The organism is Nocardioides sp. NPDC058538 (assembly GCF_042719275.1).
Taxonomy (GTDB): Bacteria; Actinomycetota; Actinomycetes; order Propionibacteriales; family Nocardioidaceae; genus Nocardioides.
This window is the reverse complement of the sequence record NZ_JBHXNY010000029.1, coordinates 1-55,787: the sequence shown is the minus strand read 5'-3', so window position 1 is coordinate 55,787 and position 55,787 is coordinate 1. Positions and strand designations below refer to the sequence as shown.

The window sequence follows — 55,787 nt, the reverse complement described above, 5'->3', positions numbered from 1 at the left end:
CCATGCTTCGTGGCGGGGAGCCCGACTGGGGCGCGCCGGCGCCGCACGTCACCGAGAGCTGGGGGCCGACGTTCAGGGTCGGTGCCGACGACGTCCTCCACGCATGGGGCCAGGGTCCCGGGGCGGCGGTGCCGGTCGGCCTGCTCGTCGCCGAGTACGCCACTCACTCGTGGGACCTCGCGCAGGCGCTCGGCGTCCCGACCTCCGAGCTCGATCCGGAGGTGGCCGAGGTCGGGCTGGACTTCATGAAGGCGACCCTGAAGCCGGAGATGCGCACGGGTGCGTTCGACGCCGAGGTGGAGGCGCCCGAGGGCGCCGGGGCGTACGAGCTGCTGGCTGCTTTCGCGGGACGCAGGCTCGCCTGAGACCATGGTCGTGTGGTTGACCAGATGGGAGTGTTCGCGCTGCAGCGGGCACTGACGCAGGCAGCAGAGCTTCTCGACACCGTCACGGCGGACGACCTGACCCGGCCGACGCCGTGTCCCGACTGGGACCTTCGCAAGCTGGCCAACCACATGATCGCTCAGCCCCGCGTCTACGTGACGATGCTCCAGGGCTCGCCGCCGGGATGGGACGGGCGCGAGGACTACGCGGTCAACCTGGGCGAGGAGCTGCGCACCCGCGGCAACGCGCTGATCAACCTGTGGCGCGAGGTCGGCCCCGACGACATGGTGATGGTCGACCCCGACTGGCAGTCGGCCGAGATCGCGGTCCACACCTGGGACCTGGCGGCCTCTCTCGGGCGGACGACCGACGACCTCGACGAGGCGGTCGCCCAGCGGGCGGTCGTCACGATGGACCGCATCCTCGGGCCGGAGCGCAAGGGGCGGGCCTTCGCCAACGCGCTCTCGGCGCCGGAGGGGTCGGGTGCCTACGAGCACCTGGCGGCGTACGCCGGGAGGCCGGTGCCGTTCGCGCCGGCACCGTCGCACTAGTCACAGAGGTCCCAAACGACACACCGAACACATGCGTTTGCGGCATGTCGGGCCGTTGACTCTCCAAAATCAGGGTATGGCCAGCTTCCCCCGCGTCATCACCGTGACCCTGACCGCTGTCGTTGTCGGCGCGTCGATGCTCGTGCCTGCCATCGGGTCGGCGATCGACCCGGCGGCCGCCCAGAGCGACCAGGGCGACCAGCTGATCAAGCTGCCGCGGCTCGAGGACGGCATCGCCACCCGTGACGTGAAGCTGCCGCCGAGGCTGACCGAGCGGTCTGCCGGCGCGGCCGCGACGGAGAAGCTGAACACGACGACGTTCTCGATGGTCGGGGTGTCCTGGGCCGGAGCGGAGACGCCCCAGGTCGAGGTGCGGGTGAGCAAGTCGGACCGGTGGCGCGAGTGGCAGGAGCTGCCGCTGCAGCAGGACCTGCCCGACGGTGCCGAGGAGGCCGTGGCCGCGCGTGGCAAGGTCGAGCGTCGGGGCACCCAGCCGGTGTGGACCGGCCGGGCCAGCGGCGTACAGGTGCGGGTCGAGGGCGCGCAGCCCAAGGACCTGAAGCTGACCCTGATCAACACCGGGCCGCAGGAGGACGTGAAGGCTCCGAAGCGGGAGGCCGACGATCTGGGCTACGGCAGCGTCTCCGGCGACAGCGGCGCGAACGGCCGGGTCGCGCGGTCGCGACCGAAGTGGGCGCCGAAGCCGGTGATCTTCACCCGGTCGCAGTGGGGAGCCAACAACTCCTGGCGCAACGGACGCCCGGAGTACAACCGCTCGCTCAAGCAGGTCCACATCCACCACACCGCCACCAGCAACAACTACTCCAAGGGCGACGTGCCGGGGATCATCCGCGGCATCTACAGCTATCACACCAGGTCACTGGGGTGGTTCGACATCGCCTACAACTTCCTCATCGACAAGTACGGCCGCGCCTGGGAGGGCCGCTCCGGCGGCATCGACCGGCTCGTCAAGGGCGCGCACACGCGCGGCTTCAACCACCAGTCGATGGGCATCGCCCTGATCGGCAACTTCGAGAACGTACGTCCCTCCGACGACGCCCTCATCAAGACCGAGCGGATGGCCGCCTGGAAGCTCGACATGGCCGGGCGTGACGAGCGCGGCACGCTCGAGACGATCTCGCAGGGCAGCGACCGGTTCCCGGCCGGCCGGCGGGTCCGGGTCTGGGTCATCGACGGCCACTTCCACACCAACGAGACCTCCTGCCCGGGCGCCCAGCTCGCCAAGTGGCTGCCGTGGATCCGGAAGTACGCCTACCAGCGGGACCAGATGTTCAATTAGTGATGCGGCTGTGTTGGTTTCGACGCGCCTCCGCCTAGCGGCTCCGGCGGCTCAACCAACGTGGCGAATGAAAACTGATGGCGCCTGCTCCCTAGGATGGGGCCATGAGCAACGTTCTGTCCGCAGTCGCCTGGCCGTACGCAAATGGCCCGCGCCACATCGGCCATGTGGCCGGTTTCGGCGTGCCCTCCGACGTCTTCAGTCGGTACATGCGGATGGCGGGCCACGACGTGCTCATGGTCTCCGGCTCCGACGAGCACGGCACCCCGATCCTGATCGCCGCCGACGAGGCCGGCGTGACGCCCCAGGAGCTCGTCGACAAGAACCACCGGATCATCGTCGAGGACCTGACCTCGCTCGGCCTGACGTACGACCTCTACACCCGCACCACCTCGGCCAACCACCACTCGGTCGTGCAGGAGCTGTTCCTCGGGGTGTGGAACAACGGCTACTTCGTCGAGCAGACCTCCAAGGGCGCGATCTCGCCGTCGACCGGCCGGACGCTGCCGGACCGCTACATCGAGGGCACCTGCCCCATCTGTGGGGCCGACGGGGCCCGCGGTGACCAGTGCGACAACTGTGGAAACCAGCTCGACCCGGACCAGCTGATCAACCCGGTCTCCAAGATCAACGGGGAGACGCCGGAGTTCGTCGAGACCCAGCACTTCTTCCTCGATCTGCCGGCGCTGGCCGACGCGCTGCACGCCTTCCTCGACGAACGTGAGCAGACCGGTCTGTGGCGTCCCAACGTCATCCGGTTCAGCCAGAACATCCTCAAGGAGATCCGTCCGCGGGCGATGACGCGCGACATCGACTGGGGCATCAAGGTGCCTCTGGACGGCTGGCGCGAGAACCCGACCAAGCGGATGTACGTCTGGTTCGACGCGGTCATCGGCTACCTGTCGGCCTCGATCGAGTGGGCCCGGCGCTCGGGCGACCCCGAGGCTTGGCGTTCGTGGTGGAACGACCCTGAAGCGCTCTCGTACTACTTCATGGGCAAGGACAACATCGTCTTCCACTCCCAGATCTGGCCGGCCGAGCTGCTCGCCTACAACGGTCAGGGCTCGAAGGGCGGCCAGCCCGGTTCCTACGACGTGCTGAACCTGCCGACAGAGGTCGTCTCCAGCGAGTACCTGACGATGGAGGGCAAGAAGTTCTCCTCCTCGAAGAAGATCGTGATCTACGTACGCGACCTCCTCTCGCGCTACCAGCCCGACGCGTTCCGCTACTTCGTGGCCGCCGCCGGCCCCGAGTCGAACGACTCCGACTTCACCTGGGCCGAGTTCGTGCGGCGTACGAACGACGAGCTCGTCGCCGGCTGGGGCAACCTGGTCAACCGCACCGCCACCCTGATCGCGAAGAACTTCGGCGAGCTGCCCGCCGCCGGGACGCTGACCGAGGCGGACCAGGCGATCCTGTCCACGGTCGACGCGGCCTTCGGCACGGTCGGCGACCTGATCGGCCGCCACCGGCAGAAGCAGGCGATCGGCGAGGCGATGCGCGCGGTCGGCGAGGTCAACAAGTACGTCACCGACCTCGAGCCGTGGAAGCTGGCGAAGTTGCCGGAGGACCGCGAGCGTCTCGGCACCGTGCTGCACGTGATGGCGCAGTGCGTCGCCGACCTCAACCTGATCCTGTCCCCGTTCCTGCCGTTCTCCGCCAACGAGATCGACAAGGCCCTCGGTGGCAAGGGCGAGGTCGCCCCGATGCCGCGCATCGAGGAGGTCGAGGATCTCGACACCGCTAAGCCCTACCCGATCATCACCGGCGACTACTCCGGCGCGCCCACCTGGGAGCGCCACCCGATCGTCGTCGGCACGCCCGTGGCGAAGCCCACCCCGGTCTTCCAGAAGCTGGACCCCGCGATCATCGACGAGGAGCTCGACCGCCTGGGCATCAAGCCTCAGGAGTGAGCTGGGTCGAAGTCCGCAGTCACTCAGTGGCTGCGGACTTCGACCTATTTACGTGCGTCCACGATCCATTCGTAGCCGAGCCCGAGCAGGATGCGATCGGACGTCATGAACTCGAGGCCCTCCGCCGCGGCCTGAGCGACCAGGATCCGGTCGAATGGGTCGTGCTTGTTCAACGCCTCGAACTTGGCCACGCGTGCCGCGTGCCGCTCCGTGAACGGAAGCGGGGTGATGCCCTGATCGCCGAAGAGCCGGACGAGATCGTCGGGTGCATCCAGCTTGCCGAGCATCCTCTTCATCGTGATCTCGAAGTGGGAGATCGATGACGCATAGACCGGACCGCCTTCGATGAGGTCCCACGCCACGGGCCCCAACGTGTCCGGGAACGCTGTCATCCGAATCAGGACGTTGGTGTCGAGCAACATCAGTCGCGGTTCCCCTGGATCTCGAGCTCCGGGTCGAACATTCCCCTGATCTCCTCGTCCATCGCTTCCCACTCGTCGTCGCTCGGCAGCGAGAACATGCCGCGGAGGCCACCGAGCCGGACCTTGGACTGCGGGAGGGCCGTGATCTGGACGACGGGCTTGCCTGCGCGCGCGATGATCACCGTCTCGCCGTGCTCGGCCTGATCGACCAAGCGAGACAGATGTGTCTTCGCCTCGTGAATGTTGACCTGCGTTGTCATGAGACCAGTCTAGGTTAGTCCGACTTAGTCCACCAGGGCGGAAATCATTGGATCAGGCTGTGCGTGGCTGCGAGGATTCGGCGCATGATCGCACTGCTCGGGGACGACCGGGGACACCGTAGCCATCAGGAGCTCAACGCGCTTCGGCCGCAGCTGGCCGAGCTCGGGGTAGAGACGGAGTGGGTGCCGACCGACTCTGGGTTCGAGATCTCGAGCTACGACGGGGTCTGGCTGGTTCCTGGCTCGCCCTATGCCGACGACGCCGCGGTTATCGCTGCGCTCACGGACGTCCGCGAGCGGGGGATCCCGTTCCTCGGGTCGTGCGGAGGCATGCAGTACGCCGTGCTGGAGTGGACCCGCAACGTGCTCGGCTCCGCGGCGACCCACGCCGAGTCAGACGGGGCGGGCGAGGACAACGCGGTCGCCGCGCTGACCTGTTCGCTCTACGGCGAGGAGCGGCTGGTGACCCCGGTCCCCGGCACCCGCTTCGCGGGCTGGCAGCCGGAGCCGTTCGTCGGCATGCACTTCTGCAACTACGCGCCGACCGCCGAGGCGGTGATGGCGCTGGAGAAGATCGGGGTCGTCGTCGGCGCCACCGCGGACGACGCCGGCGCGGAGGTCCTGGAGTTCCCGGACCATCCGTTCTACGTCACCAGCATGTTCCAGCCCCACATCGGCGCTCTCGCCGGGGCCCCGGTCCACCCCCTCGTGCGCGCGTTCGTGAGCGCGGTCTTGGCGCGGCGATGAGTCTCACGCTCCAGTTCCACCCCGACTGGCCGCACGCGGACGGGCTGGTGATCGAGTCGCTGGCACGAGACGGGAGGTACCGGTCGCAGTTCGAGACCGGGACGTCGAACGGCGGGTTGACCGCGCGTCGGGGCGGGGACCGGTGGCGCTGGGAGAGCCGACTGTTCGGCGGGCGCTACGACGAAGGACCGGCCGGTGAGCGCCCGGTCTATGGAGCGTGGAACCGTCGCCGCGACCCCTACGGCGGCGCGATCCGGTTCGGATCGGCCCACCTCCGGCTCCGGCCGGAGGTGCTGGAGCGGTGCACGTTCTGCTTCCCCGACTCGGTCCTCGAGCCGACCGACTTCGGTGGCCCGGAGATGTTGCCGCAACTCTCTGCGATGGCCGACTCCTCGGGCTTCGACGATCTCGACGAGTGCGTCGAGGCGCACGTGCACGGCGGCGTCGTGATCGAGCGGGACGTCGAGGCGGTCGTGCTCGACCCGTGCTTCCGAGGGACGAAGGTCGAGTCGGCGGCTCGTTACCTCGGCTGCGCGGTGGAGTGGCATCCGGGCTTCCGCGTCGCCACCAGCGGCCTCGATCCGGACTACCGCGGTCAGGAGTACGTCGACCTGGCACGGTCACTGGGTGACGTACTCACGCCTGATCTTCTCGGCGATACCGCGCGATCCGGCGACTACGACCCGCAGTCGGTCAAGCACGTCTGGCACTACCTGGCTAGGTTCGGGCGTTCCACGGCGGCGGCGTAGCGCTTCGCGAGGATCTCGAGGTGGTCGCGGAGCTCTGGAGGTGACTCGACGGTGAAGTCGAGGCCGAGCATGCCGATCCAGACGGCCACGACCTCGAGGCTGTCTCCGCCGGTGACCAGGACGCTGCGGTCGGGGGCGATCGGCTCGACGGTGCCGACGGCGGGGTTGATGCGGGAGATGACCTCCTCGGCGGAGGCGGCGATGATCAGGCGGGCGTGGACGGCCCAGCCGGTGCGGGCGACCTCGCGTACGACGAACTCGGTGAGGTCGAAGGAGGGGTCGCTCGGACGGAACGGGCGCCCGCCGGGGATCTTGAGACGCAGCCAGTCGACGCGCAGCGGCAGCCAGGCATCGGCGCGGGGGTCGCGGGCGACGAGGTACCAGCGTCGCTGCCAGGCGATCAGCCGGTAGGGCTCGACCTCGATCGGCTCGTCGCGGTAGTCGGCGCGTACGCCGACATGGTCCCGGATCGCGGTGGCCAGCGCCTGCAGGGCGCCGGCGTCGACGTCCGGGTCGGGGACGTTGCTGTCGGTGTTGACCGGGCCGGCGTCCATCGCGTCGACCACTGCGGCAAGCTTGCGACGCAGGTGGTCGGGCAGCACCTGCTCGAGCTTGCCCAGCGCCCTGGCGCTGGTCTCCGCGACACCGGTGATGCCCGTCGCGGCACGCAGCCCGACGGCGACCGCGAGCGCCTCCTCGTCATCGAGGAGCAGCGGCGGGAGGTTGCCCCCCGCGCCGAGCCGGTAGCGCCCGCCCGGGCCGCGCACCGACTCCACCGGATAGCCGAGGTCGCGGAGCTTGGTCATGTCGTTGCGCACGGTGCGCTCGGAGACATCGAGTCGCGTGGCCAGGTCGGCACCGGTCCAGCCGGCCGAGGACTGCAGCAGACCGAGGAGCGCGAGCAGTCGCGCAGAGGTTTCCAGCACGGGCTCAGCGTGCGGGAAAAAAGATTCACGGGCCAGCGGAATTCCGGAATCAGGCTTGCCGGAACCCTTCATAACGTAGGTCTCACAAGGTCGGAAACCACCAAGGAGAAGTCATGAACACGCAGGTCAACGCCGGAATCAGCGCCAAGTCCAACGACGAGATCAGCACCGTCACCGTCGAGTTCCCGCAGGCGGACCTCGATGACCTTCGCACCCGCCTGGAGCGCACCCGATTCGCCCCGAGCGTCCCCGGTGACTCCTGGGACTACGGCACCCCGACGGCCTACCTCGCCGACATGGTCGAGCGCTGGGGGAGCTTCGACTGGCGTGCGGTCGAGGCGCGTATCAACGCCGTGCCCAACCACCTGACCGAGATCGACGGCCAGGTCATCCACTTCGTCCACGTACCTTCCTCGAACCCGGACGCCAAGGCGCTCCTGCTCGCCCACACCTACCCGGGTTCGTTCCTGGAGTTCCTGCCGATGATCGAGCTGCTGACGGAGGAGTTCCACCTGGTGATCCCCGAGCTGCCGGGCTTCGGGCTCTCGACACCTGTGGTCGACACCGGCTGGACGATGAAGCGGGCGGCCGAGGCGTACGACGTACTCATGCGTCGGCTCGGCTACGACTCCTACGGGGTGCACGGCAGCGACGGGGGCGCGATGGTCGGTCGCGAGCTGGCCCTGCTGAACCCGGAGGGCTTCCTCGGTGCGCACGTGCTTCAGCTCTTCTCGTTCCCCTCGGGCGACCCGAGCGAGTTCGAGAACTTCGGGCCGAAGGAGTACGCCGCGCTCGAGCACATGCAGTGGTTCCAGTCCGTCGGCGGCTACAACGCCATGAACGGCTCCCGGCCGCAGACGATCGGTGCGGCGCTGGCCGACTCGCCGGTCGGGACGCTGGCCTACAGCGAGCTCTTCGAGTCCTTCGGCAACGGCACCTCGCTGGTCACCCCCGAGCAGGTCATCGAGCAGGCGACCTACTACTGGCTCACCAACTCCTACGCCTCGGCCGCGCGCTACCACTACGAGGAGGGGCACGCCGAGCGCGAGCCGGAGGTCTCCCAGGGCCGGATCGGCGTCGCCGTCTTCAAGGACGACTTCCAGACCATCAGGTCGCTGGCCGAGCGGGACAACGCCAACATCCAGCACTGGTCGGAGTTCTCCGAGGGCGGTCACTACGCGGCCATGGAGCGTCCCGAGGACGTCGCCGCCGACCTGCGGGCGTTCTTCGCCTGATCGCCTCGCACGAACCCGAGGATCGCAGCCCCTCCGCGGCTGCGATCCTCGGGTTCTGTCAGGTGGTCGTCGTAGTGACGGTGGTGGCGACCATCACCGCGGTCATGACCGCGGTGACCTCGTCCATCGCGTCCTTGACGCCCTTGGCCGCCCAGTCGCCCCGGGCGATCTCCTTCGCCCGCTTCTTGACCGCTCCGGCGCCGACGGCCCTCGTGTCGACCACCTTGTGGGCGAGGTCGATGGAGGAGAGGAGGGCGATGAGCGGGCCGGTCCGTGCGTCCGGTGCGGCGCCCTGGATGAGCACGGCGACCAGGTGGCCGCGTACGGCGTTCTCGTGGGTCGAGTCCGCGGCCGGCCACGTGGTGCGAGGGAAGATGCCGAGGATCTTCTCGTCGCGGCGCTTGAGGATGTTGCGGTCGCACAGCCGCGCGGCGAGCGCCTCGTGCAGCCCCTTGCCGAGATTGGTGACGGCGTTCTTGGCCGCCAGTGGCTTGGCCGCCAACACGTCGTACGCTGCGGCCAGGATCGGCTCGTCCGGCCTCCGTCCCGGCACCACCACGGCCTTGGCCGGGGTGAGCCCGGACTTCGGGACGACCTGGACCGAGCCCGCCATGACGAGCTCGGTCAGGATGGCTCCGCCCAGCGCCTGCTGGACCCAGGACGAGGCGAGCGTGCCCTTCTCGTCGTCGAGCACGAGCAGCAGCAGGTCTTCCGCGATCAGCATGTATCGACGGTAAAACGACTCGCAGCCCGGCGCCTCCTACGAAAGACGGATCTTTGCTCGGACCTTCGTCTAGGCCTGTGCCGACTCGGGACCGGCGACGTCGAACATCCAGCTCACGCCGAACTTGTCGTCGAACTGGCCGAAGTAATCGCCCCAGGGAGCCTGCGCGAACGGCATTCCGGGCGTACCGCCCTCGGAGAGCTTGGCGTAGTAGTCGGCGAAGCGCGGGTGGTCGGCGGGGTCGGCGCTGGTCATCGCGACGGTGATGCCGGCGGTCGGGGCGACGTACTCCATGCCCATCCCCGAAGGCGTGTCGGCGGCCATCAGGACAAGGCCGTCGTCGAGGGTCAGCGAGCCGTGCATGACCAGGTCCTTCGCCTCCGGCGGCAGCGGACCCATCGCGTCGCCCATGGAGTCGAAGGTCATCGTCTCGACGGTGCCGCCGAGCACCGAACGGTAGAACTCGAGCGCCTCCGCGGCCTCGGACTTGAAGCTGATGTAGGGGTTGAGCGTTGCCATTCGGATCGTCTCCTTTGATCGATTTCCGACCCCGTTCGCTCACAATAGGCGCGCCGAAGGAGGTGGAGAAGGGCAATTCGCGTCGGTTTGCCCTGCTCCCCAATTTTGGTTCGGCGGGTTCACCGTCAGGGGCGGACGATCTCGACCCCCAGCCATCCGGCGAGCGCCTCGATCTCGGCCTCGACCGCGTCACCGATCTCGGCGGTCCACCCGAAGTCCTCATGGACGGCGAAGACGTTCATCAGCGCCTTCTTGTGGTCCACCTTCGCGTCGAGCTTCCCGACGAGCCGCTCGCCGTACAGGATCGGGAGGGCGAAGTAACCCCAGCGACGTTTGGTGGCCGGCTTGTACATCTCCAGGACGTACTCGAACCCGAACAGGTCCAGCGCCCGGTCGCGGTCGTAGACGAGTCGGTCGAAGGGGGAGAGCAGGGCAGCCCGTGGCGCGAACCCGTCCTCGAGGGCGGCCAGTGCCTCGGGGTCGACCCGCCACTCGCCGTCGGTGCCGGCCACGGTGCACGGGACGCCGGCGTCCCCGGCGCCGAGCACCTCGCCGCCGGAGGAGTCCTTGCGCCCGGGGCGGGCGATCCCGAGCGATGCCAACCGGCGCACCGTCTCCACCCTGAGGGCGTCCTCTTGGGAGGGCTCTACCGACGCAGGGCTCAGGTCGGACGGGTAGACGCGTTCGGCGAGGTCCCAGGTGCGCAGCTTGCCGCGGCGGCCCGCGATCGCGACCTCACCCATCCGGTTGAGCAGCTCGATCATCCGCAGGACGTTCTTGTCGTTGGTCCAGCCGGTCGAGGCCCAGGGCACCTCGGCGGTGTCCTCGATCTCGCCGGCCACGAGCGGACCGTCGGATCGCAGGCGATCCAGGACCTGCGTACGGAAGCTCTTGTTGGCCTCCACCCACTCGATGGCCGTCGGGTGGATCCGGCCCGGAGACAGAGCGAGAACCGTCTCGATCTCGTCCATCGGGAAGATGAAGCTGGAGAACTCCACCAGCGAGCGCTCCTGCTCGAGGGCGAAAGTCAGATCCGAATGATCGTACGCATCCCCCAACCGCGACCATGCCACCAGATCCGCGCTCGGCGCGATCGCCCTGGTCGGGTCGATCTGCAGGAGGGTCAGCTGGTCCACCGTCTCCACCAGTGAGACCGGCCGACGCGCATCGAGGAGCTGGGCGCGGACGGCGATCCGGCGCGCCTGTTCCGGGGTCAGGGTGAGCGTCATGGTCCACACAGTATGGGGAGTTCCGGACGACCTGCTGCCGATTCGAACCGATCTTCCCATTCCGCTTGACCATGCGAATGTTAGCGCTCACACTGGGTCGCATCGTGACGACGGTCACACTGGCCGCCGCAGTAAAAACACTGGAGGACGACAGTGAAGAAGACCCTCATCGGGCTGTGTGCACTCGCCCTGGGTGGGATGTCGCTCAGCGCGTGCGGCGGCAGCAAAGCCGCCGACGACGGCTCGATCACCATGGGGTTCGCCCAGGTCGGCGCCGAGAGTGGCTGGCGCACCGCGAACACCACATCGATCCAGGACTCGGCCGAGGAGGCCGGCATCGACCTGAAGTTCTCCGACGCTCAGCAGAAGCAGGAGAACCAGATCAAGTCGATCCGGTCATACATCCAGCAGAAGGTGGACGTCATCGCGTTCAGCCCGGTCGTCGAGACCGGCTGGGACGCGGTGCTACAGGAGGCCAAGCGCGCCAAGATCCCCGTCGTGCTGACCGACCGGGCCGTGGACACCGAAGACACCTCGCTCTACGTCACCTTCATCGGCTCCGACTTCGTCGAGGAGGGTGAGAAGGCAGGGCAGTGGCTGGTCGACAACGCAGATGCGTCCGACGTCGACAAGGACGGCGCAGTCAACGTCGTCGAGCTTCAGGGAACCACAGGATCGGCACCGGCGATCGACCGCAAGAAGGGGTTCGAGGACAAGATCTCCGCGGACTCCAAGATCAAGATCACCGAGTCCCAGACCGGGGACTTCACCCGTGACGGCGGCAAGCAGGTCATGGAGGCCTTCTTGCAGTCCAACCCGAAGATCGACGTCGTCTACGCCCACAACGACGACATGGGCCTGGGTGCGATCGAGGCGATCAAGGCAGCCGGCAAGAAGCCCGGCACCGACATCAAGATCATCACCGTCGACGCGGTCAAGGACGGCATGACCGCGCTGGCCGCCGGCGAGATCAACTTCATCGTCGAGTGCAGCCCGTTGCTCGGGCCGCAGCTGATGGACGTCGCCGAGAAGGTCGTCGCCGGCGAGGAGGTCCCCGACCGCATCGTCACCGAGGAGACCACCTTCACCCCGGAGCAGGCCGCTGAGGCGCTGCCCGACCGCAAGTACTGACGCCCGTTGACCGAGGTGTCTCGGTGAGGCGTCGCTTCCCTCGTGGAACTCCACGAGGGAAGCGCGCGCCCACCGAGTTACCTCGGTGAGCATCCGCCGCCGCCCCCTCCGACCAGCAGGAGCCAGTACGACATGAGCCAGGCAGAAGTGAAGCCACCCCGGCCGGTGGTGGAGATGCTCGACGTCTCCATCACGTTCGGAGCGGTCCGAGCGCTCGACAGCGTCTCGCTGCGACTCCTGCCGGGGGAGGTGCACGCGCTCATGGGGGAGAACGGAGCCGGGAAGTCCACGCTGATCAAGGCCCTGACCGGGGTCTACACGATCGACTCGGGTCGGGTGGAGATCGCCGGCGTCGAGACCCAGTTCGCCACCCCGGCCGCGGCTCAGCACGCCGGGATCAGCACGGTCTACCAGGAGGTCAACCTGGTGCCGAACCTCACCGTGGCCGAGAACATGCTCCTCGGCCGCGAGCCCCGCCGCTTCAACGGGATCGGCCCGATCGACCGCCGGGCGATGAACCGCCGCGCCGCCGCCTCCCTGCAGGGCCTCGGTATCGACATCGACCCCGGTTCGGAGCTCGGCAGCCACCCGATCGCCGTCCAACAGCTCGTCGCGATCGCGCGTGCCGTCGACACCGACGCCCGGGTCCTGATCCTCGACGAGCCGACCTCCAGCCTCGACGCCGACGAGGTGGCTCGGCTCTTCGAGGTGATGCGCAGGTTGCGGGACCAGGGCACCGCGATCGTCTTCGTCTCCCACTTCCTCGACCAGGTCTTCGACATCTCCGACCGGATGACGATCCTGCGCAACGGCCGGGTGGTGGGCGAGCGGCTGGTCGAGGGGACCACCCAGCTGGAGCTGGTGCAGCTGATGATCGGCCGCGACCTCCAGGTCCTCGAACGCCTCGACCATGCCGTGCACGAGGCATCCGAGGAGGCTGCGACCGAGCAGCGCCTCCCGGTGCTCAGCGCGGTCGGGCTGGGCCGGAAGGGGAGCCTGGAGGCCACCGACCTCACCCTGTACCCCGGCGAGGTCGTCGGCATCGCCGGCCTGCTCGGCTCTGGGCGTACGGAGCTGGCCCGGCTGCTGTTCGGCGCTGACGCCCCGGACACCGGAGAGCTCACGGTTCGCGGCTCGAGCCGGCGGAGGCTGCGCAGCCCTCGGCACGCGATCGACCGCAAGCTCGCCTTCTGCAGCGAGGACCGCAAGGCCGAGGGGGTCTTCGAGGAGCTCTCCGTGGCCGACAACATGCTGCTCGGCCTGCAGGCCACCCGTGGCTGGCTGCGGCCGATCCCGACGGCCACCCGCGAGAAGCTGGTCACGGAGTTCATGACCGCTCTCGACGTACGGCCGGCCGACCCGAGCCTGCCGATGCGGAGTCTGTCCGGTGGCAACCAGCAGAAGGTGCTGCTCGCGCGCTGGCTGATCACGGAGCCCGACGTCCTACTGCTCGACGAGCCCACCCGCGGCATCGACATCGGTGCCAAGACCCAGATCCAGCAGCTCGTCGCCGATCTCGCGGAGAAGGGGATGAGCGTGGTGTTCATCTCCGCCGAGCTCGAGGAGGTGCTCCGGTTGAGCCACCGGCTGGTGGTCCTCAAGGACCGCCGCAAGATCGCCGAGCGGCCCAACCGGGGCATCGATGTCAACGACGTACTCGAGATCATCACCGGCGAACCCGGCGGTCTCGCCGAGAAGGAGCGAGCAGATGCCTGAGAACATCAGATCGGGCCAGGGGCTCGGCGCCCGCGCGATGGCCCACCGCCTCTTCTGGCCGCTGACCGCGCTCGGCGCGCTGCTGGTGGTCAACCTGATCGCGACGCCGACCTTCTTCAACGTACGCATCCAGGACGGTCACCTCTTCGGCAGCCTGGTCGACATCGTCCGCAACGGTGCCCCGGTGCTGCTGGTCGCGATCGGGATGACGCTGGTCATCGCGACCCGCGGGATCGACCTCTCGGTGGGGGCGGTGGCGGCGATCGCCGGCGCAGTCGCCTGCGTCTACATCGTCAAGAGCCCCGCCGACGGAGCCCTGGGCACGGCCGTCGTCGCGATCTCGATGGCGCTCGCTGTCTGCGTCGCACTGGGGCTGTGGAACGGCTTCCTGGTTGCGGTGGTCGGCATCCAGCCGATCATCGCCACACTGGTCCTGATGGTTGCCGGCCGCGGGATCGCGATGCTCGTGACCGGCGGCCAGATCACCACGGTCAACAACGACGCGTTCGCCGCGCTGGCCTCGGGCCATCTGCTCACCCTCCCGGTCGCCGCGCTGATCGCGCTCGGGGTCTTCACGGCCACCCAGATCGTCGTACGCCGCACTGCGCTCGGCCTGCTCATCGAGTCGGTCGGGATCAACCCGGAGGCGAGCCGGCTGGCCGGCGTACGCTCCCGCACGATCATCTGGACCGTCTACGTCTTCGCGGCGCTGTGCGCCGGGACCGCCGGCCTGATCATCGCCGCCAACACCCACTCGGTGAACGCCAACAGCCTCGGACTGTGGATCGAGCTGGACGCCATCCTGGCCGTCGTCATCGGAGGTACGTCGCTGGCCGGCGGTCGCTTCTCGCTGACCGGCACCCTGGTCGGGGCGATGCTGATCGCCACCCTCACCCGGACCATCCCCAACATCGGCATCCCGGCCGAGGCCAACTATCTGTTCAAGGCGCTGGTGGTCGTGGTCGTGTGCCTGCTGCAGTCGCCGAAGGCGCGAGCGGTGCTGCAACGGCGCAGCGACCGTACGCCGACCAGCCGCGAGGAGGCTGTCGCATGAGTGCTCAGGTGCCCGCGATCGAGACCGGGCTCATCGCCCGGGTCGCACGCTACAGCCCACCGCGCCGCTACCTGCCCGTGCTCGGCACGTTCGCGCTGTTCATCGGCATGTTCGGGGTCGGCGGGATCCGGTATGAAGGGTTCGCCAACCCGCAGGTCTTCCTGACGTTGCTGCTCGACAACGCGTTCCTGATCGTGCTGGCGGTGGGGATGACGTTCGTGATCCTCACCGGCGGGATCGACCTCTCGGTCGGCTCCAACGTGGCCCTCTCGACCCTGATCGCGGCTCGCACGCTCGAGCTCGGCCTGCCGGTGGTCGCGGTGATCGTGATCGTGCTCCTGTCCGGCACCCTGCTCGGCACCGCGATGGGGCTGCTGATCCACTACTTCGACATCCAGCCCTTCATCGCCACCTTGGCGGGCATGTTCCTGGCCCGCGGGCTCTGTTACCTGATCAGCGTCGACTCGATCCCGATCAACGACGAGACCTTCAAGGCCATCGCGTTCGGCACCATCACCCTGCCCGGTGGCTACTACCTCGGGTGGACTGCGGTCTTCGCACTGGTGATCGTCGCGGTCGCTGCGTACGTCCTCTCCTCGACCCGCTTCGGACGCACCGTCTACGCGCTCGGCGGCAGCGAGCCGTCGGCGCTGCTGATGGGGTTGCCGGTGGCGGCGACCCAGGTCGGGGTGTACGCGATCAGCGGGCTGTGTGCTGCGCTGGGTGGGCTGCTGTTCGCGCTCTACACGCTCTCGGGCTACTCGCTGCACGCCGTCGGGATGGAGCTCGACGCGATCGCTGCCGTCGTCATCGGCGGCACGCTGCTCACCGGCGGCCGTGGGTTCGTGATCGGGTCGTTGCTCGGGGTGCTCGTGCTCGGCACGATCCAGACCTTCATCTCCTTCGACGGCACGCTGTCTTCTTGGTGGACTCGGATCACTATCGGGGTGCTGGTGCTCGTGTTTGTCGTTGCGCAGAGGGTGTTGACTCGGCGGGGATAGGTTTTCCGCCTCTTCGGTGCTGTGTCTTTGTGGTTGGGGTTTGCCGCCGACCCTTTCGGGGAGGGTGTTCTCGCCGTCGTCCGGAGTAAAGGACGGCCTTCGGCCGCCGGCTGACGCCGGTCGCCTGCGGCCATCCTTGACACCGGTCGTCGCCGAGAATTTTGGCTGGTTATCGGGTCGGCGGCAGGGGTTTGGTGCGGAGGTTTGGGTTGGGCGGGGGCTTGGGAGCTTGGGTGGTCGGGCCGACCGGTGGAAGGAATTTTCTTTCCGCCCAGAGCCCGTTCTCCGCGGGAGGGTTGGTGGGCGAACGAATTTTCGTTCGCCGTAAGACGCCGCCTACACCGGGGCGGGGTTGGCGGGTGGAAGAAATTTTCCTTCCCCGCGGAGACCCCATGGCCGATGTAGGCGTGGAGCGGTCACCTTCCGTGGGTGAGTGTGCTGTTGCCACACCCGGGCCGCCGCCCCGATAGCCAGCCAAATCTTTCTCGACGTGGTCCGGTGTCAAGGACCGCCGCAGGCGGCCGGCGTAGCCGGCGGCCGCAGGCCGTCCTTTACTCCGGTCCAGGTCGAGAAGACCGTGAAGAACGGGTCGGCGGCCCAGCCCGACCCCGAAAAACAGAGCGCAGACGAAGCGGCACCCCGTGTAAGACCAAATCTTCTGACCAACCCCGCAGAACTACAGCCGCCCGAGCGCAGCCCGAAGAGGATCGAGACCGAGCGAGCCGAGGTCGAGCGCGGCGCGATGGAAGGCCTTCATGTCGAACGCGGCGCCGGCGCGAGCGCGGGCGTCCTCGCGGGCCTGCAGCCAGATCCGCTCACCGACCTTGTAGGACGGTGCCTGGCCGGGCCAGCCGAGGTAGCGGGCTACCTCGAAGTCGAGGAAGGCGTCCTCCATCAGGCAGTGCTGCCCGATGAACTCGCGGCCGAGTGCGGGAGTCCACACCTCGCCGGGGTGGAAGCCGAACGGGTTGTCCTCCGGGATGGTCAGCTCCAGGTGCATGCCGATGTCGATGATCACCCGCGCCGCCCGGAACGACTGGCCATCGAGCATGCCGAGACGGTCACCGGGGTCATCGAGGTAGCCGAGATCGTCCATGAGGCGCTCGGCGTAGAGCGCCCAGCCCTCGCCGTGGCCCGAGACCCAGCACATCAGCCGCTGCCAGCGGTTGAGCAGCTCGGCGCGGTAGGCGGTCTGGGCGACCTGGAGGTGATGGCCCGGTACGCCCTCGTGGTAGACCGTGGTCAGCTCACGCCAGGTGCCGAACGAGGTGACCGACTCGGGCACCGACCACCACATGCGGCCGGGCCGGGAGAAGTCCTCGGAGGGACCGGTGTAGTAGATCCCGCCATCGGTGGTCGGCGCGATCATGCACTCGATCCGGCGGACCGGCTCGGGGATGTCGAAGTGCACGTCGGCCAGCTCCGCGATCGCGCGGTCGGCGGCGGTCTGCATCCACTCCTTGAGCGCGGCGGTCGAGGTCAGCTGCCGCGCGGGGTCCTTGTCGAGATGGGCGGCCGCCTCGACGACGCTCGATCCCGGCAGGATCCGGTCGGCGGTGGCCTCCATGTCGTCGGAGAGTCGCTTGAGCTCCTCCCAACCCCAGGCGTACGTCTCCTCCAGGTCGATCTCGGCGCCGAGGTAACGCCGGGAGGAGAGCTGGTAGTGGTCGCGCCCGACGGCCTCCTTCGGCAGCCCGTTGGGTACCAGGTCGGCGGCCATGAAGCGCCCGAACTCGGCGAACGCCTCGTTGGCCTTCGTCGCGGAGGCGTCGAGCTCGGCGCGTAGCGAGGCAGGAACGGCGTCAGGGGCACGCGAGACCAGACCGGTGAAGAAGTCACCGGCGCCCTTCTGCCCGGTCCAGCTCAGGATCTGGTCGGCCACCTTCTCGTACTGAGCCGTCGCCGAGACCCGTCCGGCCGCGGCCTCCTCCCGAAGGGTCGCGGTGTAGCCCGCGACCGCGTCCGGCATCCCGGCCAGCCGGGCGCCGATCGCGGCCCAGTCGTCCTCGGTGCCCGTCGGCATCAGGTCGAAGACCTCGCGCAGGTTGTGGATGCCGCTGGTGATGACGGAGACGAACTTGCGGTCCAGCTGTGCCTCGGCGAACTCGATGTCGAGCCCGACCCGCTCCAGGAACGCGTCCTTGGCGACCTGCTCACGCTCGTCGACCGGCTTGATCGCGGCCACATCGGCGTAGGCCGCACGGTTGAGCTCCTCCACCGCCTGCATCCCGTCGGGGGAGAGGTCGGGGAGCTCCGCGTCGTGGCCGGCGACACCGACGTACGTCGCGGTCAGCGGGTCGAGGGCGCAGAGCTCCTCGACATAGCGGTCGGTACGGGCGTCTACTTCACGGGTCACCCGGCCAACCTTAGGACCGGGGAGTCTTGGGGCAACTCAATTCCGCTTTACACGCAACGAACACGTCAGACTTCGCGTAGGAGGGGTGTGAACGTGCCAGAGGAGGTGTCCGTGGACGCCGACGAGGAGGAGAGGGGCCAGGCCCAGAATGTGGATTTTGGGGCCTGGGTGGCCTCGAGGGGGCCCGCGCTACAGCGGTTCGCCTATCTGGTGACCGGCAACAACTCCGACGCTCCTGACCTGGTGCAGGACGCCCTCGCCCGTGCGCTGCCGCGGTGGGAGTCGCTGGCGGCGTCCGGGACGGCGGAGGCGTACGTGAAGAGGAGCATCGTCAACGGGTCGATCAGCGGCTGGCGCAAGCGGCGCCGGCTGGTGCTGGTCGAGGACGTCGAGCCGATGGCGACCAGCCATGAGCCGGGCCCCGAGGAGCGAGACGCGGACGAGGCGTGGGAGCTGGTGCAGACGCTCCCGTCCAACCAGCGAGCAGCGGTGGTCCTCCGGTTCTACGAGGACCTGTCGTTCGCGCAGATAGCGACGGTGCTCGACTGCGCCGAGGCGACTGCCCGCTCACATGTGCACCGGGCGCTGGCCAAGCTGAGGCAGCGGTTGAACGAGCAAGGCTCTGTTGATCAGAGAGGGAACGAGGGGGTTGACAATGAGTGACTTCGAGCGCGAGGAGCGGGCCTTCCGGGCCGCCCTGGCCCGTGCGGCCGACGGTTTCGAGCCGCGGGAGCTCGCGATCCCCGGGGCTTCTGAAGGGTCTGGACCGGCTGACCTGTCCGACGAGACCGAGAAGGCCGAGGAGAAGGCACCCGTACGCCGGAAGGCGCCCTGGATCCTGGCCGCTGCCGCCGCGGTGCTGGCAGTTGTCGGCCTGGGTGGCGTGGTGGCCAACCTGCAGCCCACCGGCAGCGGTGGCGAGAGCACTGCCGCCAGCGACGCCTCCGGCGCCGAGGACGGCGACGCGCCCAAGGCGTTCGGTGCAGATGAGGCGGCCCCCGAAGGCACCTACATCGAGCGCGGCCGCACCGACCTGCCCGCGCCTGCGGACGGGAACCGCTGGGCGGTCCGCTACGACATCGCCTTCCAGGTGCCCGAGGAGTGGGCCGACGCCACGGCACCAGCGCTGCCGGAGTGCATCGCGAAGCCCGGCGACCAATGGGACACCGTGCCGCGGACTCCCTACGTCGCGAACATCACCAACCAGCCGGTGCCGAGCATCGCCTGCAACGAGACCAGCGACCGTGACTTCCCGCCGCAGTTCGGCAAGGTGCCGTTCGCGCTGTGGCAGCCCTACGTCCTGATCGAGAAGCCGGGCAAGGGCGCCACCCTCCAGACCGGCTCCTGGGAGCACGAGGGCTGGCTGCTGACCCGGGTGCAGGTCGAGGACGCGTACGCAACGATCCTCACCGGGCCAGGCGACGAGCGGGTCAACCAGGAGATCAAGGGGTCTCTGAGGACCGTGGCGAAGGATCCCTACGGCTGCGAGACCGCCTCGCCGCTGGCTGAGGGCGACCCGGTGCGGCCGAAGAGCGACCCGGCGACATCACCGCTGGAGGGCGACGCCCCGGAGTCGATCGCGATCTGCGAGTACGAGCCGTCCTCGGCGTCGCTGACCGGTTCGCGAGAGGTCACCGGCGGCGACGCCGCGGGGCTCGTGGAGGCGATCCGCAGCGCGCCGGCTCGTTCCGGTCCCAACACGCCGCAGAACTGTGCCGCCGGGCAGCCGGTGACGGCGTACGTCATCCTGCGGATCTTCCGCGACGGAGGCGAGCCCGGGGAGGTCTTCGTGAACTACGAGAACTGCGACGACCACGGGTTCTACGACGGCGTCACCGTGCACGAGCTCACCGTGGCGGCCTGCCGGCCGGTGTTCGCCGAGGAGCCGGTCACGATCTACTCGGCTCAGGGCGACGTGGCCAAGGTCTGCCTCTCCTGACCCTCGATTGCTGGCCGCCCCCGCTCGGGGCGGGCGGCCAGCAACCGAGTAGTGCGCCACGCGGCGTAGAGGAAGAGAAGCACCAGCAGGCCGTTGCGCCAGGCAAGCACCTCGGTGATCCACGGTGAGCCGATGTCGTTGAAGGTGAGCATGTAGCCGTACATCCGCGGGAAGATCTCGTGGGTCAGCAGCGTCGCCACGACCAGCACGACCGACCAGATCCCGAGCTGCCGGCGAGCGCGGCCGCGGAGCAGGACCAGCCCGGCGGAGGCGGCGGGGAGCAGCCAGAGCATGTACTGCGGGCTGAGCACCTTGTTGGTCACCAGGAACGCGGCCACCGTCGCGAGCACCAGCCACACGATCGTCTCCTCGGTCCGTGCGCCGCGAGGGAGGCGACGCCAGGCGAGCACCCACCAGACGATGACGAGCGCCCCGGCGACCACGGAGGCGACCGTCGCCGCGAGGAGCAGCGCCTCGACCAGCGGCCCGCTGATGTCGTAGGCCTTCCACTCGGTGTAGTCGATCGCGTAGCCGCTCTCCGGACCGCCGTGGCCCCACTCGTACATCGCCGGGGTCGCGAAGACCGACTCGATCTGCAGACCCCGCTCGCCCTGGTAGTTCAGCGGTGTCCAGAGGCGGTCCCAGCCACCGAGGACAAGACTCAGCCCGGCTAGGGCGATGCCGGTGCCGGCGACGGTCAGGAGGACCCCGTGGCGGGTGGTGCGCTTCGCGGCGAGGGCCGGGATGACCAGGATCGGCCAGTACTTCGCGCCGGTCGCGAAGGCCGCGAACGCCGCGGCCACCTTCGGTCTCCTGACCGCGTAGAGCACCGCCAGGCCGACCATGATCCCGGGGAAGAGGTCGAAGCGGGCGTACGCCGTCGCCCCCATCGCCGGGACCGCGACCAGCCACATCACCTCCGCGAACGAGATCCCGAGTCTCGGGTGCGTCCCGCGGCGGTTGCGGACGAGCAGCACCATGAAGAGCAGGTCGGTCAGCGCCGCCATCGCCAGCACGGCCACGATGTAGGCCTCGCCGCCCAGTTGGAGCAGGCCGATCGCTGCGTACGGGATCCAGAGCAGCAGCAGTGCCGGCACCGGATACTCGACCAGCGCCCCCGCGACCCCGTCCGTGGCCAGTGCGTCGAGGCTGTCGCGGTAGTAGTTCACGTCGCCCACCACGCCCCACTCCGCGCCCCACCAGGAGAACGAGCCCTCCGCTGCTGCCGGGAAGCCGTAGAGGATCACCACCCATCCCCGGGTCACCAGCCACGCCAGGGTGACCAGGAGATATCGCCGAGAGAACGTGATCACGGAGCGATCATGACATTGCGGTCCTCGTCAGCGTGGCAGGCCGCTGGCGCGCCAGGCGTTGGGGCCGGGGTGGAGTGGGGTGCGCAGCTGGGGGGTGGCCCACAGGGAGCGTGGCTTCTTCTTGGCTGCCTCGCCGGCTGAGCCGAGGGCCGCGAAGACGGCCACGATCGCGGCGATCTCTTCGGGGGTGGCGTTGTGGTCGATGACCTTGAGCAGGGGCTGCTGCTCGGCCTTCGACTCCTGGGGCTGCGGCTCCTGGGACGCGGTCACAGCGGGATGTTCCCGTGCTTCTTCGCGGGGAGCGTTTCCCTCTTGGTGCGCAGGAGCCGGAGGGCGCGGGTGACTTCGGCGCGGGTTTCGTGGGGTGGGATGACGGCGTCGATGTAGCCGCGTTCGGCGGCGATGTAGGGGTTGGCCAGGGTGGTTTCGTATTCGTCGATGAGCTGGGCGCGTTTGGCTTCGATCTCGTCGGTGCTGGCGCCGGAGGTTTCCAGGTCGGCCAGGGTGCGGCGGTGGATGATGTTGGCCGCGCCTTGGGCGCCCATGACCGCGATCTGGGCGGTGGGCCAGGCCAGGTTGATGTCGGCGCCGAGGTGTTTGGAGCCCATCACGTCATAGGCGCCGCCGTAGGCCTTGCGGGTGATGATCGTGACCAGGGGGACGGTGGCCTCGGCGTAGGCGTAGATCAGTTTCGCGCCGCGGCGGATGATGCCGTTGTGTTCTTGGTCGGTGCCGGGTAGGAACCCGGGGACGTCGACGAAGGTGATGACCGGGACGTTGAAGGCGTCGCAGGTGCGGACGAAGCGGGCGGCCTTCTCGGAGGCGTCGATATCGAGACAGCCGGCGAACTGCATCGGCTGGTTGGCCACGATCCCGACCGGGCGGCCCTCGATCCGGGCGTAGCCGATCAGGATGTTGGGGGCCCACAACGGCTGGACCTCGAGGAACTCCTCATCGTCCACGACGTGGGAGATGACCTCGTGCATGTCGTAGGGCTGGTTCCCGCCATCAGGGATGAAGGTGTCCAGCTCGCGGTCCAGGTCGGAGATCTCCAGATCCGCGGCCTCGTCGAACGCGGGGGGCTCTTCCATGTTGTTCGAGGGCAGGTAGGAGAGCAGGGCTTTGACGTAGTCGATCGCGTCGGCCTCATCAGCGCCCATGTAGTGGGCCACCCCGGACTTGGAGTTGTGGGCCAGGGCGCCGCCGAGCTCTTCCATGGTGATGTCCTCACCGGTCACGGTCTTGATCACGTCGGGGCCGGTGATGAACATGCCGGAGGTCTTGTCGACCATGATGGTGAAGTCGGTGACCGCGGGGGAGTAGACATGCCCGCCGGCGCAGTTGCCCATGATCAGGCTGATCTGCGGGATCACCCCCGAAGCGTGGACGTTGCGTTTGAAGATCTCCCCATACAGACCCAGGGAGACCACACCCTCTTGGATCCGGGCGCCGGCGCCCTCGTTGATCCCGATCAGCGGGGACCCGGTCTTGATCGCCAGGTCCATGATCTTGGTGATCTTCTCGCCATAGACCTCACCCAGGGAGCCACCGAAGACGGTGAAGTCCTGGGAGAAGACACAGACCTGACGGCCCTCGATGGTGCCGTACCCGGTGACCACACCATCACCGAAGGGCCGGTTCCTCTCCAGCCCGAACGCCACCGACCGGTGCCGGGCCAGCTCATCGACCTCCTGGAACGAGCCCTCATCCAGGAGCATCTCGATCCGCTCCCGCGCGGTCTGACGACCCTTCGCATGCTGCTTCTCCACCGCCTTGGCAGAACCAGCATGGACAGCCTCGTCAAGACGACGCTCCAGCTCGGCCAGCTTCCCGGCAGTCGTGTGCAGATCGATCTCGGGCTCGTTGGTCGGTTCGGCGCTCACGTTGCTCCTTTGGACTTCGTGCGGTGCGAGGGCCAATCTAATCCTCGTGCCACCTTTCCCGATGCGACGCCCGTCACTTGACCGCTCCCGGCTCGATGCGTTGCCGGGAGGATGGCGCGTCGAGGTCCTCGACCAGACGCCTTCGACCAATGCCGTGCTGGCCGAGCGCGCGCGCTCGGGCGAGGCGCCGGGCCTGGTGATCACCACCGAGCACCAGACCGCCGGCCGGGGACGCCTGGATCGGGGCTGGACCACCCCGGCGCGCTCGGCGCTGACCGTCTCCGCGCTGCTGCGGCCCTCGCCCTCGATCCCGGTCGAGCGGTGGCCCTGGCTGCCGTTGATGACCGGTGTCGCGGTCGCATCGGTGCTGCGGAACAAGGGGTACGCAGCCGGGCTGAAGTGGCCCAACGACGTACTCATCGAAGGTCGCAAGGTCTGCGGGATCCTGATCGAGCGCATCGAAGGGCCTGAGGGCGCGGTCGCGGTGATCGGGTTCGGGCTCAACACCTCGCTCACGCGCGAGGAGCTGCCGATCGAGACCGCCACCTCGCTCGAGCTGGAGAGCGGTACGCCCGTCGACCGCACCGAGATGCTTGCCGCGCTGCTGGAGGAGCTGGGGGCTGCGTACGAGATCTGGGGCTCGGACCCCGCCGAGCTCGCTCGCCGCTACCGGGAGCTGTCGGTGACCGTCGGTGAGCAGGTACGCGCCGAGCTGCCGGGTGGGGACGTCTGGGAGGGCGTGGCCACCGAGATCGACGACTTCGGCCGCCTGGTCATCGCGACCGACGAGGGCTCTCGGGTGGTCGGTGCGGGCGACGTCATCCACGCCCGGCTCCGTCCGCGGTCGTGACGAGCCGGATGGCATGATCTGTTCGTGGCGAAATCGAAGCAGCCCGTCAACCTGACCTCGGCGGAGGTCGCCGAGAAGGCCGGCGTGAGCCTGGACCAGGCGAAGCGCCTGTGGCGTGCGCTCGGGTTCCCGGAGATCAAGGACGACGAGGCCTTCTTCGACGAGGCGGATGTGCAGGCCCTGGCCAAGGCCAACGAGATCGCCGGCAATGGGCTGGTCAGCTTCGACCTGGTCGTCAACCTGACCCGCGGCATCGGGCAGTCGATGGCACGGCTGTCCGACTACGAGGTCTCCGCGCTGCTGCACCACGTCGAGACCCAGAACGAGGACGACCGGACGCCCGCCGAGCTGCTGAAGGCGACCGTCTCGGTCTCCGAGCAGTTCGAGAGCGCGTTCGAGGAGATGATGATCTTCGCCTGGCGCCGGCACACGCGCGCGGCGCTCGCGCGGGCCGAGGCTTCGGTCGCCGGCCCCGAGGAGCAGCTGGGCACGGTCTGGCAGACGGTCGGGTTCGCCGACATCGTCTCGTTCACCGCACTGTCGAACACGCTGACCGAAGAGAAGATCGGCGACCTGGTCGAGCTCTTCGAGTCGCGGTGTGCCGACGTGGTGGCGACCTGGGGCGGCCGGATCATCAAGTCGCTCGGCGACTCGGTGCTCTTCGTCAACGACGACCCGCTCCAGGCGTACGGCACCGCCGAGGGGATCATCAACGTGATCGGCCGGGACCCGCGGATGCCGGACGTACGTGTCGGGCTCGCCTCCGGCAACGTCGTCTCGCGTCTCGGCGATGTCTTCGGACCGCCCGTGAACATGGCCGCGCGGCTGACCGCCGTCGCCCGCCGCAACCGAATCATCGTCGACGAGGCGACTGCCAAGACGTTGCCCGAGGACGAGTTCGAGACCCGGCGACTGGCCGCTCGACCGGTGCGAGGCTTCGGGATCGTGGAGCCCGTCGCTGTTCGTCGTGTCTGAATCGTGACCTTCAAGGGTGTGGCTGACCTGCAGATTCGCAGATTTGTTCACATTCCGTTGTAGTTAACAGTCGATCAACGCTGGGTGCTGACTGCTTTACCTGACCATGCCTTCGTGGGCATGGTTGAGTGCGCCATTCGGGGACGCACGTTTGTCATGCCCAATTCGTTGCACTCTGGCATGAAGATGTCAGTGGCAATATCGTGCAATCCTTTGCCAAGGGCTCTTTACCTCTTTAATGTCGGTCTCATGATCGAGGTACAGGAGATCAAGCTCGACCCGGAGACCCGGCGAGCATGGCGGAACGATGAGGAGCTGACGCTCTCTCGCAAGGAGTTCGACCTGGTCCACGCCCTGATCAAGAGGGCTGGCAACGTCGTCTCCCGTGACGAGTTGATGAGGGACGTGTGGAACGCGACCTTCTACACCTCGTCGAAGACCATCGACGTGCATCTGGGATGGGTGCGTCGCAAGCTGGGCGACGACCCCCGGAAGCCCCACCTGATCACCACCCTGCGCGGCAAGGGCCTGCGCTTCGAGAAGGCCTGACCTTCGTTCACCTGCCGGGGGTCGGGTTTCGCGGATAGCGTGAGGGGGATCCGCGAAATCGGCCCCGGCGGTGCAGTTTCCTTATTCTGTCCGTCGTGACCCTCGCACCGACACTCGCGATCATCGGCGGCGGCCAGCTGGCCCGCATGATGGCTCAGCCCGCAATCGCGCTCGGCCTCCCGCTCCGGCTTCTCGCCGAGGGCGAGGGTGTGTCGGCCGCTCAGGTGATCCCCGACCGGCTGGTCGGCGACTACCGCGACCTGGACACGCTGAAGAAGGCCACCGAGGGCTGTGAGGTGGTCACCTTCGACCACGAGCACGTCCCGACCGAGCACCTGCACGCGCTCGAGGCCGGCGGCGTCGCGGTCCGCCCCGGTCCGGACGCGCTCGTGCACGCCCAGGACAAGGGCGTCATGCGCGCTCGGCTGACCGAGCTCGGCGTCCCGTGCCCGCGCAACGCCATCGTGTCGTCCACGGCCGAGGTCGAAGCGTTCGGTTTCCCGTGCGTCCTCAAGACCACCCGCGGCGGCTATGACGGCAAGGGCGTCTGGGTCGTACGCGACGTCGCCGATGTCGCCGAGCCGCTCCGCGTCGCCGAGGAGGCGGGTGTCCAGGTTCTGGCCGAGGAGCTCGTCGACTTCCGTCGGGAGCTCTCCGCGATCGTTGCCCGTTCGCCGAGCGGTCAGGCCGCTGCGTACCCGGTCGTGCACACCTACCAGGAGAACGGCGTCTGCAAGGAGGTCATCGCTCCCGCGCCCGACCTCTCGCCCGAGCTCGCCGTCCAGGGCGAGCAGATCGCGCTGCGCATCGCGGGTGAGCTCGGCGTCGTCGGCATCCTGGCTGTGGAGATGTTCGAGACCGTCGACGGCCGGCTGCTCGTCAACGAGCTCGCCATGCGCCCCCACAACACCGGCCACTGGACCCAGGACGGCGCCGTCACCTCGCAGTTCGAGAACCACCTGCGCGCGGTCATGGACCTGCCCCTGGGCTCTCCCGCGCCCCGCGCGAAGTGGTCGATGATGGTCAACATCCTCGGCTCGACCCGGGAGAACGTCGGCCGCCTCTACGACGGCTACCCCCACGCCATGGCCCGCGACCCCCACCTCCGCGTCCACCTCTACGGCAAGGAGATGCGCCCGGGTCGCAAGGTCGGCCACGTCAACGTCTACGGCGACGACCTCGACGACTGCCTCGAGCGTGCCCGCCACGCCGCCGACTGGTTCCAGGGCGACCTCGGCAACGACTCCGACTGACAGCCGAAGCGTCACCCCCGTCGGCCGAAGCGTCACCCCGGTCGGTCGAGACGTCACCCCGGTCGGTCGAGACGTCACTCGCGCCGGCCGAAGCGGCATTCGGCTGCCAACTCGGCCGACCTAAGTGACGCCTCGGCCGACGTACCTGACGTCTCGGCCGACGTAGCTGACGTCTCGGCGGGGGTCAGACGCCGAGGCGCCGGCGTTCGGTGGCGACGACGTCGCGGGCGATCTCGGCGTCGGAGGCTTCGGACGCCAGGGCGGTGACAGCGTCGTCGGGGTGCGAGGTCTCGTACGCTTCGGGGCTGCTGGCGGCGGTGGCGCTGACCCGGGCGAAGTCGTCGAAGAGCTCGGCTTTGGCCGCGAGGATGTCGTGGACGCGCTGGTCGACGCCGATCTCCGAGAGCAGGCGGTGGACCTGGACGGACTGGAGCTGGCCCATCCGGCGGGCGCGGGCGATGGCCTGCCACTCGATGGTCGGCTTGAGTTGGGGCTCGCAGATGACGACGACGCTGGCCGACTGGATGTTGAGGCCGACGCCACCGGCGACGATCTGGGTGATCAGCACGGCACCGTGCCCGGCCGCGGAGAACTCGTCGACCATCTGCTGGCGTTCCTCGGCGGGGACCGACCCGGTGAGCGGGCCGAAGACCTCGCCCGGCAGCAGCGTGACCAGGTCGTCGAGGACCTTCCTGAAGTGGGAGAACACGATCACGCGGCGGCCGTTCTCCTCGGCCTCGCCGACGATCTCGACCAGCCGCTCGACCTTCGCCGACGAGGTGCCCTGAAGCATCGCGGCCTGCCGCATGGCCATGAAGTTGCCGTCGCGGACGCACTCGGCGTACGCCCTCTCGTCGGCCACGGACAGCGGCAGCCAGTCCTCGACCTCGACGAGGTCGGGCAGCTCGGTGAGCACGTCCTCCTGGTTGCGGCGCAGGTAGACCGGGGCGACCTGTTTGCGGAACCGGTGGGGGTTGAACTCGTCAGCGGAGAGCAGCAGGTCGGGGCGGAGATAGGAGACCAGGTTGCGGAACTCCTCGATCCGGTTCTCCATCGGGGTGCCGGTGAGCAGGATGGCGCGCTCGCAGGCGTCGAGGACGCGGCGTACGCGTTCGGTGCGCTGGGTGCGCGGCGACTTGATCATGTGCGCCTCGTCGACCACGACGCAGGCGACCTTGACCTGGTCGAGGAACGGCTGGATCGCGTTGAGCGTCTCATAGGTGGTCACCGCGACGCCGCCCTGCTCGACCCAGATCTTGGCGGCCTTCAGGCGGCGGTTGCCATGGAGACGGTGAGGGACCAGGGTCGTCTTCGAGTCGGTCTCGCGCACCCAGTTGGTGACCACGGCAGCGGGGCAGACGACCAGCGTGTGGGACGCGCCCATCGCGTGCAGATGAGCGAACACGGCCAGCGACTGGAGCGTCTTGCCGAGCCCCATCTCGTCGCCGATGATCACCTTCATCTGCACCAGCGCGAAGCGGACGCCGAAGTGCTGGTAGCCGCGCAGCGACGCGGTCAGGTTGTTGGTGCGCAGCTCCTGGGCCCGCACCGCCTCGATGATCTCGGCCGACAGGTCACCATGGATCTTGTCCTCGTCCTCGGTGAGGAAGCCGAGCTCGGAGAGCATCGCGTAGTAGTCGGCCGGCCGTTTCTCGAAGTCCTCCCACGGGTCGGCGGGCCGGTTGCCAGGGCGCACCCGGCGGGCCATCTCGGCCCGGTGAGCGATCGCCTGCAGCGCGCCCTGGAAGTCGTCGAGGCTGGCCGCGTTGGCCAGGATCAGATGGAACCTCGCACCGCCCTTGGACGGCTGAGTGAGCGACCGGGTCAGCGGCCGCAGCGACTGGACCAGGGCGAGCTCGGCCCCCGCGTCCTTCGTACGCCGCCCGGCCTCCCACTCCGCCAGCCGCGCGAGCAGCCTGGTGGCCGCCGGGGTGCGGCGCTCGTGGTCGATGGCGAGCGGCATCTCGTCGTAGGTGCGCTGCCACAGCGCCTGTGCCGCCTCCTGCATCCGCATCGCGGTGGCCGGTCCGACTCCGGGGAGTTGTCGCAGGTCAGAGGCGGGATGGATGACCTCGTGGACGGTACGGATCCCGGCCTCGAGGAGGGGTTCGACGCGTACGAGATCGGCGAGCTCGTCGACCGGCAGCGACCTCACCGCCGTGTCGGTGTCCGCGCTCCGGACCGCGTTGGCGGCGTCGGTCGCGGCTCGGCGCGCGGGCTCCTCGGAGCGCCTGGCCTCGTTGAGGGCCTCGCCCTCGTTGCGCAGCACGAGGACGCCCTTGCGCGGAGCCAGCACCGCCTCGGAGCCGAGGTCGGAGAGCGCCTCCAGGAGACCGACGCTCGGCAGCAGCGCCTCGCGGATCCGTACCCGGCGCCGGGACGGGAGCCTGTTAAGCTCGTCGAGCCGCGCCGGCGCCTGGATCTCGCTCGCGCGCTGGCGCAGATCGAGGACCTGTCTCCCCGCCAGCTCGGCCTCCTCGCGGCGGCTCCTGCGCACCAGCAGACGCCGCGCCCCGGAAGCCCTCTTGGCCTGCGTCACGACGTCCGCTGCGTCGGCGAGCGAGTCGACGAGCTCCTGGGTGGTCTCCTCGACCGGCTCGAGCGCGTGCCGCCGCGCGATCGCGGCCAGGCGCGGCCCGTCGCTCCGGTCCAGGGCGATGCTGCGCCAGGCCACCTGCGCCGCGCGCTTCAGCTCGGCCGCGCTCGCCCGGTAGTGGTCGACCGCCTCGGCCGCCTCCTGCTCGATCTCGGCCCGTGCGCGGGTCGCCGACGCCGTCTGCCGGGACCAGGACGCGACCTGCCGCAACTGGGACGGCAGCGCCTTGCGCTCCGCCTTGGTCAGCCCGGTGAACCGCTCGACCGCGGTCGGGTTCGGCGGCGCGCTGACGACGACGTCGGTGCTCGTAGCTGGATCCATCTGCCTTTGTGGGGTCGTGGGGGAGAGTGGCCAGCACACTAGCGGGCAGGACCGACACTCAGGTGACAGGCAGAGGTCGGGGCCATGACGCGACCCCCTCGTCGAGGGTGAGCTCGGCGTCCGCCTCGGCGGCGGCCTCGGGGTCGTGGGTGGCGAGGACGACGATCGCGCCGCGCGCCGCCTCGGCCCGAAGCGCGGCGATCATCCGCTCCCGGTTGCCGGCGTCCAGGTCGCTGGTGGACTCGTCGGCGAGGATCACCGCGGCCCGAATCGCGAAGGCGCGGGCGAGCGCGACCCGCTGCTGCTGACCGCCGGAGAGCTCGTCGACGAGGTGGCGTCCGGACTCCGCGAGGCCGACCAGCTCGAGTGCGGCCGCGGTGCGCTCGAGCGCTTCCCGGGGTGGCACCTTGCGGGCAAGCATCGGTACCAGGACGTTCTCCTCCGCGGAGAGCGCCCCGGCGAGACCGTTGCCCTGGGGGATGAGGGTGACGCCGCGGTCGGCGGCGTCGTCCCGGCCGGCGAGGGGTGCTCCGTCCACGTTCACGGAACCTGCTGCCCGGGGCAGGGCGCCGGCCAGCGCCCACAGCAGCGACGACTTCCCGGCGCCCGAGGGCCCGGTGACCGCCAGCATCACGCCCGCCCCGAGGTCGAGATCGATCGCCTCGACGGCGACCAGGTCCCCGTACGTCACCGTCAACCCGTTCGCGCGAAGCTCACTCATCGCTCGCCTCCTCGTGCTCGGGAACGAGCTCATAGTGACCGTCCACCGGATGGAAACGGACCAGTGTGCCTGGTGGAAGCACGTCGCGTACGTGGCCGGGAAGCGGGAGCGAACCATCTGCCGTCACCACGGCGTACTCCTCGCCGCTGCGCCCCTCGCCACCGATACGGCCGTCGCGGATGGTGACCGTGCGGGGCAGGAACGAGGCGACGTGCGGATCGTGGGTGACGAGTACGACAGTCGTACCGTGGGCGCGGTTGATCCAGGCGAGCCGCTCGAGGACGAGATCGCGGGCGGCGTGGCCGAGCTGGCTGGTCGGCTCGTCGGCGAGGACGAGGCCGGGCCGGGTGGCGAGAGCGACCGCCAGTGCGACGAGCTGCAGCTCGCCAGGGGTGAGGCCGGTCAGCGGACGGTCGGCCACGTCGGCGATGCCGAGCTCGCCGAGCACCTCCCCAGCGGTGGGTAGATCCTTGGTCGCGCGGGCCGCGCGCTGCGCGAAACCCACGTTGGCTGCCGCAGTGGCGTAGGGCAGCAGGTTGCGTCCGGCACCCTGGAGCATGAGTGAGACCTGGGTTGCCCGGAGTCGGTCCAGCTCCTTCGTGCTGGCCGATGAGACCTCGTGCGCGCCCACGAAGATCTTGCCGGCGCTGGGCCGGAAGACGCCGGCCAGGAGACTCATCAGCGTCGACTTCCCGGATCCTGAAGGGCCCAGCAGCCCCATCAGCTCGCCGGGTCTCACGTCCAGGTCGACGCCGGAGAGGGCGGCCACGTCGTGTCCCTCTGCGTGGTAGATGTGCACCAGGCCGTGGGTACGGATGCCCATCCCGCTGCTCATCCCGCTGCTCATTCCGTCTCCCGGACCCGGTCGAGGCGCGCAGCGGCCGCGACCGCCCGGCCGAGGAGGACGGCTGCTGTGCTGAGGACCAGCAGACAGCCGAGCGTGGTCAGTCCGACCGCCAGCCATGGGACGGACAGGTCGATGGTGTCGACGGCAGGTGGCACTGCGAAGAGGGGTATGTCGGGCAGGGTCAGCAGGGCGCCGAGCACACCGGCTCCGGCACCGGCGAGGACTCCCAGGATCACCGGCACCAGCTGCGTGGCGCCCGGGAGCCCTCTGACCGTGCGCCGATCCACGCCCGCCAACCACAGCGAGGCCAGATCGCGAGCGCGGGTGCGCCAGCCGGTCACCGTGAGCACGCTCAGCGCGAGCACGGCGATCGCCACCGCGGCGAGCCCGACCACGACGCCGAGCCGCAGGCTCCAGGCAGCGACCGACTCGTCCAGGCTGCGGCGTACGTCTCTCAGGGTTCGGGTCTCGGCGATGATGATGCCTTCTTCCTCGAGGTCGGCGCTGACCCGGTCGAGCAGCCCCCGATCCTCGGCGGCGAACCACAGGGAGATGGTGGAATCGGCGTCGGGAGGGGCGAGCTCCTGGGCGGTGGTGAGGTCGACAAGGGCGACGTCCGGGCCGCCGCCGGGGACCCGGTCGATGGCCGCGATCTCCTCGCCGTCCTGCTCGATGCCGTCGAGGCCGACGATGGTGACCTCCTCGTCCTCGAAGAGCGCCCCGGTGGTGATGACCGGGACCGGTTCGCGCGCGCTTCCGTCTGTGAGTGCTTTCCATTGGTCGGCGCTGGGCGCGTCCCCGGTGTCAAAGAGAGCGATCTGCCGGAACCCCTGCGGATCGACAGCGAACGTCGTAGCGCCGCCGCTGGGCGCTGCGGCCCGTACGACGGGGGTCACCTGGGCGCTCTCGGGGTCGATCCTCGCGAGCGCACGACGTACTGACCTGAGGTTGTCGGCGGTCGACCGCTGGCCCTGGAGCTCGGCGATCAACGGGGCGCCCGCCGCCTGTTCCGCTGCGACGGCGCGGTTGCGCTCACCCACGAGGAGGCCGCAGACCGAGAAGACGGCGAGCGCGCTGGCGACGGTGGCCAGGGCGACCGTACGCCGCGTGGCGATGCTCCGCGACGCCTCCAGCAGCGAGATGCCGGCGCGCAGATGGCCGCGGCGCAGCAGCGTGCGTCCGATTCGCATCGCCGTCGGCGTGAAGAGGTGTGCGAGAACGAGACCGACCAGCGCGGAGAGCAGCGCAGGGGCGGCGAGCGCGATGGGCCCGGTCAGGCTGCCTGTCACAAAGGCGACCACGCACGCCCCGCACGCGGCCATGGCCACGGCGTCGCCAGCGCCGATCGCCCATCCCGAGCGACGGCGGCGGGTCCGGTGGAGCAAGGTGCCGAGGGGTTCGCGGGCGACCCGGTAGACGGCCGCGTACGTCACCAGGACCAGGACCGCGCAGGCGATGACTCCGGACGCCAGCATGTCCCGGGGAAGTTCGAAGGGTGGATCGCCGGGCAGCGCGTACTCACGCGCGAGGGTGGCGGCGAGGATCGCCACGGCCGTCCCGGGGACGATCCCGGCGAGCACGGCGGGGAGCAGCTCGCCCATCAGCAAGGACCTGGCGCCTGACGCACCTCGTCCCCGAAGCCGCGCGACCACCACCTCCGGGCGGCGCTGGTCCGTCGCGGCGAGCAGCATCAGCCACAAGACGATCACCCCGAGCACACCCAGCTGTACAAGGAGCAGCGGCACCGTCGTCCGGCTCTGTTCGATCTGAGTATCGACCTCGTCGGTGAGCTCGGGAAGCGATGTCACCAACGACGTGATCGTGTCCCCGAACATCTCGTCGTGCTCCCCGACCTTCTCGGCCCGCGCCCGGAGGTCACGTAGGTCGCCCTCGAGAGCGGTGAGCTCGTCCACCCCCACGGCATCGGCGCGCAGCCGCGATCCCACCCATGGGCGCTCGGCGTCGAGGAACGGTGTCGAGCCACCGAAGGTCGACTCGTCGGTCAGCCACACATCGTGCTGGACGATGTCACCGGCGGCGATCCCGGCCCGGCCCTCCAGCTGAAGGCCTTGCCACCACGCGTCGTCGTCGGCCCGGTAGGTGCCGACGACCCGGTAGGTCATCGACGGCGTCGGCGGCTGGTGATAGTTCATGTCCACCGGCGGCCTGGCTGCCATCGACTTCACCGTGCTCCCGATGGCGACGTCGTAGGTCTTCGCCTCGTTGTCGGTGATCAGGATCTCGCGGCTCCGGTCGGGACAGGTGCCCGCGGTGATCCTGATGTGGTCGCACTGGCCCTCGCGCCACCAGATGTCACCTCGCGGGACGGAGAGCGAGGCAGGACTGAGATCGAGGTCGGCGACGGCATTGCGCCCGGTGACGGGGGTCTCGAAGAGCGAGGAGCTCGGAAGCTGTCGTGCGAGCTCTGCGGGGTCGGTGCGCTCCAGAAGATAGTCCGCCGGTGGTCCGAAGATCTGGAGGTCGCGCTCCACGCTGGGCGCGTTGTCGAGGGTGACCGCGGTGGCAGCCTGCTGCATCGCGCGGTCGTAGAGCGGAGCGAAGACAGCACACGCGGTGATCAGCGCGGACAGCAGCGAGATGACCACGGCCTGGCCGAGCCGGTATCTCATGGCGGATATCACGGGGCACACGATCTCTTAACCTTGTGAGGCGCGACAGCGAATTACGGCCACCGTTGGGCGGCCCGGTTCCCGCGTACACATGCTCGTCGGCCTAGCCTTGGCCCATGAGCGCTCGCGTAGGCATCGTGATGGGATCCGACTCCGACTGGCCGACGATGAAGGCCGCGGCCGAGCTCTTGGACGAGTTCGGGATCGAGTGGGAGGCCGACGTGAAGTCGGCCCACCGGATGCCGCAGGAGATGCTCGACTACGGTCGCGAGGCTGCCGGTCGCGGCCTCTCCGTGATCATCGCCGGCGCGGGTGGTGCGGCTGCGCTTCCGGGCATGCTCGCCTCGGTCACACCGCTGCCCGTCATCGGCGTCCCCGTGCCGCTGAAGTACCTCGACGGACTCGACTCGCTGATGTCGATCGTCCAGATGCCCGGCGGCATCCCGGTGGCCACCGTCGCCATCGGGAATGCCAAGAACGCCGGCATCCTCGCCGCCCGCATCCTCGGCGTCGCCGACCCCGAGCTGCAGCAGAAGCTGGTGGCGTACGAGACCTCGCTCGCCGACCTCGCCCGCGAGAAGGGCGAGGTCGTACGCCGAGCCACCTCCTGAGGCTCAGGGCAGGAGCGAAAGCCCCTTGACCAGCTTGTCGATGATCCGGCGTGGGCCGAAGAGGCTGACCGCCGCGTAGGACAGGTCGGCACCGCGACTGCTCCCGACCGCGAACAGATAGTCGTCGTACACCTTCGTGTGCTGCGCCTGGGTGGGCATGTCGATCACCGTGACCCCGGGCTGGGCGACGGCCTGACGCCGCAGATCGGTCAGCCGCTGAGCAGGGGCGCCCAGCACCGTACAGCCGATCCAGGGCAGCCCCGGGTGTGCCGAGTCGTCGGCGTCGACCGCGTCCTCCCCGAGCAGGCCGGCCGTACGCTGCGTGGTCGCCGCCGCGACGCAGACGGCCGCGTTCACCGCGCGTCCGGCCGGAACTGTCTGGTCGACGACGACCACCCACTTGAACGGTACGTCCCGCGTGCTCGCGGACTGGTCGATCTCGTCCGGCGCGAACCCGATCCGGGCCGCTTCGACGTCTGTGCTCATCGCTCTGCCTCCTGTCATTCGTCAACTGATCTGGCGACAAGTCTTAGGAATGTCAGGTCAAGAATCAATCGGGCCGGTCATTGTCAGGAGAATCGGTTAAACTGGAGTGCATGGATGAAGTCGACCGTCAGATTCTGGCCGCCTGGACGATGGATGCACGGCGGAGCCTTCGCGACATCGCCGCCGAAGTCGGCGTTTCGGCTACCACCGTGCACGACCGCGCGCGGGCGATGCAGCGTCGCGGGCTCATCCGCGGGGCCTACCTCGACCTCGACCTACGCCAGATCGACCGGGGGGTGCAGGCGCTCGTCGCGGTGCGCATCCGGCCGCCCTCGCGCGCCAACATCGAGGCCTTCCGCGACTGGGTCGCCGCGCTCCCCGAAGCCGTCGGCGTCTTCGTCACCTCCGGCCGGATGGACTTCATCGTCCACGTCGCGGTCGCCGACAACGACGCGCTCTATGCGTTCGTGATCGACCGGCTCACCTCGCGAGCCGAGATCGCCGACGTGGAGACCTCGGTGATCTACGAGCACCTGCGGACGATGACGTTCGAGCCGTAGCTCTTACGCCTGTGCGCCGGACCTGGCGCGCTGGAACCAGATCTTGCTGGGGCAGGTGTCCATGACCATCGGTACGCCGGCCGCGGTGGTGCGCTCGAAGGCCGACTCGTCGACGACGCCCATCTGGAACCAGACGCCGCCGGCGCCGATCGCTACGGCCTCGTCGGCGAACTGGCCGGCGGCCTCGGAGCGGCGGAAGACGTCGACGACGTCGATCCTTCCGACGGCCGCGGCGGCGTCGGCCAGGGTCGCGTAGACCTTCTCACCGAGCACCTCCTTGCCCTCGGCGGCGGCGCCCGGGTGGATCGGGATGATCCGCTTGCCGTGCTGCTGGAGCTCCTGCGCGATCGAGTAGGCGGTACGCCACGGATCGCCCGAGAGGCCGACGATGGCCCACGTCTCGGAGTCGTCGAGAAGCTTGTCGATTGTGTTCTGGTCAAGCCATGCCGAGGTCATGTAGCGCACAACAACAACGTGGCTCGGAGGATTCCGTGACCCGCCGACGTGGCGGCGACTTACTGGCGAGTAGCAAACAGGCATAGACTCCGGGACATGAGTGCCGAGTACCCGTTGTTCGCCCTCTCCGAGGAGCACCAGGAGATCCGCAAGGCCATCCGCGAGATCTGTGACGCGAAGATCGCGCCGGCCGCTGCTGCGGTCGACGAGGAGGCTCGCTATCCGCAGGAGGCGCACGACGCGTTGGTCGAGACCGAGTTCTTCGCGCCGCATGTGCCGGAGGCGTACGGCGGTGTGGGTGCGGACGCTTTGGCGACGGTGCTGGTCATCGAGGAGATCGCTCGTGCGGACGTCTCGGCCTCGCTGATCCCCGCGGTGAACAAGCTCGGTTCGCTGCCGGTGCAGATCGGTGGCTCGGAGGAGCTGAAGAAGAAGTACCTCGGTGCACTTGCCGCCGGGCAAGGGAACTTCTCCTACTGCCTCTCCGAGCCCGACGCGGGCTCGGACGCGGCCAACCAGAAGACCCGGGCCGTACGCGACGGCGACTTCTGGGTGCTCAACGGCGTCAAGCGCTGGATCACCAACGCGGGTGTCTCGGAGTACTACACCGTGTTGGCGGTGACCGACCCGGAAAAGCGTTCCAAGGGGATCTCCGCGTTCGTGGTGGAGAAGTCCGACGAGGGAGTCTCGTTCGGTGCGCCGGAGAAGAAGCTGGGCATCAAGGGCAGCCCGACCCGCGAGGTCTACTTCGACAACGTACGCATCCCCGCCGACCGGCTCATCGGTGAGGAGGGTCTCGGGTTCACGTACGCCATGCAGACCCTCGACCACACCCGCATCACCATCGCGGCCCAGGCCGTCGGGGTGGCTCAGGGTGCGCTGGACTACGCGCTGGGCTACATCAAGGAGCGCAAGCAGTTCGGCAAGGCGATCGCGGAGTTCCAGGGTGTGGAGTTCATGGTCGCCGACATGGGGATGAAGATCGAGGCCGCCCGCCAGCTCACCTACGCCGCCGCCGGTCGATCCGAGCGGGGCGACAAGGACCTGACCTTCTTCGGTGCCGCGGCCAAGGCGTTCGCGAGCGATGTCGCGATGCAGGTAACCACCGACGCCGTGCAGCTGTTGGGTGGCTATGGGTTCACCCGCGACTACCCGGTCGAGCGGATGATGCGCGACGCCAAGATCACCCAGATCTACGAGGGCACCAACCAGGTCCAGCGCATCGTCATGGCCCGCCAGCTCCTCGCCGGCATCCAGTCGACCCTGTGACCGATCGGTGCACTGCGTCGGCATCGACGAGTGCACCAATCGGTCACGTGCACGATCCATGCACCCGTTATCCCGTAGACGTGCACGGATCGTGCACGGCCGTCAGCGGATCACCGGGAAATGGGGTCGCCAGGCGTCCGAGAGGTGCGGCGGCACTCCCGGTTCGCCTCGTACCAGCAGCACGCGGTGGATCTTCTCCAGCGTCAGGTCGGGGCGGCGGTAGATGCCCTTGGCGACGACGGTCACGATGCGCCAGCCATCGTCGTCGGCTTCCTCGCGTCGCTCGAGGTCACGCTCCCACTGCTCAGCCGGGTGCTGCTTGCCGTCGTACTCGATCGCGGTCTTCGACGCCGCGTAGACCAGGTCGTGCTCGCGTTTGAGCATGCCATCTCCGCTGCCGACGAGCGTGTTGATGCGCGGCTCGGGAAGTCCGGCGAGCACGATCAGCATTCGCAGCCGGGTTTCCATAGGGGAGCGCACGTTCTCGCGTACGTAGCTCGCTGCCCTGGCGGCCAGGCGCGAGCCGGGGAGCGTGCCGGTTGTCGCGAAGTCGGCCAGTGTCGCCGGAGTCACGCGCGGATGGTGGCGTACGAGATGGTCGCCCGCGACGACGAGGTCGACCAGACTGACCTGGCTGGCAAGCTCGGTGAAGAGCTGGTCAGGGGCGGAGACGCCGATGCCGTCCATGACCACCGCTCTCGGCTTCCTCAGGACGTGGCAGACGATGCCCGGATGCGCCCGCCGGTGGGCCGCTGTCGTCACCGTCACATGCTCATCGGGCAGTGTCGGGATCGGCACCTCATAGACCCGGGCCGCGGACGCGTGACTGGCGAACCCGTTCTCCCCGAATGGTATGAGCGCGGCCTGCACCCTCTGCAGCGGGGTTGCTGGGGCGTCGGCGGCGACGTACACACCGCTGAAGAGACGGGTGAATCGTGGCCCGCGCAACGTGCTCGGTTTGATCTTCGCCTTCGCCGCATCGGCGCGCGAGAAAGGTCGCGAGGTGTCCAGGACGAAACCCTCGTCCGGATCGGATGTGTCCCCCATGAAGGCATCATCCGTCGCCCGTGCACGATTCGTGCTGCTTTGCGGAGAGTTCCGCCGCACAGATCGTGCATGTGCACGATCGGTGCATGTTTGAGGGTGGTTGAGGTGCACGGATCGTGCACGGCAGGTCGGCGTTATCGTGTGCGACATGAGGAACGACGGATTTCGGCTCCGGGAGTGGGAGGAGTCGGATGCGGCGGTCCTGCTCGCTGCGTACGCCGGGGTCGGGATGGAGACCGAGCGGCCGGCGGACGTGGTGACCGTCGAGGATGCCGAACGGCTGATCGCCGGGTGGGCTGAGGACGCGGTCGCGGACAGGGCCCACACCTTCGCGGTCGTCGACGGTGCCGACGTCCTCGGGCAGATGCGGGTCACCACCCAGATGCGGGTCCACAGCATCGGCTGGATCTCCTACTGGACCCTCGAGAAGCATCGCGGGCGAGGTGTCGGCAGCACCGGCCTGAAGCTGCTGGCCAGGCACTGCTTCGACGTGCTCGACCTCTTTCGTCTCGAGACCGGCCACCGGCTCGACAACCCCGGATCGTGTCGTGTCGCCACCGCGGCTGGCTTCCTCGTCGAGGGCCGCGAACGTCAGAAGCTGCTCTACGACGGTGTCCGCTATGACACCGAGACCCACGCCCGCTTGGCCACCGACCCCGATCCTGCCTGACGCCGACAGGGCTCGTACGCCCGAAGCGTCGCTCCGGTCGCCCGAGGCGTCGCTCCGGTTGGACGAGGCGTCGCTCCGGTTGGACGAGGCGTCATCCCGTTGAGCGAGGCGTCGCGTACGTCGCGCGAAGCGTCGCTCCGGCGAATCGAGATGTCCTTGGTGGCATCTCGCCCGACGTACGTGACGCCTCGGCCAACCCACGTGACGGCTCGGCCGACCTAGGCGACGCCTCGGCCGACCGGGTTGACGCCTCGACCGACGGGGGTGACGGCTCGCGAGGTCAGTCTTGGACGCGGCCGCGGAGCTGTTTGGTCTGGCCGCGCTGGCGCTTGGCGTCGAGGCGGCGCTCCTTGGAGCCACGGGTGGGCTTGGTGGGGCGGCGGGTGGGAGGTGGCGGGGCGAGGAGTTCGCGGATGCGGAGGGCGAGTCGCTCGCGCGCGGCGATGCGGTTGCGGTGCTGGGAGCGCTGCTCGTGGGAGACGACGACGAGCGGCCCCGAGGAGCGGGCGAGGAGGCGGGCGAGCTGGCGTTCGTCGAGGGCGGCTGACACGGCCGGGTCCCAGGAGAGCTCGACGCGGGAGTCGGTGGTGTTGACCGACTGCCCGCCGGGGCCGGGGGAGCGGGAGAAGCGTTCGACCAGCTCGGTGTCGGGGATGACGAGACCTTCGGGCAGCCCAGGGCCCGGTGGTACTCGAAGATCCTTCACTCGAAGAACCCTAGACCGCGGGTCTACCGAGCGGCGGGCCCGGTCGAGTCGCGTACCACGAGCTGGGCGGGGACCCGCTGCCGTCGGGCGCGTGAGCCGGGCTCCTTCAACGCCAGCGTCAGCGCCCGGGCGCCCATCTCGGCCATCGGCAGGCGGACGGTGGTGAGTCCGGGGGACAGGTCCTGGGCGACGGCGACGTCGTCGAATCCGCTGACCGAGACCTGGCCGGGCACCGAGACCCCGGAGCTGCGCAGCTGCGAGAGGCACCCGATGGCCATGTCGTCGTTGAGGGCGATGACTGCGGTCGTACGTGGGTGGTCGGCGAGCATCCGGCGGATGCACTCGCGCCCGCCCTCGCGGGTGAACGGCCCCTCGAGGACAGGTACGTCGCCGGGGTCGAGCCCCGCCGCCGAGAGCGCGTCGCGCACCCCTTCGAGACGGTCCGCGACGGTGGTCAGCTCCAGCGTGCCCGAGACGACCACGATGCGCCGGTGGCCCAGCCCGAGGATGTGCTCGGCGACGGCGCGGCCGCCGGGACGGTTGTCGGGCAGCACGCTGTCGACCCCGAGGTGGTGCCGGCCGACGACGGCGACCCGGCCGCCTGCCTCCGCGTAGCGCTGCACCTCGAAGCGCATCGGCGCCTCGACCGAGGCGTCCACGAAGCCCGACCCCGCGATCAGGATCGCGCCGACGCGGTTGGCCACCAGGCTGCGTACCTGCTCGACCTCGGCCTCGGGGTCGCGGCCGGTGTGGCAGATCTGGACGGTGCGCCCGTGTTCGGCGGCGAGGCTGAGCACGCCGCTGGCGATCTCGGAGAAGTAGGGGTCGCCGATCTCGTGCACGACGAGCCCGACTGTGGCGGTCGATCCGCTGGCGAGCGAGCGGGCATGGAGATTGGCGACATAGCCGAGCTCGCGTGCCGCCTGGCGGACTTTCTCGGCCACCGAGTCGCTGACCCCGGGGGTTCCGGAGAGCGCGCGGGAGGCGGTTGCGATCGAGACGCCGGATGCATGCGCGACGTCGATCAGGCGGGGGGAGCTGTTGGTTCGGACCATCGATGCCCCTTGTCGTAAGGAATGTGACTCTTGCCACACTAAGCGAGAGTGGGTAACGTCATCGTAAACGCTTACGTAAGCGCTTTCGTAGAGGAGACCCACAGATGCGCTTCACGAAGACCCCCACCGCGAGCAAGCGGTTCAGAGCAACCCTGGCTGCCGCGGCGGCCGTGACTCTCGCCTCCACCCTCGCCGCCTGTGGCGCCGCCGAGGAAGGTGGCAGCGACGACGAGATCGTGATCGGCATCTCGCTGCCCCTGACCGGCGACTTCAGCGAGCCCGGCAAGGGCATCCAGCGCGGATACGAGGCCTGGGCCGAATACGTCAACGCCAACGGCGGCCTGCTCGGTCGCGACGTACGACTGGAGATGCTCGACGACCAGTCCAGCGCCGAGCGTGTCGCCGCCGACTACGAGAAGCTGATCAACCAGGAGCAGGTCGACCTGATCGTCGGGCCGTTCTCCACCCGCCTGGTGATCCCGGCCGCCCAGGTCGCACAGGACTACGGCTACCTCTTCGTCGAGCCGGCCGGCGCGGCCCCCGAGGTCTTCGAGGAGGGTTTCGACAACCTCTTCTACGCCGCACCCGCGGTCGCCGACGACCACTACAAGCTCCTCGCCGAGCACATCCTGGCGATGCCGGAGGCCGAGCGGCCCAAGACCGCGGCGTACGCCTCGATGGACGACCCGTTCGCCCAGGGCACCGCCTACGGCCTCAAGGAAGCTTTGGAGGAGGGCGGCGTCAAGACCGTCGTGGACGAGGTCTACCCGCCCAACACCACCGACTTCAGCAGCATCGCGGCCAAGATCGCCGACAGCAAGGCCGACATGGTCGTGGGCGGCAGCCAGTATCAGGACGGTGTCAACCTGATCGTGGCGCTGCAGCAGCTCAACTACCAGCCCAAACTGGCCGCGTTCTCGACGGCGCCGACCGAGACCGAGTTCGCCGAGGCGATCGGCGACAAGACGCAGGGCATCATCGCGCCGACCGGCTACACCACGAAGGCGGACTACCCGGAGAACCAGGAGTTCGTGAAGTTCTACGAGGAGAAGCACGGCGAGGCGCCCGGTGAGGACGAGGCCAACGCCTGGACCACGGGCCAGGTCGTCGCGGCAGCGGTCGAGGCGGTCGAGTGCGCCGAGCCCGACCCCGACTGCCAGTCCCAGCTGATCGACTGGCTGCACGAGAACGAGGTCGAGACCGTCGTCGGGCCGCTGAGCTGGGACGACAAGGGCCGCCCGCAGAGCGCCCACATGATCCAGCAGTGGGTCGACGGCGAGATCAAGATCGTCCTGCCCGAGGACCAGGCCGAGGCCGAGTTCGTCTACCCGAAGCCGGCGTGGTGAGCCGATGTCGTCAGCTCTTCTCCTGCAGAGCCTGATCCTGGGGCTGCTGCTCGGAGGCCTCTATGCCCTGCTCGCCGCCGGCCTGACGCTCTACTTCGGCGTCATGCGGGTCGTGATGATCGCCCACTCCGCGTTCCTGATCCTGGCTGCGTACCTGGCCTGGTTCTTCACCACGCAGACCGGTCTCGACCCGCTGCTCTCGCTGATCATCACCGTGCCGCTCTTCTTCGCGGCCGGCTATGGGATGCAACGGGCGCTGCTCTCCCGGCTGCGGCCGGCGACGCTGACCATGATGTCGGTGCTGCTGACCTTCGCGATCGCGCTGGTCATCGAGGGCGGCCTCGGCTACCTCTTCTCCGGCACCCAGCGGCGGATCCAGCTCGACTACTCCAGCGCGAGCCTGGAGCTGTGGGGAGCGCGGATCGCTGTGGTGAAGCTGGTCGCCTTCGGCTTGGCCGCGGTCTCGCTCCTGGCGCTCTACCTGCTCCTCAAGAAGACCCGCTTCGGCCAGGCTCTGCGCGCCACGATCCAGCACCGTGAGGCCGCCCAGCTGCTCGGCATCGACACCGACCGGATCGCCGGCTTCGGCTTCGGGCTCGGCCTGGCGACCGCAGCGGTCGGTGGCACCGCGCTCGCGCTCGACGCCACCATCTATCCCTCGCTGCACTGGCACTGGATCGGACCGTTGATGGCGATCATCGTGATCGGAGGCCTCGGCAGCATCCCCGGCGCCGCGGTCGCGGCGATGGTCCTCGGTGTGACCCAGAGCCTGCTGCAGATCCCGATGGGCACCACGTGGGCGCAGACGGTCTTCTACCTCGCCCTCTTCGCCACCCTCATGTTCCGCCCCCAGGGATTCTTCGGAGGTCGCCTTGCTCAGCGCTTCTAAGCACAGGGAAAGCCGTACGTCCTCGGGCCGCTCCGTGCTGGTGACGAAGCTCGTCGCGGCTGCGGTCGCGCTGGGCCTCGTGCTCGCCTTCCCGGCGCTCGCGCCGGACCCGTTCATCCTCTCGGTGGGCGTGGTGATCGCCAGCTACGCCGCGCTCGCGGTGGCGTGGAACTTCGTCGGCGGACTGACCGGCTACATCTCGCTGGGACATGCCGCCTACGCCGGGCTGGGTGGCTACGGCACCGCCCTGCTGGTGACCGAGGCCGGGGTGAACCCGTGGGTCTCGATGGTCCTCGCGGCCGTGCTCGTGGGCCTGGCGGCGGTGCCGATCGGGATCGCGTCGCTGCGGGTCCGAGGCGCCTCGTTCGTGATCGTCTCGATCGCGCTGGTGCTCATCCTGCTGCTGGTCGCGCAGAGCTGGGCCGACGTGACCGGCGGGTCCAACGGGCTGCGGGTGCCGCGGCCGTTCGGCACGGACGTACTCCGTCCCGAGCAGCACGAGCGGTTCTTCTACCTGTTCGTGGCGTTGACCCTCGTCGCCCTCGTGCTGTGGTGGGTGATCGACCGGTCGCGGCTCGGCACCGGGCTCAAGGCGATCCGGGAGGACGAGGACAAAGCCCAGGCGCTGGGAGTGCCCACGTTCGCCTACAAGCTGGTCGTCTTCGTCGTCTCGGCGTTCATGACCGCGATGGCGGGCGGAATGTACGCCCTCTGGTTCGGCTCGCTCGACCCGATCTTCCAGTTCTCGATCCTGACCGGCTCCTATCTGGTGCTGATGTCGTTGCTCGGCGGCGTACGCAGCCTGCTCGGTCCGGTCGTCGGCGCGGTGATCGTGGGCTATGCGGTCGAGTTCTTCAAGAACCAGTACGGCGACACCCAGCTGCACCTGGTCGCGCTCGGTCTGCTGCTCGCCCTGGTCGTGCTCTTCATGCCCGACGGGGTCATCCCCTGGCTGACCGCGCAGTTCGACCGGTTCCGACCCAGCGGCACCTCGATCCGCGAGGTCGACGCCGCCCAGCTGGCCGAGGAGCGCAAGGCGCTCGAGGAGGCGAAGTGATGAGCTCGTTCTTGGCGACCGAGAACCTGACCAAGGCGTTCGGCGGCGTACGCGCCGTGGACGAGGCCACGGTCACCTTCTGCGAGGGCAAGATCAACGCCCTGATCGGCCCGAACGGGTCGGGCAAGACCACCTTCTTCAACTGCGTGACCGGGATGATCCGGCCCGACTCGGGGACGGTGACCTACCAGGGCCGCGACGTGACCGGCCACGCACCTCACCGGATCGCGAGGGCCGGGCTCGGGCGCAGCTTCCAGCTGTGCCGGATCTTCCCGCGGATGACGGTGCTCGACAACGTGCTCGCCGGAGTTCGGTCCACCGGCCTGGTCCACCGGCTGCGCGGGGCGCACAACCCCGACGACATCGCCCGGGCGCGAGAGCTGCTGGCCCGGGTCGGCATCGAGCACCTCGAGCGCAGCGAGGCCCGCGACATCTCCTACGGGCAGCAGAAGCTGCTCGAGCTCGCGGGGGTGCTGATGGCCGAGCCCGACACGATCATGCTCGACGAGCCCGCCGGCGGCGTGAACCCGGCCCTGATCGGCCGGATCGCCACGCTCGTGCGCGAGCTCAACGCCGAGGGTCGCACCTTCGTCATCGTCGAGCACAACATGGAGCTGGTGATGAGCCTCTCCGACCATGTCGTGGTCTTCGACCGCGGCCGCCCGATCGCCTCCGGTGCGCCGGCGGACGTGCAGAACGACCCACGAGTCCTGGAGGCCTACCTTGGTGTCTGAACCTCTCCTCGAGCTGCGCGACATCGAGGCCGGCTACGGTCGTGCCGCTCTGGTGCTGCGAGGCCTCACCGTCACCGTTCCCGCAGGTCAGATCGTCTGTCTGGTCGGTCCCAACGGGGCCGGAAAGTCCACCGTGCTCAAGGTCGCCAGCGGCATGCTGACCCCGCGCTCGGGGACGATCACCGTCGCCGGCAAGGACGTCACCCGCAACGGGCCGCAGCAGATGCTCCGCGCGGGCATGGCCCACGTCCTCCAGGGCCACTCCGTCTTCAAGGAGATGACCGTGGCCGAGAACGTCGGCCTGGGCGCCTACACGGTGCGCGACGCGGCCGCGATCCAGGAGCGGACCGACTTCGTGAAGACGCTCTTCCCGGTCGTCGCCGAGCGGTGGAACGCCCTCGCCGGCGCGCTCTCGGGCGGCCAGCAGAAGCAGGTCGAGTTCGCCCGCTCGCTGATGGTGAGCCCGAAGGTGGTGCTGCTCGACGAGCCCAGCATGGGCCTGGACCCGAAGACCACGGCGACCGTGTTCGAGCAGGTCGTACGCATGCGGGACGCCGGTCTGGCGGTCCTGCTCGTCGAGCAGAACGCCCGGCGGGCTCTGGAGTCGGCGGACCTGGGGTGCGTACTCGACCTGGGGAAGGTGCACATCGCAGGGGCCGCTGCCGACCTGCTCGCCGACCCACGCATGGCCGAGCTCTACCTCGGGGGAGCCGCAACAACCTCAGCAGGGACCACCGACGGTTCCGATTAGGGGAAGGGAAAGCACCATGAGATGGAAGCTGAACCGAATGGTGGGGCGAGGCGTACGCGCCGGTGTGGTCGCCCTCGCAGTGGCTCTGGCCGCTCCGGTCGCCGGAGCCCATGCCCAGACACATACACAGCCGACCGAAGGACCCGGCCTGGCCGTGGTCAAGCCCAGGGCGAGCCTCGCTGACTGGGACCCGGTCACGGAGAGCAAGTGGGCCTTCGAGGACGGCCAGGTCATCCTGACCGAGCCTGGGACGGCACAGCCCGGCCCGCGACGCCCCTTCGAGTACGCCGTGGTGACCAAGGGTCCCCGGCTCGGCTCGCTGACCTACCGCGCCGAGGTCCGCATCGACGAGGCCGTCGAGGTCACCAACCGCGACGTGATCCTGGTCTGGAACTACCAGTCACCGACCCGCTTCTACTACGCCCACCTCTCGACCGACAACACCATCTACCCCCACAACGGCATCTTCGTGGTCAACGACGCCGACCGGCTGCGCATCGACCACCAGTGGAATGGCACCGTCGGCGCCGCGCCGTCGATCACCGATGCCGAGTGGCACGACGTACGACTCGACTACAACGCCCGAACCGGCGCGATCGCGGTCTATCTCGACGGTGCCGACGAGCCCCGGATGACCGCCACCGACACCACCTTCGCCGGAGGCCGCTTCGGCTTCGGTTCCTTCGACAACTTCGGCCGCATCCGTGACGTCACCGTCGCGGGCCTACGGCGCTGATCCCTCGGTAACTCGGTAAGGAGAAGAACCCATGGAAACCTCACGTCTATGGGGCAGACAGGCACGTGCCGGCATCGCCGTCGGTGCCATGCTCGCCGCGCTGCTCACCCCCGCACTCTCTGCCAACGCCGCCATCCCCGGCAGCGAACCCGTCCCCGACCCCATCCCCGAACAGCCAGTACGCAGCAGCCTCGGTCTCGTGCTCGAGGAGGTCACCCAGCTTCCCGAGTCCGAGCCCTACCCGGCGCCCACCGACCAGCGCCTCGTACGTCACAACCGCATCAACTTCATCGGCGAGGTCCCCGACGGCTCGGGCCGGATGTACGTCCCCGACCTCAACGGGCCGATGTACCTGCTCGACCGCGGGCAGCAGCACGAGTATCTGAACGTGAAGGACCACTTCCCGGACTTCTGGTCCGGTGCGGGGCTCGGCAGCGGAGCGGGATTCATCACCTTCCACCCGGAGTTCGAGAAGAACGGGCTCTTCTACACCACCCACACCGAGCGCTTCGGCGGCTTCGCCAAGACGCCGACCTTCCCGTCGCAGACCAACCCCGGCTCCGGGCGGACCGTCAGCGTCGTGACCGAGTGGCACGCCACCGACCCGACCGCCGACACCTTCGAGGGCACCAGCCGTGAGGTGATGCGGATCGACTTCGCCGGCCAGATCCACGCCATCCAGCAGATCGACTTCAACCCGACCGCCGAGCCCGCTGACGAGGACTACGGGCTGCTCTACATCGCCTCGGGCGACGGCGGAAACGGCGTCCGGAGCGACGACCCGCAGAACCTCGGCAACCCGTTCGGCAAGATCCTGCGGATCGACCCGCTCGCCCGCGACGGGCGCAACGGGGCGTACGGGGTCCCGGACAGCAACCCGTTCGTCGCCCGCGAGGGTGCGATCGGCGAGATCTGGGCGTACGGGATGCGCGACCCGCACCGGTTCTCCTGGGACGTCGATAGGGGCACCCTCCTGCTCGGCCACATCGGCCAGCACGCGATCGAGGGCGTCTACGACGTACGCGCCGGGGACAACCTCGGCTGGAGCGAGATCGAGGGCCGGCTGCTCTACGACAACACCGACGAGTGTGCCCTCTACACGGTCCCCGACGACTACGACATGTCCGGCTTCACCCTCCCGGTGGCCTCCTTCGACCACGACCCGCCGGCCAACTACTCCTGCACCTCCGACAGCGGCCACGCGGTCAGCGGCGGCGTCGTCTACCGCGGGAAGCTGAACAACCTCCGGGGCAAGTACGTCTTCGGCGACCTGGTCAACGGCGAGGTCTACTGGAGCGACGCCAAGCAGATGCGCCGGGGCAGCAGTCGCGAGGCGACCCTGCACCAGATGCAGCTCTTCGACACCTCCGGCAAGCGGCTCTCGATGCAGGACTTCGTCGACGACCCGCGCGTCGACCTGCGCTTCGGGACGGACTCCCGCCGCAACCTCTACCTGCTGGCAAAGGCCAACGGGAAGATCTGGAAGGTCGTGAACACGGTGCAGCGGCCCTGGCCGAGCGAGGTCGTGCCGTCGCTGCGCGAGGACCTGGTCAGCTACTACGACTTCGAGCACCCCTTCGCCCCGGGGTCGCGCGAGGAGGACCAGGGTTTCTCGCGGACGCTGCTGAACCAGGTCAACGGCGGCAACGCGATGCAGGTGCGTGACTCGGCCTACCGGACCAGCAACAACGCCCTGCAGACCCAGCAGGTCGACCCGGAGGTCAACGGCAACGACGACTGGAAGGCGGGGGCGTGGAACCAGAACGGGGTCGCGTCGCTGGCACCGTTCGCGGGTGCCGAGCAGATCACCGTGGCCGGCTGGTTCAAGGTCGACATGGACGGGCCGGCACTCAACTCGGTGACCGCCGATCCGACGGACCGGTTCAACGCGATCGGACTGGCCGGGGTGCTCTCGGGGAACTCCGACGGCCATGGCGTACGTGCCCTGCTGGAGCTCATCAACGTCGACGGCACCCTGCGCCTGGTCGCGCTGGGACGCCGGCTCGACGAGGGGGCCTCGCAGACCTTCGCCGCCTCGGCGGACTGGCAGACCCTGCTGCCACGAGGTCAGTGGGTGCATCTGACGGCGACGTTCGACTACACCACGGGCAAGATGGCGCTCTACCGCAACGGCAAGGCCGTCGAGGGGTTCTACACCTCCGCCGGTGACCCGTGGCAGGTCGACGGCACCGGCACCTCCGACACGTTGCCGCGCGGCTACAAGGTCGGCGGATCCTTCCCGCAGGACACCGTCGAGCGGAACCCCTGCAACTGCCGGATGGACTCGCTGATGTTCCTCGACCGGGCGATCACCCCGGACGAGGCGCGAGCCCAGTATCAGCGGTTCGTCAACGGCCGCTGACCCCAAGGCTCGGCCCGGGCGAACACCGCCCGGGCCGAGTCGCTCGGATCACCCGAGCTCGCATCGGGGCAGGGGATCGGGCTTCCAAGCCCTCTGAGCACAAACTCGTTCAATCTGCTGCAAACCTCGTTAGGCTTCCGGTGTGCCCACTGTGGAAGCGCCGCCTGACTGGGTCCCCGTCGAGCGCCGTTGGCTCGGGATGGACCGCCGAACCCTGCTTCCTGCCGGTGTCGTGGCGCTGCTGGTCGCCATCACCTTCTGGGTGCTGCCCGGCGTCGACAGCCTTGTCGCCGTGGATGACCCGATCAAGGCCGGCGACGTCATCCAGGTCGGCCGGTCGGTCGGGTTCGACCCGGCCGTCGGCTGGAACCTCGAGTCCGGGCTGCGTTCCGGGTCCGCGACCTCGGGGACGTACCCCGACTCGGCGACCCTGACGAAGGACGGCGTCACCTTCACCGTGACGACCGGGGAGTTCGACGGGTCGGCGACAGCGCTTCTGGCCCAGCTGCGGAAGAACAATGGCAAGCTCGGCCCGAACGCGCTCGACCTCCAGAGCGGTACGGCGGCGACGTTCCGCACCGCCAGCGAGATCACCGGGGTCATCGCACGCTTCTCCACCACCACCGTCGAGGGACTCCTCGGGGCCCTGGTCAGCGACGGACAGGGAATCGAGGTCACCGTCTACGGTCCGGCGGACATGGCGGGTGACCGCCACCTCGAGAACCAGATCGTCGCCATGCTCGAATCGGTCCGGCTCGTCGATGGAGATGCCTCATGACCGCCACGTCCACCACCGAGACCGACCTCCTCCAGGCCCGCGACGCGGCCATAGCCGAGGTCGGGTGGGGCCAGAGGGTGAGCTGGCTGCAGCCTCGCAACGCCTGCTTGTGGGTCTTCGTCGCCGTGATCGCCTACGGCCTCTGGTACACCGTCAGCACGGTGCGGACCGAGGCGCCGATCTACGGCACTCCGCTCGGCATCGCCGCGATCGTCTTCAGCCTCTACGCGGTGCTGTTCTGGTGGTTCACCACGCACATCGACCGCTACTCGCGGCAGCCGCTCGACCTACGGATCGCCGCCTTCGTCTGGGGCGGCTTCGGTGCTACCTGGACGATTGCGATCCATGGCAACACGGCGCTGATCCACCTCTACGCCAAGCTGGTCAGCCCGGACTTCGCCGTCGCGTGGGGAGCCGGCCTGGCCGCGCCGTTCGTCGAGGAGTCGGCCAAGGGCGCAGGGGTCCTGCTGCTGATGTTCATCGCACCACGGGTGATCCGAACGGCCTTCGACGGCTTCGTGATCGGAGCCTTCGTAGGTCTCGGGTTCGAGATCGTCGAGGACATCCTCTACGCGATCAACTCGGCTTCGGCGAACTTCAGCGTCGACCCGGTCGGGTCGAGCCTGCACACCGCGGTGCTGAGGTTGGCGACCGGGTTCACCTCCCACATCCTGTACTCCGCGCTCGTCGGGGCCGGGATCGTCTACCTGGTCGGCACCGTCGCGGAGAAGCGCCGGATCGGACGCGGGGTCGTGCTCGTCGCCGCCGCGGTCGCCCTGCATCTGGTCTGGGACAGCACCACCGCGATCGCGCAGGGCAACGGACCCGCCACCATCGTGCTGCTGGTCCTCTTGGTCGTCGCCGCCCTTGCGATCGCCGTCACGGTCTTCCACCTCACCGTCGGCACCGAACGCGAGGCGATGCGCAGCCTGATGTCCCCCGAAGTCGCCAACGGCACCATCACGGCCGAGGAGCTGGATGCGCTGGCCGGGTCCCACAAGGAGCGTCGGGCTTATCGCAAGGCCGCCCGCGACGATCGTCGACGTCGTCGGCACCGGCTCGAGGCGGCGCACGACCTGGCCGACGAGCTCGGACGTTCCGGCGGTGTCGAGACCGACCGCGTCGCCTTCGCCCGCAGCGAGCTTGGCCGACACAGCCCGGCCGCCCCCTGAGTCAGCGGCCGTCCGTCAACGGCCGCTGGTGCCGTGGACCTCGCTGCGGAGCCTGGCCATGGTGGCGTCGAGGTCGGCCGCGGTGCGGGCGGCGGCGCCGAGCTCGTCGCGCAGGGTCGTGGGGACGGTGCCGTCGTACTTGTAGTAGATCGAGTGCTCGACGCTGGCCCAGAAGTCCATCGCGATCGTGCGGATCTGCAGTTCGACGGGCACGTCCACGGCGCGGTCGGAGAGGTAGACCGGGACCTTGATGATCAGGTGGAGGCTGCGGTAGCCGTTGCCCTTCGGGTCGGCGATGTAGTCCTCGACCTCGACCACGTCGACATCGGACTGGCTGCCCAGCATCTCCATGATCCAGTAGACGTCGGAGACGAACGGGCACACGACCCTGATCCCGGCGATGTCGCGGATCTGCTGCTCGAGCGCCTCGAGGGTGAGCGGGCAGCCGATCTTGCGGGCCTTGGCGAGGAGGCTGTCGGGCGTCTTGAGCCGGGTGCGTACGTGCTCGATCGGGCTGTGGTCGTGGGCGTGCTCGAACTCCTCGCGCAGGATCGCGATCTTGGTCGAGACCTCGTCGATCGCGAACTTGTAGCGCATCCGGAACCTGGCCAGCTCGCGCGCCATCTCACGGGTCATGTCGCTGGCACTCGTCTCGACGAGATCGATCAACCCGTTGATCGGGTTGTCGTCGACTGTTGTCATTGTCCCCTCCTGACAGAGCCATCTTTGCAGGCAGCGGCAAGAAGCTCGCGCGGTGCCCGGCACGTGATCGGGGCGAGCGGCCCGGAGGTCACCGGGTATTCGGTCCCTCTTCTGGACACCGAGGTGCAGTCGGCTGGGTGCGCTCGATACAGTGACACCCCTCGGGGGATAAATACCCCTCGGGGGATACGAGGTCTGTTCGGGCTACTGACTAGAAAGACACTTCCCCCACATGCGCATTCTTCTGCTCGTCTCCGCATTCAACGGTCTGACCCAACGCGTCTGGTGCGATCTCAAAGAGGGCGGCCACGACGTCGGTGTCGTGCTGGCGCCGGTCCACGACGACTCCTCCCTGGTGGCGGCGGTCGACGCGATCGAGCCCGAGCTGATCCTGTGCCCGTTCCTCAAGCACCGCGTGCCGGAGGCGGTCTGGGGTCGCTACCCGACGGTGGTGATCCACCCGGGGCCGGTCGGGGACCGGGGCCCGTCCTCGCTCGACCACGCCACCCTCGACGGACGGGACCGCTGGGGCGTGACCGCGCTGTCGGCCGTCGAGGAGATGGACGCCGGCCCGGTCTGGGCGACCGAGACCTTCGCGATGCCCGAGATCCCGATCGCGAAGAGCGCGCTCTACAACGGCCCGGTCGCCGATGCCGCGATGGACTGCGTCGCGGAGGTCCTCCGTATGGTCGCCGCGGGGGAGGCGCCGAAGCCCGCCGAGGATTGGGCTGCCGAGGTCGAGGGCACCGGCGAGCTGCCGCTGCTGCGCCGCAAGGCCTTCGAGATCGACTGGTCTGCGCGGGCCACCGAGATCGCCCGGCGGATCGCGGCGGCCGACGGTGCCCCGGGTGCGCCTGCGACCGTCGACGGGAAGGCGTACTGCCTCTTCGGCGCCGCCACGACGCCTGAGGACCATGGCGACGTGGAACCGGGTACCATCGTCGGTGTCGACACCGACGCGGTCGCGTTCGCCACCGGCGAGGGCACCCTGTGGGTCGGCTACGCCGCCACGCTCGAGAAGAAGCGCGGTCCCAAGCTCCCGGCGGCCTGGGTGCTCGACACGGGTCACGCGCCCTACCGGCGGATGCCGGACGCGCTGGCCGAGACGACCTATGAGCGCGACGGCGACGTCGGCTACCTCACCCTCCGCTCCTACAGCGGCGCGATGCACACTCAGCAGTGCCGGCGGATGACCGATGCCGTCCGCAAAGCGCTCATCGAGGACACCAGGGTCCTGGTCGTACGCGGCACCGAGCACGCCTTCTCCAACGGCATCCACCTCGGCGTGATCGAGGCGGCGCAGGACCCGGCGGCCGAGGCCTGGGACAACATCCGTGCCATCGACGAGCTCTGCCTGGCGATCGCCGAGGCCGAGCAGCTGACCGTCGCCGCGTTCACCGCCAACGCCGGAGCCGGCGGGGTGATGGCCGGGCTCTGTGCCGACATCACGGTCTCGCGCGCCGGTGTCGTGCTGAACCCCTACTACGACATGGGCATCTTCGGGTCCGAGCTGCACACCTGGGGCCTGCCGAGCCGGGTCGGCGCACGGACGGCCGACGAGCTGCTCGGCGCGAAGCTGCCGATCTCGGCGGCTGAGGCAGAGCGGATCGGCATGGTCAGTGATCTCGGTCCGCGCGACGCGGCGGAGTTCGAGGGCTGGCTGCGCCACCTGGCGCAGGGTCTTGCGGAGCCCGAGGCGTACATCCCGGCCCTGGCGGCACGCGAGGCACGCCGTGCCTGTGCGATGCCGATGTCCTACTACCAGAGCATCGAGCTGGCCGAGATGGCCCGCGACATCTTCGACGACCGCTTCGGGTTCGCCGCGAAGCGGAAGGCGTTCGTCACCAAGGCCGCGCCGACCGAGACGCCGGCGAAGATCGTGTTCTGACTGGTTGACAAACTAGAACGTGTTCCACCAATCTGGTGGCGTGTGACCTGACTCACACGCCACCAGGAGGAGCACGTGACCCAGGCGCCCCCGCCGCCCGAGATGACCTTCCAACGATCGGGCCGCGACCCTGCGACGATCGGCGCGAGGCTGAAGCAGTGGCTGGCCACGGCGCTACCGCCCGGCGCTGATCCCGAGGTCGTCCTCATCGGGGGTATCGACGCCAACGGGCTCTCCAGCGAGACCGTTCTGCTCGACGTCACCTCGACCGTCGACGGGGAGAGGCGGACGAAGGCGTACGTCCTGCGGGTCGCACCCCGCCCCGAGGACATCCCGGTCTTCGCGACCTATGACCTGCAGGCGCAGTACGACGCGATGCGCCTGGCCGGCTCGCTGTCTCCTGTGCCTGTGCCGGAGGTCGGACTCGCCGAGATGAGCGGCTCGGTCCTGGGCACGCCGTTCTTCCTGATGGAGCGGGTCGAAGGGGTCGTCCCGCCCGATGTGATGCCGTACAACTTCGGCGACAGCTGGCTCTTCGATGCCTCGCCCGCGGACCGCGCGGCGCTTCAGAGGCGTTCGGTCGAGGTGCTCGCGGGGCTCCATGCGATCCCCGACGCCGCCTCGCGGTTCGCCTTCCTCGATCCGGCCGCGGCCGGTCATCCCGGCGAGACGCTGGTCGCCCGCAACCTGGCCAAGACCCGCGCCTGGTACGCCTTCGCCTCCACCGCCGAGGAATGGGGCGGCCGATCGCCGCTGGTCGAGCGAGGTCTGGCCTGGCTCGAGGCCCACCTTCCCGAGACCGGCCTCTCCGAAGATGGCGGCGAGCCGGTCCTGTGCTGGGGTGACGCTCGGATCGGCAACATCATCTACCGCGACTTCGCGCCGGTGGCGGTCCTCGACTGGGAGATGGTCAGTCTCGGGCCTCGCGAGATGGATGTGACCTGGATGATCTTCGCTCACCGCATCTTCGAGGATCTGGCCGCGATGCTGGAGCTGCCGGGGATGCCGGGCTTCCTCACCGCGTCCGAGGTGCGGGAGGCGTACGCCGCGGCTAGCGGTGTCGAGCTCGGAGACCTGACCTGGCACGAGGTCCACGCGGCCGTCATGTGGGGGATCATCTATCTGCGGATCGCGGCGCGGCAGATCCACTTCAACGAGATCGAGGCGCCCGAGGATCCGGAGTCGGTGCTCTACCACCGGGCGATGTTCGCGGCGATGCTGGACGAGGTCGGCGCATGAGTGCGCTGGGTGGGCACGGGGAGTACGTCGGTGTAGGGCCGCTCGACGAGTACCCGATCCATCAGCTCCCGCGCCCGGTGGCCTGGGCGGGGAGCAGCGACCGCAACTTCTACGACCGCTGCTACCTCAACGCCCACGACCGCACCGGCGACCTCTTCCTCATCTCCGGGATGGGGTTCTATCCCAACCTCGGTACCAAGGATGCGTACGTCCTGCTCCGCCGTGGTGACGAGCAGACCGCCGTTCACCTGGGCGACGGCGCCGACCCGCGGGGCGGTGACCGGCTGGAGCAGCGCGTCGGGGCGTACCGGATCGAGGTCTCGGAGCCGCTGCGGAAGCTCCGGCTGGTGTTGGAGGAGACCCACGGGATCGCCCTGGACCTGCGATGGGAGGGCTCGTTCGAGGTGGTCCAGGAGCAGCCGCACGTGATGCGTCAGGGTGCGGCGACAGTGCTCGACGCGCAGCGGTTCGCGCAGGTCGGGACCTGGGAGGGGGTGATCGAGGTCGACGGCGAGACGATCGTCGTCGACCCCGACCGCTGGGTCGGCACCCGCGACCGGTCCTGGGGCATCCGCCCCTCCGGCGAGGGGCTGCCGCCGGGCAAGCCGGCCGACCCCGGGTTCGACGGGATGTGGTGGCTCTATGTGCCGCTGCGGTTCGAGGAGTTCGCCGTCGTCCTGATCATCCAGGAGACGCCGGACGGTCATCGCACCCTCAACGACTGCACGAGGGTCTTCGCCGACGGACGGGTCGAGCAGCTCGGTTGGCCGCACGTCCGGATCCGCTACGAGGACGGGACGCGCCTCCCGGAGGGAGCGACGATCACGTGCGCGACTCCGGCGGGGGAGCCGCTGGTGCTCGAGGTCTCCACTCTGCTGGGGGTGCCGATCCATGTCGGTGGTGGCTACGGCGGCGACTCCGACTGGTCCCACGGGATCTGGAAAGGCGCCGGGTTCACCGAGCGGCTGACCTATGACATGAAGGCGCCCGACGTCGTCGGCCGCGTTCCGTTCGGGGTGATCGACCACGTCGGGCGTGCGGTCGCGCACGGACCGGGTGCCGATGGGGTCGAGGGCTGGGGGCTCTTCGAGCACGGGATCCTCGGTCGTCACGACCCCTCCGGCTTCACCGACTGGTTCGACCGCGTCTGACCCCATCCCGCCGAGACGTCACTTGCGT

53 protein-coding genes (1 of these 53 running past the window's edge) are annotated in these 55,787 nt (G+C 68.9%); 33 read left to right on the top strand and 20 right to left on the bottom strand.

Annotated elements, in window-relative coordinates:
• From ACFWQC_RS21840 to metG, 4 genes are all read left to right on the top strand, one after another.
• A protein-coding gene (locus ACFWQC_RS21840; protein ID WP_378682794.1) for a TIGR03086 family metal-binding protein crosses the window boundary here: on the top strand, window positions 1-365 show its 3' portion. The gene continues 166 nt to the left of window position 1, outside the view; the window shows 365 of its 531 coding nt (coding positions 167-531); the start codon falls outside the window, past its left edge; it ends in the stop codon at window positions 363-365.
• Window positions 366-377: 12 nt separating this feature from the next.
• Window positions 378-935, top strand: coding sequence for a maleylpyruvate isomerase family mycothiol-dependent enzyme (locus ACFWQC_RS21835; protein WP_378682791.1), 558 nt, complete (start codon window positions 378-380; stop codon window positions 933-935).
• Between the two features lie 76 nt (window positions 936-1,011).
• On the top strand, window positions 1,012-2,235 hold the full coding sequence (locus ACFWQC_RS21830; RefSeq protein WP_378682788.1) for a peptidoglycan recognition protein: 1,224 nt from the start codon (window positions 1,012-1,014) through the stop codon (window positions 2,233-2,235).
• Between the two features lie 104 nt (window positions 2,236-2,339).
• Window positions 2,340-4,148, top strand: a complete 1,809-nt coding sequence (gene metG, locus ACFWQC_RS21825; RefSeq protein WP_378682785.1) for a methionine--tRNA ligase — start codon at window positions 2,340-2,342, stop codon at window positions 4,146-4,148.
• A gap of 44 nt (window positions 4,149-4,192) precedes the next feature.
• Here metG and ACFWQC_RS21820 read toward each other — a convergent pair whose 3' ends face one another.
• Both ACFWQC_RS21820 and ACFWQC_RS21815 read right to left on the bottom strand, forming a co-directional pair.
• Window positions 4,193-4,570: a type II toxin-antitoxin system VapC family toxin gene (locus ACFWQC_RS21820; protein WP_378682782.1), complete on the bottom strand. Its 378-nt coding sequence runs from the start codon at window positions 4,568-4,570 to the stop codon at window positions 4,193-4,195.
• Complete coding sequence (locus ACFWQC_RS21815; protein WP_378682779.1) at window positions 4,570-4,830, bottom strand: type II toxin-antitoxin system Phd/YefM family antitoxin; 261 nt, start codon at window positions 4,828-4,830, stop codon at window positions 4,570-4,572. Before ACFWQC_RS21815 ends, ACFWQC_RS21820 begins: the two co-directional genes overlap by 1 nt.
• Window positions 4,831-4,914: 84 nt before the next feature.
• Between ACFWQC_RS21815 and ACFWQC_RS21810 the strand changes: the two genes are divergently transcribed.
• Window positions 4,915-5,577: a CTP synthase gene (locus ACFWQC_RS21810; protein ID WP_378682776.1), complete on the top strand. Its 663-nt coding sequence runs from the start codon at window positions 4,915-4,917 to the stop codon at window positions 5,575-5,577.
• Window positions 5,574-6,326, top strand: a complete 753-nt coding sequence (locus ACFWQC_RS21805) for a DUF3626 domain-containing protein (RefSeq protein WP_378682773.1) — start codon at window positions 5,574-5,576, stop codon at window positions 6,324-6,326. Before ACFWQC_RS21810 ends, ACFWQC_RS21805 begins: the two co-directional genes overlap by 4 nt.
• On the opposite strand, the gene ACFWQC_RS21800 is transcribed toward ACFWQC_RS21805, so the two are convergent.
• Window positions 6,287-7,252 carry a helix-turn-helix transcriptional regulator gene (locus ACFWQC_RS21800; protein ID WP_378682770.1) on the bottom strand — a complete coding sequence of 322 codons (966 nt, stop codon included), beginning with the start codon at window positions 7,250-7,252 and terminating at the stop codon, window positions 6,287-6,289. The genes ACFWQC_RS21805 and ACFWQC_RS21800 overlap by 40 nt on opposite strands.
• 113 nt (window positions 7,253-7,365) lie before the next feature.
• On the opposite strand from ACFWQC_RS21800, the gene ACFWQC_RS21795 reads away from it, so the two are divergent.
• A complete protein-coding gene (locus ACFWQC_RS21795) occupies window positions 7,366-8,487 on the top strand; it encodes an epoxide hydrolase family protein (protein ID WP_378682767.1) in 1,122 nt (373 codons plus the stop codon).
• A 58-nt stretch (window positions 8,488-8,545) separates the two neighbouring features.
• On the opposite strand, the gene ACFWQC_RS21790 is transcribed toward ACFWQC_RS21795, so the two are convergent.
• From ACFWQC_RS21790 to ACFWQC_RS21780, 3 genes are all read right to left on the bottom strand, one after another.
• Window positions 8,546-9,211 carry a GPP34 family phosphoprotein gene (locus ACFWQC_RS21790; RefSeq protein ID WP_378682764.1) on the bottom strand — a complete coding sequence of 222 codons (666 nt, stop codon included), beginning with the start codon at window positions 9,209-9,211 and terminating at the stop codon, window positions 8,546-8,548.
• Between the two features lie 69 nt (window positions 9,212-9,280).
• A complete protein-coding gene (locus ACFWQC_RS21785) occupies window positions 9,281-9,730 on the bottom strand; it encodes a VOC family protein (RefSeq protein ID WP_378682761.1) in 450 nt (149 codons plus the stop codon).
• A 125-nt stretch (window positions 9,731-9,855) separates the two neighbouring features.
• Entirely contained in the window at window positions 9,856-10,959 is a 1,104-nt protein-coding gene (locus tag ACFWQC_RS21780; RefSeq protein ID WP_378682758.1) for a DNA glycosylase AlkZ-like family protein, read from the bottom strand.
• A 153-nt stretch (window positions 10,960-11,112) separates the two neighbouring features.
• Here ACFWQC_RS21780 and ACFWQC_RS21775 point away from each other — a divergent pair, with 153 nt between their 5' ends.
• The 4 genes from ACFWQC_RS21775 to yjfF all read left to right on the top strand — a co-directional run bounded on the left by ACFWQC_RS21775 (window position 11,113) and on the right by yjfF (window position 15,861).
• Window positions 11,113-12,090 (top strand): ABC transporter substrate-binding protein, encoded by a 978-nt coding sequence (locus ACFWQC_RS21775; protein WP_378682755.1) that lies wholly within the window; start codon window positions 11,113-11,115, stop codon window positions 12,088-12,090.
• A 132-nt stretch (window positions 12,091-12,222) separates the two neighbouring features.
• Window positions 12,223-13,806: a sugar ABC transporter ATP-binding protein gene (locus ACFWQC_RS21770; RefSeq protein WP_378682752.1), complete on the top strand. Its 1,584-nt coding sequence runs from the start codon at window positions 12,223-12,225 to the stop codon at window positions 13,804-13,806.
• Entirely contained in the window at window positions 13,799-14,860 is a 1,062-nt protein-coding gene (locus ACFWQC_RS21765) for an ABC transporter permease (protein WP_378682749.1), read from the top strand. Before ACFWQC_RS21770 ends, ACFWQC_RS21765 begins: the two co-directional genes overlap by 8 nt.
• The gene (gene yjfF, locus ACFWQC_RS21760) at window positions 14,857-15,861 is read left to right on the top strand and encodes a galactofuranose ABC transporter, permease protein YjfF (RefSeq protein WP_378682746.1); all 1,005 of its coding nucleotides are present in this window, start codon (window positions 14,857-14,859) and stop codon (window positions 15,859-15,861) included. Before ACFWQC_RS21765 ends, yjfF begins: the two co-directional genes overlap by 4 nt.
• Before the next feature lie 676 nt (window positions 15,862-16,537).
• Here yjfF and ACFWQC_RS21755 read toward each other — a convergent pair.
• Window positions 16,538-18,217, bottom strand: a complete 1,680-nt coding sequence (locus ACFWQC_RS21755) for a DUF885 domain-containing protein (protein WP_378682743.1) — start codon at window positions 18,215-18,217, stop codon at window positions 16,538-16,540.
• An 87-nt stretch (window positions 18,218-18,304) separates the two neighbouring features.
• Between ACFWQC_RS21755 and ACFWQC_RS21750 the strand changes: the two genes are divergently transcribed.
• Both ACFWQC_RS21750 and ACFWQC_RS21745 read left to right on the top strand, forming a co-directional pair.
• A complete protein-coding gene (locus ACFWQC_RS21750; RefSeq protein ID WP_378682740.1) occupies window positions 18,305-18,880 on the top strand; it encodes a SigE family RNA polymerase sigma factor in 576 nt (191 codons plus the stop codon).
• Window positions 18,873-20,156: a hypothetical protein gene (locus ACFWQC_RS21745; protein WP_378682737.1), complete on the top strand. Its 1,284-nt coding sequence runs from the start codon at window positions 18,873-18,875 to the stop codon at window positions 20,154-20,156. The genes ACFWQC_RS21750 and ACFWQC_RS21745 overlap by 8 nt, the downstream gene beginning before the upstream one ends.
• On the opposite strand, the gene ACFWQC_RS21740 is transcribed toward ACFWQC_RS21745, so the two are convergent.
• From ACFWQC_RS21740 to ACFWQC_RS21730, 3 genes are read right to left on the bottom strand one after another with little or no spacing between them, the layout of a single operon-like run.
• Entirely contained in the window at window positions 20,123-21,469 is a 1,347-nt protein-coding gene (locus ACFWQC_RS21740; RefSeq protein ID WP_378682734.1) for a glycosyltransferase 87 family protein, read from the bottom strand. The two genes, ACFWQC_RS21745 and ACFWQC_RS21740, sit on opposite strands and share 34 nt — an antisense overlap.
• 27 nt (window positions 21,470-21,496) lie before the next feature.
• Window positions 21,497-21,739, bottom strand: coding sequence for an acyl-CoA carboxylase epsilon subunit (locus ACFWQC_RS21735; RefSeq protein ID WP_378682731.1), 243 nt, complete (start codon window positions 21,737-21,739; stop codon window positions 21,497-21,499).
• The gene (locus tag ACFWQC_RS21730; RefSeq protein WP_378682729.1) at window positions 21,736-23,352 is read right to left on the bottom strand and encodes an acyl-CoA carboxylase subunit beta; all 1,617 of its coding nucleotides are present in this window, start codon (window positions 23,350-23,352) and stop codon (window positions 21,736-21,738) included. Before ACFWQC_RS21730 ends, ACFWQC_RS21735 begins: the two co-directional genes overlap by 4 nt.
• A gap of 61 nt (window positions 23,353-23,413) precedes the next feature.
• Here ACFWQC_RS21730 and ACFWQC_RS21725 point away from each other — a divergent pair, with 61 nt between their 5' ends.
• The 4 genes from ACFWQC_RS21725 (at window position 23,414) to ACFWQC_RS21710 (ending at window position 26,979) form a co-directional block, all read left to right on the top strand.
• Window positions 23,414-24,202 carry a biotin--[acetyl-CoA-carboxylase] ligase gene (locus ACFWQC_RS21725; RefSeq protein ID WP_378682727.1) on the top strand — a complete coding sequence of 263 codons (789 nt, stop codon included), beginning with the start codon at window positions 23,414-23,416 and terminating at the stop codon, window positions 24,200-24,202.
• A gap of 24 nt (window positions 24,203-24,226) precedes the next feature.
• Complete coding sequence (locus ACFWQC_RS21720) at window positions 24,227-25,177, top strand: adenylate/guanylate cyclase domain-containing protein (protein WP_378682724.1); 951 nt, start codon at window positions 24,227-24,229, stop codon at window positions 25,175-25,177.
• A 249-nt stretch (window positions 25,178-25,426) separates the two neighbouring features.
• Window positions 25,427-25,726 (top strand): winged helix-turn-helix domain-containing protein, encoded by a 300-nt coding sequence (locus ACFWQC_RS21715; protein WP_229788189.1) that lies wholly within the window; start codon window positions 25,427-25,429, stop codon window positions 25,724-25,726.
• Window positions 25,727-25,821: 95 nt separating this feature from the next.
• A complete protein-coding gene (locus ACFWQC_RS21710) occupies window positions 25,822-26,979 on the top strand; it encodes a 5-(carboxyamino)imidazole ribonucleotide synthase (RefSeq protein WP_378682721.1) in 1,158 nt (385 codons plus the stop codon).
• Window positions 26,980-27,163: 184 nt separating this feature from the next.
• On the opposite strand, the gene ACFWQC_RS21705 is transcribed toward ACFWQC_RS21710, so the two are convergent.
• From ACFWQC_RS21705 to ACFWQC_RS21690, 4 genes are read right to left on the bottom strand one after another with little or no spacing between them, the layout of a single operon-like run.
• Entirely contained in the window at window positions 27,164-29,896 is a 2,733-nt protein-coding gene (locus ACFWQC_RS21705) for a DEAD/DEAH box helicase (RefSeq protein WP_378682718.1), read from the bottom strand.
• 58 nt (window positions 29,897-29,954) lie between these two features.
• On the bottom strand, window positions 29,955-30,617 hold the full coding sequence (locus ACFWQC_RS21700) for an ATP-binding cassette domain-containing protein (protein ID WP_378682715.1): 663 nt from the start codon (window positions 30,615-30,617) through the stop codon (window positions 29,955-29,957).
• A complete protein-coding gene (locus tag ACFWQC_RS21695) occupies window positions 30,610-31,464 on the bottom strand; it encodes an ABC transporter ATP-binding protein (protein WP_378682712.1) in 855 nt (284 codons plus the stop codon). Before ACFWQC_RS21695 ends, ACFWQC_RS21700 begins: the two co-directional genes overlap by 8 nt.
• Complete coding sequence (locus tag ACFWQC_RS21690) at window positions 31,461-34,094, bottom strand: FtsX-like permease family protein (protein ID WP_378682709.1); 2,634 nt, start codon at window positions 34,092-34,094, stop codon at window positions 31,461-31,463. Before ACFWQC_RS21690 ends, ACFWQC_RS21695 begins: the two co-directional genes overlap by 4 nt.
• Window positions 34,095-34,210: 116 nt before the next feature.
• Here ACFWQC_RS21690 and purE point away from each other — a divergent pair, with 116 nt between their 5' ends.
• Window positions 34,211-34,705 carry a 5-(carboxyamino)imidazole ribonucleotide mutase gene (purE, locus tag ACFWQC_RS21685; protein WP_378682706.1) on the top strand — a complete coding sequence of 165 codons (495 nt, stop codon included), beginning with the start codon at window positions 34,211-34,213 and terminating at the stop codon, window positions 34,703-34,705.
• A gap of 3 nt (window positions 34,706-34,708) precedes the next feature.
• Here the strand turns inward: purE and ACFWQC_RS21680 are convergent, their stop codons facing one another.
• Window positions 34,709-35,191 (bottom strand): DUF2000 domain-containing protein, encoded by a 483-nt coding sequence (locus ACFWQC_RS21680; protein WP_378682703.1) that lies wholly within the window; start codon window positions 35,189-35,191, stop codon window positions 34,709-34,711.
• Between the two features lie 110 nt (window positions 35,192-35,301).
• On the opposite strand from ACFWQC_RS21680, the gene ACFWQC_RS21675 reads away from it, so the two are divergent.
• Entirely contained in the window at window positions 35,302-35,751 is a 450-nt protein-coding gene (locus tag ACFWQC_RS21675) for an Lrp/AsnC family transcriptional regulator (RefSeq protein WP_378682700.1), read from the top strand.
• Between the two features lie 3 nt (window positions 35,752-35,754).
• On the opposite strand, the gene ACFWQC_RS21670 is transcribed toward ACFWQC_RS21675, so the two are convergent.
• Complete coding sequence (locus tag ACFWQC_RS21670; RefSeq protein WP_378682698.1) at window positions 35,755-36,207, bottom strand: CoA-binding protein; 453 nt, start codon at window positions 36,205-36,207, stop codon at window positions 35,755-35,757.
• Window positions 36,208-36,303: 96 nt separating this feature from the next.
• Here ACFWQC_RS21670 and ACFWQC_RS21665 point away from each other — a divergent pair, with 96 nt between their 5' ends.
• Complete coding sequence (locus ACFWQC_RS21665) at window positions 36,304-37,476, top strand: acyl-CoA dehydrogenase family protein (RefSeq protein ID WP_378682695.1); 1,173 nt, start codon at window positions 36,304-36,306, stop codon at window positions 37,474-37,476.
• A gap of 102 nt (window positions 37,477-37,578) precedes the next feature.
• Here the strand turns inward: ACFWQC_RS21665 and ACFWQC_RS21660 are convergent, their stop codons facing one another.
• The gene (locus ACFWQC_RS21660) at window positions 37,579-38,523 is read right to left on the bottom strand and encodes a DUF559 domain-containing protein (RefSeq protein WP_378682692.1); all 945 of its coding nucleotides are present in this window, start codon (window positions 38,521-38,523) and stop codon (window positions 37,579-37,581) included.
• Window positions 38,524-38,671: 148 nt separating this feature from the next.
• Between ACFWQC_RS21660 and ACFWQC_RS21655 the strand changes: the two genes are divergently transcribed.
• Window positions 38,672-39,193 (top strand): GNAT family N-acetyltransferase, encoded by a 522-nt coding sequence (locus ACFWQC_RS21655; RefSeq protein WP_378682689.1) that lies wholly within the window; start codon window positions 38,672-38,674, stop codon window positions 39,191-39,193.
• Between the two features lie 280 nt (window positions 39,194-39,473).
• Here the strand turns inward: ACFWQC_RS21655 and arfB are convergent, their stop codons facing one another.
• Both arfB and ACFWQC_RS21645 read right to left on the bottom strand, forming a co-directional pair.
• A complete protein-coding gene (arfB, locus tag ACFWQC_RS21650; RefSeq protein WP_378682686.1) occupies window positions 39,474-39,899 on the bottom strand; it encodes an alternative ribosome rescue aminoacyl-tRNA hydrolase ArfB in 426 nt (141 codons plus the stop codon).
• Window positions 39,900-39,922: 23 nt separating this feature from the next.
• Entirely contained in the window at window positions 39,923-40,954 is a 1,032-nt protein-coding gene (locus tag ACFWQC_RS21645) for a LacI family DNA-binding transcriptional regulator (protein ID WP_378682683.1), read from the bottom strand.
• A gap of 104 nt (window positions 40,955-41,058) precedes the next feature.
• On the opposite strand from ACFWQC_RS21645, the gene ACFWQC_RS21640 reads away from it, so the two are divergent.
• From ACFWQC_RS21640 to ACFWQC_RS21600, 9 genes are all read left to right on the top strand, one after another.
• Window positions 41,059-42,300 carry an amino acid ABC transporter substrate-binding protein gene (locus ACFWQC_RS21640; RefSeq protein WP_378682681.1) on the top strand — a complete coding sequence of 414 codons (1,242 nt, stop codon included), beginning with the start codon at window positions 41,059-41,061 and terminating at the stop codon, window positions 42,298-42,300.
• A gap of 4 nt (window positions 42,301-42,304) precedes the next feature.
• On the top strand, window positions 42,305-43,189 hold the full coding sequence (locus ACFWQC_RS21635) for a branched-chain amino acid ABC transporter permease (RefSeq protein ID WP_378682678.1): 885 nt from the start codon (window positions 42,305-42,307) through the stop codon (window positions 43,187-43,189).
• Entirely contained in the window at window positions 43,173-44,246 is a 1,074-nt protein-coding gene (locus ACFWQC_RS21630) for a branched-chain amino acid ABC transporter permease (RefSeq protein WP_378682676.1), read from the top strand. The genes ACFWQC_RS21635 and ACFWQC_RS21630 overlap by 17 nt, the downstream gene beginning before the upstream one ends.
• Window positions 44,246-44,980 (top strand): ABC transporter ATP-binding protein, encoded by a 735-nt coding sequence (locus tag ACFWQC_RS21625; RefSeq protein ID WP_378682673.1) that lies wholly within the window; start codon window positions 44,246-44,248, stop codon window positions 44,978-44,980. The genes ACFWQC_RS21630 and ACFWQC_RS21625 overlap by 1 nt, the downstream gene beginning before the upstream one ends.
• Window positions 44,973-45,731 (top strand): ABC transporter ATP-binding protein, encoded by a 759-nt coding sequence (locus ACFWQC_RS21620; RefSeq protein ID WP_378682671.1) that lies wholly within the window; start codon window positions 44,973-44,975, stop codon window positions 45,729-45,731. Before ACFWQC_RS21625 ends, ACFWQC_RS21620 begins: the two co-directional genes overlap by 8 nt.
• Before the next feature lie 16 nt (window positions 45,732-45,747).
• The gene (locus tag ACFWQC_RS21615; RefSeq protein WP_378682668.1) at window positions 45,748-46,467 is read left to right on the top strand and encodes a hypothetical protein; all 720 of its coding nucleotides are present in this window, start codon (window positions 45,748-45,750) and stop codon (window positions 46,465-46,467) included.
• A 31-nt stretch (window positions 46,468-46,498) separates the two neighbouring features.
• Entirely contained in the window at window positions 46,499-48,829 is a 2,331-nt protein-coding gene (locus ACFWQC_RS21610) for a PQQ-dependent sugar dehydrogenase (RefSeq protein ID WP_378682665.1), read from the top strand.
• Between the two features lie 142 nt (window positions 48,830-48,971).
• Window positions 48,972-49,607: a hypothetical protein gene (locus ACFWQC_RS21605; RefSeq protein WP_378682663.1), complete on the top strand. Its 636-nt coding sequence runs from the start codon at window positions 48,972-48,974 to the stop codon at window positions 49,605-49,607.
• On the top strand, window positions 49,604-50,779 hold the full coding sequence (locus tag ACFWQC_RS21600) for a PrsW family intramembrane metalloprotease (RefSeq protein WP_378682660.1): 1,176 nt from the start codon (window positions 49,604-49,606) through the stop codon (window positions 50,777-50,779). The genes ACFWQC_RS21605 and ACFWQC_RS21600 overlap by 4 nt, the downstream gene beginning before the upstream one ends.
• A 15-nt stretch (window positions 50,780-50,794) precedes the next feature.
• Here the strand turns inward: ACFWQC_RS21600 and ACFWQC_RS21595 are convergent, their stop codons facing one another.
• Window positions 50,795-51,481: a GTP pyrophosphokinase family protein gene (locus tag ACFWQC_RS21595; protein ID WP_378682657.1), complete on the bottom strand. Its 687-nt coding sequence runs from the start codon at window positions 51,479-51,481 to the stop codon at window positions 50,795-50,797.
• A gap of 232 nt (window positions 51,482-51,713) precedes the next feature.
• On the opposite strand from ACFWQC_RS21595, the gene ACFWQC_RS21590 reads away from it, so the two are divergent.
• The 3 genes from ACFWQC_RS21590 (at window position 51,714) to ACFWQC_RS21580 (ending at window position 55,759) form a co-directional block, all read left to right on the top strand.
• Window positions 51,714-53,369 (top strand): enoyl-CoA hydratase-related protein, encoded by a 1,656-nt coding sequence (locus tag ACFWQC_RS21590; protein WP_378682654.1) that lies wholly within the window; start codon window positions 51,714-51,716, stop codon window positions 53,367-53,369.
• A 75-nt stretch (window positions 53,370-53,444) separates the two neighbouring features.
• The gene (locus tag ACFWQC_RS21585) at window positions 53,445-54,608 is read left to right on the top strand and encodes a phosphotransferase family protein (RefSeq protein WP_378682651.1); all 1,164 of its coding nucleotides are present in this window, start codon (window positions 53,445-53,447) and stop codon (window positions 54,606-54,608) included.
• A complete protein-coding gene (locus tag ACFWQC_RS21580; RefSeq protein WP_378682648.1) occupies window positions 54,605-55,759 on the top strand; it encodes a hypothetical protein in 1,155 nt (384 codons plus the stop codon). Before ACFWQC_RS21585 ends, ACFWQC_RS21580 begins: the two co-directional genes overlap by 4 nt.
• Window positions 55,760-55,787 lie beyond the last annotated feature (28 nt).

Bases quoted from the DNA above. Each gene is read 5' to 3' on its own strand.
- ACFWQC_RS21830 (WP_378682788.1), top strand. From the start codon at position 1,012: ATGGCCAGCTTCCCCCGCGTCATCACCGTGACCCTGACCGCTGTCGTT.
- metG (WP_378682785.1), top strand. From the start codon at position 2,340: ATGAGCAACGTTCTGTCCGCAGTCGCCTGGCCGTACGCAAATGGCCCG.
- ACFWQC_RS21820 (WP_378682782.1), bottom strand. From the start codon at position 4,570: ATGTTGCTCGACACCAACGTCCTGATTCGGATGACAGCGTTCCCGGAC.
- ACFWQC_RS21815 (WP_378682779.1), bottom strand. From the start codon at position 4,830: ATGACAACGCAGGTCAACATTCACGAGGCGAAGACACATCTGTCTCGC.
- ACFWQC_RS21810 (WP_378682776.1), top strand. From the start codon at position 4,915: ATGATCGCACTGCTCGGGGACGACCGGGGACACCGTAGCCATCAGGAG.
- ACFWQC_RS21805 (WP_378682773.1), top strand. From the start codon at position 5,574: ATGAGTCTCACGCTCCAGTTCCACCCCGACTGGCCGCACGCGGACGGG.
- ACFWQC_RS21795 (WP_378682767.1), top strand. From the start codon at position 7,366: ATGAACACGCAGGTCAACGCCGGAATCAGCGCCAAGTCCAACGACGAG.
- ACFWQC_RS21790 (WP_378682764.1), bottom strand. From the start codon at position 9,211: ATGCTGATCGCGGAAGACCTGCTGCTGCTCGTGCTCGACGACGAGAAG.
- ACFWQC_RS21785 (WP_378682761.1), bottom strand. From the start codon at position 9,730: ATGGCAACGCTCAACCCCTACATCAGCTTCAAGTCCGAGGCCGCGGAG.
- ACFWQC_RS21780 (WP_378682758.1), bottom strand. From the start codon at position 10,959: ATGACGCTCACCCTGACCCCGGAACAGGCGCGCCGGATCGCCGTCCGC.
- ACFWQC_RS21770 (WP_378682752.1), top strand. From the start codon at position 12,223: ATGAGCCAGGCAGAAGTGAAGCCACCCCGGCCGGTGGTGGAGATGCTC.
- ACFWQC_RS21765 (WP_378682749.1), top strand. From the start codon at position 13,799: ATGCCTGAGAACATCAGATCGGGCCAGGGGCTCGGCGCCCGCGCGATG.
- yjfF (WP_378682746.1), top strand. From the start codon at position 14,857: ATGAGTGCTCAGGTGCCCGCGATCGAGACCGGGCTCATCGCCCGGGTC.
- ACFWQC_RS21745 (WP_378682737.1), top strand. From the start codon at position 18,873: ATGAGTGACTTCGAGCGCGAGGAGCGGGCCTTCCGGGCCGCCCTGGCC.
- ACFWQC_RS21725 (WP_378682727.1), top strand. From the start codon at position 23,414: ATGCGACGCCCGTCACTTGACCGCTCCCGGCTCGATGCGTTGCCGGGA.
- ACFWQC_RS21715 (WP_229788189.1), top strand. From the start codon at position 25,427: ATGATCGAGGTACAGGAGATCAAGCTCGACCCGGAGACCCGGCGAGCA.
- ACFWQC_RS21705 (WP_378682718.1), bottom strand. From the start codon at position 29,896: ATGGATCCAGCTACGAGCACCGACGTCGTCGTCAGCGCGCCGCCGAAC.
- ACFWQC_RS21700 (WP_378682715.1), bottom strand. From the start codon at position 30,617: ATGAGTGAGCTTCGCGCGAACGGGTTGACGGTGACGTACGGGGACCTG.
- ACFWQC_RS21695 (WP_378682712.1), bottom strand. From the start codon at position 31,464: ATGAGCAGCGGGATGAGCAGCGGGATGGGCATCCGTACCCACGGCCTG.
- ACFWQC_RS21690 (WP_378682709.1), bottom strand. From the start codon at position 34,094: ATGAGATACCGGCTCGGCCAGGCCGTGGTCATCTCGCTGCTGTCCGCG.
- purE (WP_378682706.1), top strand. From the start codon at position 34,211: ATGAGCGCTCGCGTAGGCATCGTGATGGGATCCGACTCCGACTGGCCG.
- ACFWQC_RS21680 (WP_378682703.1), bottom strand. From the start codon at position 35,191: ATGAGCACAGACGTCGAAGCGGCCCGGATCGGGTTCGCGCCGGACGAG.
- ACFWQC_RS21675 (WP_378682700.1), top strand. From the start codon at position 35,302: ATGGATGAAGTCGACCGTCAGATTCTGGCCGCCTGGACGATGGATGCA.
- ACFWQC_RS21670 (WP_378682698.1), bottom strand. From the start codon at position 36,207: ATGACCTCGGCATGGCTTGACCAGAACACAATCGACAAGCTTCTCGAC.
- ACFWQC_RS21665 (WP_378682695.1), top strand. From the start codon at position 36,304: ATGAGTGCCGAGTACCCGTTGTTCGCCCTCTCCGAGGAGCACCAGGAG.
- ACFWQC_RS21660 (WP_378682692.1), bottom strand. From the start codon at position 38,523: ATGGGGGACACATCCGATCCGGACGAGGGTTTCGTCCTGGACACCTCG.
- ACFWQC_RS21655 (WP_378682689.1), top strand. From the start codon at position 38,672: ATGAGGAACGACGGATTTCGGCTCCGGGAGTGGGAGGAGTCGGATGCG.
- ACFWQC_RS21645 (WP_378682683.1), bottom strand. From the start codon at position 40,954: ATGGTCCGAACCAACAGCTCCCCCCGCCTGATCGACGTCGCGCATGCA.
- ACFWQC_RS21640 (WP_378682681.1), top strand. From the start codon at position 41,059: ATGCGCTTCACGAAGACCCCCACCGCGAGCAAGCGGTTCAGAGCAACC.
- ACFWQC_RS21635 (WP_378682678.1), top strand. From the start codon at position 42,305: ATGTCGTCAGCTCTTCTCCTGCAGAGCCTGATCCTGGGGCTGCTGCTC.
- ACFWQC_RS21625 (WP_378682673.1), top strand. From the start codon at position 44,246: ATGAGCTCGTTCTTGGCGACCGAGAACCTGACCAAGGCGTTCGGCGGC.
- ACFWQC_RS21615 (WP_378682668.1), top strand. From the start codon at position 45,748: ATGAGATGGAAGCTGAACCGAATGGTGGGGCGAGGCGTACGCGCCGGT.
- ACFWQC_RS21610 (WP_378682665.1), top strand. From the start codon at position 46,499: ATGGAAACCTCACGTCTATGGGGCAGACAGGCACGTGCCGGCATCGCC.
- ACFWQC_RS21600 (WP_378682660.1), top strand. From the start codon at position 49,604: ATGACCGCCACGTCCACCACCGAGACCGACCTCCTCCAGGCCCGCGAC.
- ACFWQC_RS21595 (WP_378682657.1), bottom strand. From the start codon at position 51,481: ATGACAACAGTCGACGACAACCCGATCAACGGGTTGATCGATCTCGTC.
- ACFWQC_RS21590 (WP_378682654.1), top strand. From the start codon at position 51,714: ATGCGCATTCTTCTGCTCGTCTCCGCATTCAACGGTCTGACCCAACGC.
- ACFWQC_RS21580 (WP_378682648.1), top strand. From the start codon at position 54,605: ATGAGTGCGCTGGGTGGGCACGGGGAGTACGTCGGTGTAGGGCCGCTC.